The sequence below is a fragment of the Streptomyces sp. BK79 genome (genome assembly GCF_044142145.1).
Classification (GTDB): Bacteria; Actinomycetota; Actinomycetes; order Streptomycetales; family Streptomycetaceae; genus Streptomyces.
In genome coordinates, this window is record NZ_JBHVOC010000006.1 from 108368 (window position 1) to 166038 (window position 57671).

A 57671-nucleotide genomic window follows, 5' to 3' on the forward strand; every position below is an offset into this window, starting at 1 on the left:
TCAGAAACCAGAGGGGCACCGCACAGGGGACCCGGCGAAGAGGAGCGGTACGTGAGCGAGAGCAGCGCGGAGGTCGTCGCGGACGTCGCCGCGGCGGCCGTCGCCTCCGCCACGGAGGCCGCCACCGAGGTCGCCGCCGGCGGCTGGCGCCGGGCGACCGGCATCGCCGGGGTGGCGATAGGCGTGGTCGCGGCGGGCGCCGCCGCCGGTGTGGCGATAGAGCGGCTCACCGTCGGCCGCGGGATGCGCCAGAGGGCACGGCTCGCCCTCGACTCGACCGGCCCCTACGGCGCACTGCGCGGCACCCCCGGCACGGCCCGCGCCGACGACGGCACCGAGCTGTACTACGAGGTCGACGACGTCGACCCGCAGACGGAGTCCGCGCTCACGCGGCGGCGCCGGCGGCTGTTCGGCCGTAAGGCGCCCGCCCCCGTGACCGTCGTCTTCTGCCACGGCTACTGCCTCAACCAGGACTCCTGGCACTTCCAGCGGGCCGCCCTCAGGGGCGTGGTCCGCACCGTGCACTGGGACCAGCGCAGCCACGGCCGCTCCGGACGGGGCGTGTCCCAGGTGCGGGACGACCGGCCGGTCACCATCGACGAGCTGGGCCGCGACCTGAAGGCCGTCATCGACGCGGCCGTGCCCGACGGGCCGATCGTGCTGGTCGGGCACTCCATGGGCGGGATGACGGTGATGGCCCTGGCCGACGCGTTCCCCGGCCTGGTCGCCGAGCGGGTCGTCGGCGTCGCCCTCGTCGGCACGTCCTCGGGGCGGCTCGGCGAGGTCAACTTCGGCCTGCCCGTGGCCGGCGTCAACGCGGTCCGGCGGGTGCTGCCGGGCGTGCTGAAGGCGCTGGGGCAGCGGGCCGACCTGGTGGAGAAGGGGCGGCGGGCGACGGCGGACCTGTTCGCCGGGATCATCAAGCGGTACTCGTTCGCGTCCCGGGACGTCGACCCGGCCGTGGCCCGGTTCGCCGAGCGGATGATCGAGTCGACGCCGATCGACGTGGTCGCCGAGTACTACCCGGCCTTCAACGACCACGACAAGACGGCGGCCCTCGCCCACTTCGCGGGCCTGCCGGTGCTGGTGCTGGCCGGCGTGCGGGACCTGGTGACGCCGAGCGAGCACAGCGAGGCGATCGCCGACCTGCTGCCGGACGCGGAGCTGGTGCTCGTCCCGGACGCGGGGCACCTGGTGATGCTGGAGCACCCCGAGCTGGTCACCGACCGCCTCGCCGACCTCCTGGCCCGCGCGGGCGCCGTGCCGGCAGCGGCTACCGTGGAGGGCTATGGAAGCACCAGCAGCACCGCAGGGCCCGGCTGAGCCCTCCGGGACCCCGGAGCCCGCCCCCGACGTCGAGATCACCGTCACCTCTCCCGAGCAGATGCGGGACCTGGGCCGCAGGCTCGCCAAGGTGCTGCGCGCCGGCGACCTCGTGATGCTCAGCGGGGAGCTGGGCGCGGGCAAGACGACGCTGACCCGGGGGCTCGGCGAGGGCCTCGGCGTGCGCGGCGCCGTCACCTCCCCGACCTTCGTGATCGCCCGCGTCCACCCCCCGCTCGGCGACGGCCCGCCCCTCGTCCACGTCGACGCCTACCGGCTGTCCGGCGGCCTGGACGAGATGGAGGACCTCGACCTCGACGTCTCCCTGTCCGACTCGGTGATCGTCGTGGAGTGGGGCGAGGGCAAGGTCGAGGAGCTGACCGAGGACCGGTTGCAGCTCCGCATCCACCGGGCCGTCGGCGACACCACCGACGAGGTGCGGCACGTGACGCTGACGGGCCTCGGGGAGCGCTGGGAGGCGGCCGACCTGAGCGTGCTCGCCGTCTGAGCCGGGCCGCGTCCGGGGGCGTTCCGACAAGACGTCGGCAAGATATTGCGTTCGGGGTCTTGCGCGTGGTCACATGGTACCCAGCTCGTAGTTAGGCATGCCTAACTACGCCCGCCCCCGACCTTCAGGAGGCGTCCATGCCGAAGGCCGAGCCGCAGTCCCAGTCGCAGGACCAGTGGCCGTCGCGGTCGCAGTCGCCGGCACACGCGCGGTCGCAGGTCCGGCCGAGGCCGGAACCGCCCGCGCTCACCAGGGTTTCCATGCGCGACCTGCTGGCCTCCTGCGCCGCCGCGACGGCGATCTCGACGCCGCCGTCCGCGCCCGAGCCGGAGCGCCACCGCCCCGCCCGCGACCACCGCGAGGCCGCCTGACGCGTGCGGGCCCGAGGCGTACGGGCCGACGCGTACGTGCCCGGCGCGTGCGGGCCTGCGGGGGCCGCGGTCCGCGCGTCCCCGCCTCACGGCACGACGACGACCCGCTGACCGATCGTCGCGAAGTGCCACATCGCGTTGCCGTCCGCGCGCGTCTGGCGGATGCCGCCGGTGCGCTCGCCCGGGTCGGGCTTCGCCGTGGAGCCGTCCGTCGCCGCGCTGAACCCGATGACCACGCCCCGCACGCTGGCGAAGCGCACGACGTGCTCGACCGGGACGCCGTCGGACCCGGTGACCCGGTTCGAACGGGACGTGACCGCGTAGGTGCCCGGCGCCGGGTCGACCGCGCTGGGCGTGACCCGGAACGTGCGCTGGACCCGCTCGTCGGGGCCGACCAGCCACACCCGGTCGTCGTCCACCGAGTACACCACCCGTTCCCCCTGCCCGGACCCGGTGGGCAGGGCCTCCGGGTGCCGCCGATCGCGGGGGGCCTTGGAGGCGCCGGGGGCGGGCGGGCCGCTCGCGTGGGCGCGTCCGAAGTCGGCCGGGGCGGTGGCCGCCGCCTGGTAGGCGAGGTAGCCGATCGTGGTGAGGGCCGCCGCGGTGAGGCCGGCGACGATACCGGCGCTGCTGCTTGCCACTGGCGACCACCTCGTCGTCGTACGTCCTGCTGCGTTCCCGGCGACCGTAGCAGTACGTGACCGCGTGATCGCGGTGGGCGACGCCGGGTGCCGGGGCGGGTCCGCCGACCGGGCGTCCGACACGGGCGTCCGGGCGCCGTAGGCTGTTTGCGTGCTCTTGCTCGCTCTGGATACCGCCACGCCCGCCGTGACCGTCGCGCTGCACGACGGTACGGACGTCATCGCCTCGTCGAGCCAGGTGGACGCACGCCGGCACGGTGAGCTGCTGCTGCCCGCCGTCGACCGGGTGCTCACCGAGGCCGGCCTGCGGCTCGACGCCGTCACCGGCATCGTCGCCGGGACCGGTCCCGGCCCGTACACGGGGCTGCGCGTCGGCCTGATGACCGCGGACGCCTTCGGACTCGCCCTCGGCGTGCCCGTGCACGGCGTGTGCACGCTGGACGGCCTCGCCTACGCGACCGACCTGGAGGGCCCCTTCGTGGTGGCGACCGACGCCCGCCGCAAGGAGGTCTACTGGGCCCGCTACGCCGACTCCCGCACCCGCCTCACCGACCCGGCCGTCGACCGCCCCGCCGACATCGCCGGGCAGGTGGCCGGACTTCCGGCGGTGGGCGCGGGCGCGCTGCTGTACCCGGACACCTTCCCGAAGGCCCACGAACCCGAGCACGTGTCCGCCGCCGCCCTGGCGTCCCTGGCCGCCGAGAGGCTCGCGGCGGGCGAGGAACTGCCCGCGCCCCGGCCGCTGTACCTGCGCCGGCCCGACGCCCAGGTGCCCAAGAACTACAAGGTGGTCACCCCCAAGTGACCGAGTCAGCCACCACCGGGTCCCCCACCGCCGTACTGCGCGAGATGCGCTGGTGGGACATCGACCCCGTGCTCCGCATGGAGCGGGAGCTGTTCCCGGAGGACGCCTGGTCGCGCGGCATGTTCTGGTCCGAGCTGGCCCACGCGCGCGGCCCCGGGGCCACCCGTCGCTACGTCGTCGCCGAGGAGGACGGCCGGGTCGTCGGCTACGCGGGCCTGGTCACCTCCGGCGAGCAGGCCGACGTGCAGACCATCGCCGTCGCCCGCGACCACTGGGGCACCGGCCTCGGCGCCCGGCTGCTGACCGAACTGCTGCGGGCGGCGACCGCCTTCGAGTGCACCGAGGTGCTGCTGGAGTGCCGGGTGGACAACACCCGCGCCCAGCGCCTGTACGAGCGCTTCGGCTTCGAGCCCATCGGCTTCAGGCGCGGCTACTACCAGCCGGGGAACGTGGACGCCCTGGTGATGCGCCTGACCGACCCTTCCACCCCCGTACCGGGAACCGAGCGAGGAACCGACAACCATGCCTGACGAACCTCTGGTCCTGGGGATCGAGACCTCCTGCGACGAGACCGGCGTCGGTGTCGTCCGGGGCACCACCCTGCTGGCCGACGCCGTCGCGTCCAGCGTCGACGAGCACGCCCGCTTCGGCGGCGTCGTCCCCGAGGTGGCGAGCCGCGCCCACCTGGAGGCGATGGTCCCCACCATCGACCGCGCCCTGAAGGAGGCCGGCGTCAGCGCCCGCGACCTCGACGGCATCGCGGTCACCGCCGGTCCCGGCCTCGCCGGCGCCCTGCTGGTCGGCGTCTCGGCGGCGAAGGCGTACGCCTACGCCCTCGGCAAGCCCCTCTACGGCGTCAACCACCTCGCCTCGCACATCTGCGTCGACCAGCTGGAGCACGGCCCGCTCCCCGAGCCGACGATGGCCCTGCTGGTCTCCGGCGGCCACTCCTCCCTCCTGCTGTCCTCGGACATCACCTCCGACGTCCGCCCGATGGGCGCCACCATCGACGACGCGGCCGGCGAGGCCTTCGACAAGATCGCCCGCGTGCTGAACCTGGGCTTCCCCGGCGGCCCGGTCATCGATCGGTACGCGCGCGAGGGCGACCCGAACGCGATCGCCTTCCCGCGCGGCCTGACCGGCCCGCGCGACCCGGCGTACGACTTCTCCTTCTCCGGGCTGAAGACGGCCGTGGCCCGCTGGATCGAGGCGAAGCGGGCGGCGGGGGAGGAGGTGCCGGTGCGGGACGTGTCGGCCTCCTTCCAGGAGGCGGTGGTGGACGTGCTCACCCGCAAGGCGGTGCGGGCCTGCAAGGACCAGGGTGTCGACCACCTGATGATCGGCGGCGGCGTGGCCGCCAACTCCCGGCTGCGGGCCCTGGCCCTGGAGCGCTGCGAGGCGGCCGGCATCCGGCTGCGCGTGCCCCGCCCCAAGCTGTGCACGGACAACGGCGCGATGGTGGCCGCGCTCGGCGCCGAGATGGTCGCCCGGAACCGGGCCGCCTCCGACTGGGACCTGTCCGCCGACTCCTCGCTGCCGGTGACCGACCCGCACGTGCCGGGCCACGGGCACGGTCACGGGCACTCGCACGACCACGTGCACGAGGTCAGCAAGGAGAACCTGTACTCGTGACCGTCGCGCTGATGTGGGAGGCGCGGGCCGTGCCCGGCCGGGGCGGGGACCTGCTCGCCTGGGCGCGGGCCCAGCGGCTCGACGCCGAACCGCTGCGCCGGGAGGTCCTGCGGGCGCCGCAGGACCGGGTCCTCGTCATCACCTGGTGGGACGCCGCCTACGACGCCGACCTGCCGGAACTTCCCGAACCGGACGCCGGTCTGGTCACCCGGGCGGTGCACCGGTGGCGGTTCGAGTCGGTCGGTGACTGAGTTCGGGGACTGAGTTCGAGGAGTGATCCGATGCGTAATGCATCGATCAGGTAACCGAGTTGACCGAGATCGCGGACGAAGTGACGCTCGGCGAGGACAATATGGGCGTGTCCACTACACCTGACCTCGAACTCGACGACGGCACTCCGGTCCGGTTCCTGCTGGGACCCGCCGACGGCACCGTCCCGGTCCCGGCCGACGACGACCTGCCGGAGGGCATGGGCCGCGCGGTGCCCGTGGCCCGGGGCACGGGCACCGTCGCCCGCTTCGCGGCCGGGGCCCTGCGCGGCGCGCTCAGCCCGCTGGGGCCGCTGATCCAGGAGGTCCACGACGCGGCCACCGCCGTACCCGACCCGCCCACCGAACTGAGCGTCACCTTCGGTGTCCAGGTCGGCCAGGACCTCAAGCTCGGCGTCGTGGGCGGCACGGGCCAGGCCCACCTCACCGTCACCGCGAGCTGGCGACCGGCCCGCGAACCCGGCGCGACGACCGCCGGGGAGTGACGCGTGGGCTGGTTCGGGACCGCGGGGGACGGTGCCGACGACCCCTCCCGGTACGTGGTGTCCGTAAGGGCTGATGACGGCAAGACCGTAGGGGCGGGCTTCGTGCTCGGCGCCGACACCGTGCTGACCTGCGCCCACGTGGTCAACGCGGCCCTGGGCAGGCCCCTGCTGGAGCCCCGGACGCCCGGCCCGGGCGAGATCGTCGTCAAGGTCCAGGGCGACACGACCGCGCCCGGCGGGTACTACGCCCGCGTGGCCCACTGGATCGCCCCGCGCTCCCACGAAGGCGGGCCGGTGAAGCCGGGTGACGACGAGTGGCTCGGCGACCTCGCCGTGCTGCGGGTCGACGGCCCGCCCGGCGGACTGCCCGCCGGCCCCCGGCCGGCCGCCATGACGGCGGGCCAGGAGGTGGAGGCCTGGCACGGCACCGGCAGGGCGGCCAGCTTCGCCCGCCTCACCGTGCACGGCCCGGACGGCCCCCGGGCCTACCTGGACGGCGCCGCCACCGGCATGGCCGTGGGCCCCGGCTACAGCGGCGGCCCGCTGTGGTGCCGGAGGGAGCAGGCCGTGGTCGGGCTGGTCGTCGCCCACTTCATGCCGCCCCGGAGCGCGGCCACCGGCGCCCCGCTCCCGTACAGCCCTCAGCACCTGGCGCGGCGCAGCTGGGGCGTGCCCTGGCAGCGCGTCGAGGCCGAACTGGGCCCGCTCGGCGTGCTGGACGGCGCGGCGGCCCCGCTGCCCGACCCGGACGACCCCGCGTTCCTGCTGCTGGTGGAGGCGGTCGAGGACATCTTCCCCTCGGCGAGCGGGCGGGTGACGGGCGCCCAGCGGCTCGCCCGCGCCTGCGGCGTCAAGCCCGGCAGCGACGTCACCCCGCCCACGCCCGAGGAGTTCGCCGCGTTCCTCCTCACCCACCCGCGGGCCCTCGCCGCGCTGTCCTGGAACCTGCGCCGCGACGCCCCCCGGGACGCCGACCGGGTCCTGGCCGCGGGCGGCCTGTCCCGCACCCCCCGGCTGCTGTCACCGCAGGAGCACACCGCCCTGCGCGGGCACCTGCGCTCGATGGAACCGGACGTGCTCGCCCGGTTCCCCGAGGCGGTCCGCGCCGCCCTGCCGCACCTGGCGGCACTGCCCGGCGGCGACACCGCTCAGGCGCTCCTCGACCACCTGGAGGCGCTGCCCGGCGACGGCCGCGCCGGCAGCGGGGAGCGCAGGGTCCCGGCGCTGCTGCGGGTGATGGAGTACGTCGGTGCCCTGTGCCCCGGTGCCAGACGCGCCGAGCTGCGGCTGTGGGCGGACGGCGTGGCCGCCCGGCTCGGCATCACCCGGGCCGCGCTCGGCGAACGCCGCGCCGACGCCCAGGAGTGGGTGCGCTCCCTGCGCGCCCGCACGGCCCGCGTCCGCGTACTGGTCCAGGTGACCCGGGCCGGGCCGGGCAGTCACCGGCTGCGGATCTGGTGCGACGAGGGCGCCGGGCCGCGCCAGGTCTCCACGGACAGCGTGCGCTCGTACTCCGCGGCTCAGGCGGCGCGCGAGGTGCTGCGGGTGCTCGACTCCCTCACCCCGCCCGCCGAGGACGAACGGGCGCCCCTTGTCGAGGTGCTGGTCGACCGCTCCGGCCTCAACCTGCCCGTCGACGAGTGGACGGCACAGGACCCGGACGAGCTGGTGCCCGGAGTGCTCGGCGTGGAGTTCCCGCTCGTGGTGCACTGCCCCGAACTGCTCCGCCGCCACGGGCGTTTCCTGCCCCAGTGGCGCAGCCGCTGGAATCGCCTCGACTCCGGCGAGACCCTCATGGTCTCCGAGGCGATGGACCCGAACACCCTCTACTCCCGGCTCGTCAACCAACTCGACACCGTACGCGTCTGTGTGGACGTGCCGCCCGGTCCGCGCGACGGCATCGTGCAGACCTGCCTCGCCCTGGGAATCCCGGTGGTGGTGTGGGACCGCGGCCGGGACGGCGCCGCGCACGCCGTCCGGTACATGGCCCAGGTCGCCACCCGGGAACTGCCCGACGAGGTGCGTGACTACCGAGCCCACGCCAACGCCAGCCCGCCCCGCTTCCCCGGCCGCCCGGTACTCGCCTGGGCCGACGCCGACCGCACCGTGCCCCGTCTGCACCTGACCGAGCCCCAGGAGAGCGCATGACATCCGCAGCCGACGCCGAGTGGCGCCTGTTCCGCGGCGACGGCGTCCCCCGGCCCGTCGCCCTGCCCTCGGCACCGCCCTGGCGGCGCTTCGTGCCGGCCCGGTCGATGCGGCCGGAACTGCCCTACGTGATCGCTCCCCAGCACGCCGACGTCGTCAACGCGGCGCTGCACCTGCGCCGCCCGCTGCTGGTCACCGGGCCGGCCGGCACCGGCAAGTCCTCGCTCGCCCGGGCCGTCGCCCACGAACTGGGCCTGGGCGAGCTGCTGCGCTGGCCCGTCAACAGCCGCTCCACGGTGAAGGACGCCCTCTACCAGTACGACGCGATCGGCCGCCTGCGCGAGACCACCCTCAGCCGGGACCGCGGCGAACGCGAACCGTCCATCGGCACCTTCGTCCGGCTCGGCCCGCTCGGCACCGCGCTGGTGCCCTCCGCCAGCCCGCGCTGCCTGCTCATCGACGAGATGGACAAGGGCGACGTCGATCTGCCGAACGACCTGCTGACCGTCTTCGAGGAGGGCTTCTTCGACATCCCGGAACTGACCCGGCTGCCGGAGGACCTGGCCGACATCGACGTGCAGACCCACGACCACCGGGGCACCGTCCGCGTGCACCAGGGGCTGGTGCAGTGCGCCGAGTTCCCGGTGGTCGTCATCACCAGCAACGGCGAGCGCGACTTCCCGCCCGCGTTCCTGCGCCGCTGCCTCCGGCTCGACCTGCCGCTGCCCGACGAGGAGCGGCTGCGCACCATCGTCGCCGCGCACCTCGGTGAGGAGGCGATGGGCGAGGCGGACGATCTGATCGCGGCGTTCCTGCACCGCCGCGCCCTCGGCGAACTCGCCACCGACCAGCTGCTCAACGCGGTGTTCCTGCGCATCGGCGGCGTCGACCTGGACGCGGAGGGGCTGCTGGACGCCGTCCTGCACCAGCTCACCGGGGCGATGTGACCATGCCGGCCGGGGGAGAGCGGCTCGCCGAGGTGCTGCGGCTGCTCGGCGCCTGCCACGTGGACCTGGACGCCGACCAGGTCCTCGACGTGCTCTGGCTGGCCCGGCGGCTGCCCGCCGGCGCCGAGGCACCCCTCCACCGGCAGGCGTCCGCCCGGCCCCGGCAGTCCCCGCCGTCCGACGGCCCGGAGACGGAGGACCGGCCCGTACCGCGGCAGGCCCCGCCCGAACCCGGCGACCCGGAACTGCCCGACCTCACCAGCCCCACCACCCTGCACGCGGCGGTCCGCGACGTCCCGGAACCGCCGCCCCGGTTCGCGTCCACCGCTCCGGAACCCCGGCGGGCCCTGCCGGTACGGGTCCCGCAGGAGAAGGCGCTCGGCAACGAGCTGGAACTCGGGCGGTCGCTCAGACCGTTGCGCCGCCGCCTCGACAGCCGCCACCGCACCGAGATCGACGAGGACCGCACGGCCGCCGAACTCGCCGAGACCCACGTGCCCGACGTGGTGGAACGGCCGGTACGCGAACGCTGGCTCAATCTCACCCTGCTCGTCGACGACGGCCTGTCGATGTTGCTCTGGCACCGCCTCGGCACCGAACTGCGCGCCCTGCTGGAACGCCTGGGGGCCTTCGCCCTCACCCGGGTCCTCGGCCTCGACACCCGAGCCACGGGCCGACCGCGCCTGCACGCCCGGCCGTTCCGCCCCGGCAGCGCCGAACTGCCGCTGAGCACCGTCAACGACCCCTCCGGACGCTCCCTGCTGCTCGTCGTCAGCGACGGCATGGGCCCGGCCTGGCGCTCCGGCACGATGCACGCGCTGCTGGCGGAGCGGGCGGCCCGCGGTCCCGTCGCCGTCCTGCACACCCTGCCCCCGGACATGTGGGAGGCCTCCGGCATCTCCGCCGAGCGCTGGCAGGCCACCACCCGGCGGGTCGGCGGGGCCAACGCCTCGTGGAAGATCGCCGACCCGGTGCTGCCGCCCGAGCTGAGCCGGTTCGGCGACATCCCGGTCCCCGTCCTCGAACCCACCGCCGACTCCCTCGGCGTCTGGGCACGCCTGCTCGCCTCCCCGGGCACCACCGTCGAACTCCCGCTGCTGGCCCGCCCCGACCGGCACGCGACCGTCGCCCCCGCGCGGGACCTGAGCAGCGCCCAGCACTTCCGGGACGCGGCCACCCCGGAGGCGTACCGCCTGGCCGCCCACCTCGCGGCGGTCGCCCCGCTGTCGGTGCCCGTGATGCGGCTGGTGCAGACCGCGGTGCCCTGGCAGGCCACCACCTCCCACCTGGCCGAAGTGTTCCTCGGCGGCCTGGTCCGGCCGCACCCGGCGCCCGTGGCGGGCCCGCTGCCCGCCAAGCACCGGGTCTTCGACTTCTCCGACGCCTCCAAGGCCGTCCTGCTGGACGCGGTCCCCCAGGCCGAGCTGCTGCGTACCGGCCGCCGCATCGGACGCCGCCTGGAGGAACTCGCCGGGAACTCGCCGGACTTCCCGGCCTGGCTGCTGCATCCGGACGGCTCCGACACCCTGCCCGGCTCCCAGCAGCCGTTCACCCGCGTCGAGCGCCGGCTGCTCGCCCGGTTCGGGGTGTCGCTCGGCGGCGCCCGCCCCGGCGACGGCCCCGCCCCCGCCCCAGGTCCGCTGGGACCCGCCCCCGGCGCCGACGACTGGGAGCCGCTCACCGAGGACGACCCGCGCCGCATCGGGGGGTACGAGCTGCGCGGCCGCCGGCGCGGGCGCCGAACGGTCGTCTACCGGGGCGTCGACGCCGGGGGCCGGGAGGCCGTGCTGCGGGTGCCGCGTCCGGACCTGCCCGCCGTCAACGCCGGACTCGTCGAGGTCGAGGCCGAGGCGCTGAAACGCCTCCAGGGCCAGTACGCGCCCCTGCTGCTCGCGGCGGGGCTCCAGGACTCGCCGCCCTGGCTCGCCATGACCCCGGTCGCGGACGCCCGCGCGCCCGACGCCCAGCCCCTGAGGCTCGCGGAGATCTTCACCCGGGCCCTCACCGACGGCACCGCGCCCTTCGACATCCTGCAAGGGCTGGTCGTCTCCTGCTACCTCGCCAACGCGGTCGCCCTCTGCCACGTCAACGGCCTCGTGCCCGCCACCCTGGACGCCGAGAGCGTGTACGTGCTGCGCCGCAGCGTGGTCCTGGGCGACCTGTCGGACTGCGCCGTCGACGGCAGGTACCTGGGGGCGGGCGCGGCACCCACCCGCGAGGACAACGTGCGGGCCCTGGGGGAGCTGCTCCAGGTCATCAGCAGCAAGGCCGGCTGGGACCTGCCGGGGCTGCCCGAGGGCATGCACCTGTGGCAGGGCGACACCTGGGACCAGTTGCGGCGGCTCGTGACGCGCTGCGTGGACCCGGAGCCCTCCGTGCGGCCCACCGCCGGCGAGGTCGCCGAGGTCCTGGCCCGGTACGTGGCCCGCACCCGCCTCCAACTCGGCGAGGCCGGGACGCGCGGGGCGCGGGGCGGCCGGGCCGCGCGCGTGCCGCTCACCCCGCCCGCCACGGACACCGGGGTGCCACGCCCGGCGCTGCGGCTGCCGCGCTTCGGCGCCGCCCGCAAGGAAGCCCACCAGCGGCTGGAACGGCTGAAGGCACCCCTGCCGCACAGCATGCGCCTCACCCTGGTCGGCGCCTACCACTACAGCGGACGCGCCACGACCACGATGCTGCTCGGCTCCGTCCTGGCCGCCGTACGCGGCGAACCGGTCCTGGCCCTCGACGGCTCCGCCTCCGAAGGGTCCCTGGACGCCTTCCTCACCGACCGCAACCCGGCCGTCGTACGGGACCTCGGCCTCCTGTCGCCCACAGCGCCCTACGAGGAGATCCGCGCCCGCACGACCCTGCTGCCGTCCGGCCTGGAGGTCGTCGCCCACCGCAGCGGCCACTTCAGCCCCAACCCGGCCCACCAGCAGGAGTACGTGCACGTGCTGTCGCAGACGGCGCGCCACTACTCCTTCGTCCTCACCGACTGGTCTCCGCTGCGGCTCGACCGGTCGGCCGATGTCGTCCTGGACCACACCGACCGGCTGATCCTGTGCTGCGGCACCGCGGACTGGTTCCTGGACGCGGCCGCTCGCATGCTCGACCTGGTCCGGGGAAGCGGCCGCGAGGAACTGGCGCGGCGGGCCCTGGTCGTCGCCACGGACCTCGACGGGCCCTCGGGCCGGAGACGGCCGGACACGTTCGCGCGGCGGCTGCGCGTAGAGCCCGGGCAGGTGGTGCACGTGCCCTTCGACGCGGCCCTGCAGGCCCCCGACTGGGAGCTGCACGGTCTGCGGCCGACCACGATGCGGGCGATCCTCGAGCTGGCCGACCTGGCGACGCGGGGGGACTGACTCCAGAGGACTCGATCGTTTTGCTCGAATGTTTCGCTCCATGCACCGAAAATTCGAAGGGCCTCGGTGCTCGGAGGGCTTCGTCAAGAGCGCCCGCAGGGATACGATCGCCGCCATGACATCTCCGCAGCCCGCTGGAACCCGGACGCAGAGGCGCCCCGCGCAGACCGCGACCCTCGCCGAGATCGCGCGCGAGGCCGGCGTGTCGGCGCCGACTGTTTCGAAGGTCCTCAACGGCCGCGCCGACGTCGCCCCCGCGACCCGTGCCCGGGTGGAGGAACTGCTGCGCGGCCACGGCTACCGGCGCAGGCGCGCCGAGTCGACCCGCTCGCCCCTGATCGACCTCGTCTTCCACGAACTGGAGAGCGCCTGGGCGATGGAGGTCATCCGGGGCGTGGAGAACGTGGCGCGGGACGCCGGGCTCAGCGTCGTGCTCTCCGAGAGCGCGGGCCGCCTGACCCCCGGCCGGACCTGGGCCGACCAGGTCGCCGCCCGCCGTCCGCACGGCGTGGTCCTCGTGCTGTCCGGCCTCGACGAGTCCCAGCGGGCGCTGCTCACCAGCCGCTCCATCCCGTTCGTGGTGATGGACCCGGCCGGCGACCCCGGCGCCGACGTGCCGTCCATCGGCGCCACCAACTGGCAGGGCGGACTCGCCGCCACCCGGCACCTGGTCGACCTCGGGCACACCCGCATCGGCGCGATCAGCGGGCCCACCCGCATGATGTGCAGCCGCGCCCGCGTCGACGGCTACCGCGCCGCCCTGGAGACCGCCGGGCTGCCGGTCGATCCCGGCCTCATCGTCACCGGGGACTTCCACCACGAGGCCGGCTACCGGCAGGGCCTGGAGCTGCTGCGCCGCCCGGACCGGCCGACCGCCGTCTTCGCCGGCAACGACCTCCAGGCGCTCGGGCTGTACGAGGCCGCGCGCGAACTGGGGCTGCGCATCCCGCAGGACCTGAGCGTGGTCGGGTTCGACGACCTGCCGGTGGCCCGCTGGGTCGGGCCGCCGCTGACGACCGTACGGCAGCCGCTCACGGAGATGGCCGAGGCGGCGGCCCGGCTGGTCCTGGACCTCGGGCGGGACGACGGTTCGGCGTCGGCGACCCGGGTGGAGCTGGCCACCAGCCTGGAGGTGCGCAGCAGCACGGGGGCGCCCGCGGCGGTGTGAGCCGCCCGGGTCCTGGCGGAGCCCGTCCTCGAATCCCGGTCCTGATCCCCTCCGAAACATTCGACACCCGCCGAAGTCTGAGAATTTCCACAGAATGTCGGCCCCGGAGGGTCCGCCCGCAACAATTCGGACTTACGTTCCTTCCGATGGGGCATTCGCGTGGGGACGCGAACGGGACCGGCACGGGCGGGGGCGGACGCATGGCTGCGCGGGAGGGGCGGAGCGGGCGCTCCAGGGGGCTCAGGGCGGCCGGTCTCGCCCTGGTGGGCGCCCTGTTGCTCGGCGCCGCGGCGGCGGGCTGGGCCTACTGGCACCTGAACGGCAACATCAGAAGCGTCGACATCGACGGGGCGCTCGGCGACGACCGCCCCGCCCGGCCGGTCGCCGCCCCCTCCGCCTCGCCCTCCGGGGCGCCGGTCCCCACCGGTGCCCTGAACGTCCTGGTGCTCGGCTCCGACTCGCGCGGCGGTGAGGAGAACCGGGAACTCGGCGGCGGCGACAGCGAGGGCGCCCGCTCGGACACGGCGATGGTGGTCCACCTCGACGCGGGCCGGAGCACCGCCACCGTGGTCAGCATCCCGCGCGACACCCTCGTCACCCGCCCGTCCTGCCCGCTGCCCTCCGGCGGTGAGAGCCGGGAGGCGAGCGCCGCGATGTTCAACACCGCCTACGCCCTGGGCGGGCCGGTCTGCGCGGTCAAGACCGTCGAGTCGATGACCGGCGTCCGCATGGACCACTACATCGAGATCGACTTCTCCGGCTTCGCCAAGCTGGTCGACGCGCTCGGCGGTGTCACGGTCACCACCGACGTGGACATCGACGACGACAAGAGCCACCTGCGCCTGGACGCCGGCACCCACCACCTCGACGGCACCGAGGCCCTGGGCCTGGCCCGCACCCGGTACGGCCTGGAGGGCGGCAGCGACCTCGCCCGCATCGAGCTCCAGCAGAAGCTGGTCAAGGCGCTGCTGGAGCAGATCTCCGCCACCGACCTGCTCACCGACCCCCCGCGCCTCTACCAGGTCGCCGACGCGGTCACCGGCAGCCTCACCACCGACACCGGCCTGGACTCGTTGGGCGAGCTGATGAGCCTCGGCCGCAGCCTCGGCGGCCTGTCGGCGGACGACGTGCGCACGGTGACGATGCCCGTCCGGCCGGCGCCCTGGGACGCCAACCGGGTGGTGGCCCGCGAGCCGGAGGCCGCCGACCTGTGGGAGTCGCTGCGCTGAGGAGGGCCCGGGAGCGGCCGGGAGAAAGTCCCGACAGGAATTCCGGGGCGCCTGTCGATCCGGGCCCCGCCCGTTCGACGCAGGGGTGAGAGGCCGGGAAGGACCCGGCCGCCGACCCGCCCCGAGGAGCCACCATGCCCCGCTACCTGTCGCTGATCCGGATCGAGGAGAACGACGACTTCGCCGGCGGCCCCAGCCCCGAGCTGGTGCAGCGGATGGAGAAGCTGATGGAGGAGATGACGAAGGCCGGTGTCCTGCTCGACACCGCCGGGCTGACCCCCACCGCCCAGGGCACCCGCGTCCACTACGAGGGCGGACAGCTCTCCGTGACGGACGGCCCCTTCACCGAATCCAAGGAGGTCATCGGCGGCTACTCGCTGCTCCAGGCCAAGGACAAGGCCGAGGCGATCGAGTGGACCAAGCGCTTCCTGAAGGCGCACGAGGAGTACTGGACGGTGACCTGCGAGGTGCGGGAGCTGATGGAGGGCTGAGGAGCGGGACCTGCCGGAAGGCTGAGTTCCGTTGTGCCGGGCGGGCCCGGGGGTGTTGCATGGTGGGCTGTGGAACCGCAGCCCACCGAGGCCCTCGAGACCGTCTTCCGGCTGGAGTCGCCCCGCGTCATCGCCGGCGTCGCCCGCCTCGTCCGGGACGTCGGCATCGCCGAGGAACTCACGCAGGACGCCTTGGTCGCCGCCCTGGAGCAGTGGCCCCGGGACGGTGTGCCGGACAACCCGGGCGCCTGGCTCATGGCCACCGCCCGGCGCCGCGCCGTCGACCTGATCCGGCGGCGCGAGACCTACGCCCGCAAGCTCGCGGAGATCGGCCGCGACCTGCCCGCCGCGGCACCGCCCCCCGAGGAGCCCGCCGGCCCGGACGACATCGACGACGACCTGCTGCGCCTCGTCTTCACCGCCTGCCACCCCGTGCTGTCCGCCGAGGCCCGCATCGCCCTCACCCTGCGCCTGCTCGGCGGCCTGACCACGCCCGAGATCGCCCGCGCCTTCCTCGTCCCGGAGCCGACGGTCGCCCAGCGCATCGTCCGCGCCAAGCGCACCCTGGCGCGGAAGAACATCGCCTTCGAGGTGCCCTACGGCCCCGACCGCGCGGCCCGCCTCGGCTCGGTCCTGGAGGTCATCTACCTGATCTTCAACGAGGGGTACGCGGCCACCGCCGGCGACGACTGGCTCCGCCCCGCCCTGTGCGAGGACGCCCTGCGCCTGGCCCGTGTGCTCAGTGCCCTGATGCCCAAGGAGCCCGAGGTCCACGGCCTGACCGCCCTGCTGGAGTTCCAGGCGTCCCGCACCGCCGCCCGCACCGGTGCCGACGGCGCGCCGGTCCTCCTCAGGGACCAGAACCGCCGCCGCTGGAACCGCCTGCTCATCGCCCGCGGCGTCACCGCCCTCGACCACGCCCACGCCTGCGCCGGCTCGGGCGCTCCCGGCCCCTACGTCCTCCAGGCCGCGATCGCCGCCTGCCACGCGATGGCGTACACGTACGAGGAGACCGACTGGCCGCGCATCGTCACGCTCTACGGCCTGCTCGCGGCCCGCGCCCCGTCCCCGGTCGTCGAACTGAACCGCGCGGTCGCCGTGTCCATGGCCGAGGGCCCGGCCCCCGCGCTCGCCCTCGTCGACGCCCTCGCCGCCGAACCCGCCCTGCGCGGCTACCACCTGCTCCCCAGCGTCCGCGGCGACCTCCTGCGCCGCCTGGGCCGTACGACCGAGGCCCGCGAGGAGTTCGAACGCGCGGCGTCGCTCACGGCCAACGAGCGCGAACGCGCCTTGCTGACCCGCCGGGCGGAGGAGTGCCGCTAGGGCCTGTCTGACAATTCCCGCCTGCCTCGCGACGCCATGCACGCTCCCCCAGAGGGGGCACCCCCACTCGCCGCACCGGGCGCAGAGCCGAGTACATCCAGTACGAGGCTCTACGCCCGGCACGCCGAGAGCACGCACCTGACGCCGCGAGGCCGCCCTCCGGGCGACGACGCGAATTGTCAGACAGGCCCTAGGGCCGTCGGGTGCGGTCAGGGCCTGCCGGCCGGGTGCCCGATCAGCATCGTCGGTGCCCCCGCGACCCGGGTCATGAACACCGTCGCCGCGTTCGGCCCCTGGGGCTTGACCTTCCGCCGCAGCTCCTCCGGCTCCACCGCCGAGCCCCGCTTCTTCACCGTCAGCGTGCCGACCCCGCGCTCCCGCAGCAGCGCCTTCAGCTTCTTGACGTTGAAGGGCATCCGGTCGGTGATCTCGTACGCCGTGGCGTACGGCGTCGGCAGCAGCTCGTCCGCGGTGACGTACGCGATGGTGGCGTCCAGCAGCCCGCCGCCGACCTGTTCGGCCACCTCGGCGACCAGATGGGCGCGGATGACGGCGCCGTCCGGTTCGTACAGGTAGCGGCCGGGCGTGCGGACCTCCGGGTCGGGCAGGCCGGTGCCGGGCAGGGTGCGGGGCCCCGGCAGCAGCGTGGCGCGCACCGCGCCCGGCGTGACCGCCTCCCGCGCGACCGCCTCCCGTGCCACCGCCTCCCGCGCGCCGCCGAACCACAGCACCGCCTCCTTCACGTCCCCGCCGTCCGAGATCCACTCGGCCTCGGCGTCGTCCGGCACCGCCTCGTGCGGGATGCCGGGCGCCACCTTCAGCGCGGCGGCACGGGACCCCGTACGCGCCGCCCCGACGGCCCAGGACAGCGGCGGCGAGTACGCCTCGGGGTCGAAGATCCGGCCCCGCCCGCCCCGCCGCGCCGGATCGACGAACACGGCGTCGTACGCACCCGTGTCCACCTCCGTCACATCCGCCTCGCGCACCTCGATCAGCTCGGCCAGCCCCAGCGCCCCGGCGTTGGCGCGGGCCGCCGCGGCGGTCGCCGGGTCGCGGTCCACGGCGAGCACCCGGATCCCGGCCCGGGCCAGCGCGATCGCGTCGCCGCCGATCCCGCAGCACAGGTCGGCCACGGAGGTCACGCCCAGGGCCTTGAACCGCCGGGCCCGGTACGCGGCCACGCTCGCCCGCGTCGACTGCTCGACCCCGGCGGGCGTGAAGAACATCCGCCCGGCGTCCTCGGCCCCGAACTTCGCCACCGCCCGCTGCCGCAGCCGCGCCTGCCCGAGCGCCGCCGACACCAGCTCGGCGGGATGCGTGCGCCGCAACCGGGTCGCGACGGCCAGTTCCCGCGCGGGATCGGTGTCGCGCACCTCGTCGAGGAGGGCGCGGCCGGCGGGGGTGAGCAGGGCGAGGAGGGCGTCGAGGTCGTTCACCGGGACATTGTGGGCCAGTCGGTGGATGGTGCGCCTCCGGCGCGGTGTCGGGCACGGTCCGGCCGGGCGGGGCTGCGAGGATCCGGCACCATGCGAGCAGTCGTACAAAATGACAAAAGCCGGGTGTCCAGGGCATTCCGGCCGTCCTCCCCGAGGCTCCGGACGCGCGGCGGTGTCGCCGTGCTCGCCGTCGCCGCCCTCGCCTCCGGCTGTGCGCAGGACGCCTCCGGGACGCGGGGCGCGTCCGGCGGGGAGCCCCTGCAAGCACCCCCGGCCCGCGCGCTCGACGCCTACGCCGGCAAGCTCCGCGCGGCCCAGGCCGCCCGGGTCGCCGCCGCCGAGCGCTGGAAGCTGGAGAAGGTCCCGCTGACCGCGCCGCCGCCCCCGGCGAAGAAGCCGGAGATCAAGGCCCGCGAGGGCTTCGAGGTGAGGGGCCAGGAGAACCTCCCGCCGGTCTTCACCTCGATCCCCACCGAGAAGAAGATCGTCTTCCTCACCATCGACGACGGCGCCGAGAAGGACCCGGCGTTCCTGCGGATGATGAGCGAACTGAAGGTCCCGTACACCGCCTTCCTCAGCGACTACCTGGTCAAGGAGGACTACGGCTACTTCGAGAAGATGCGGGACCGCGGCGTCACCCTCAACAACCACACCCTGAACCACCCCTACCTGCCCGCCCTGTCCTACCGCGAGCAGAAGCGCGAGATCTGCGGCATGCAGGACGTGATCGAGGAGCGCTACGGCAAGCGCCCCGCCCTCTTCCGCCCGCCCTACGGCAACTACAACCGCGACACCCTGCGCGCGGCCAAGGCCTGCGGCATCCGGTACGTCCCGATCTGGAACGAGGAGGTCTTCGCCGACCACTGGGACTACCGCGAGTGGGACCGGAAGATCCACCCCGGGGACATCGTCCTCACCCACTTCCGGGGCGCGGACGACTGGGGCGGCACCATGCGCGACATGGTCCGCGCCTTCCTCGACAAGGTCACCGCCGAGGGATACGCCGTGGCCCGGCTGGAGGACTACCTGTGAGGCGCGGGCGGTTCCGGCCGGCCAGTGCCGCCCTGGCCGCCGTCCTGCTCACCGGCTGCGCCCAGTTCACCGACCCCGCGCGGCCCCCGGCGGCCGGGGAGCCGGCCCAGGGCAGCGACCGGGGCCAGAGCCTGCCGCCCGTCGTCGACCACGTCCGCACCACCGACCGGGTCGTCTTCCTCACCTTCGACGACAGCGCCGAGCGCGACCCGTCCCTCACCGGGCTGATCCGCGCACGGCGGCTGCCCGTCACCCTGTTCCTCACCGACACCGTCGCCGGACCGGCGTACGGCCACTTCGCCCGGCTGCGCTCGGTCGGGGCGAGCCTCCAGAACCACACCCTGGACCACCGCTCCCTGCGCGGCCTGCCCTACGCGGGCCAGCGGGCCGAGATCTGCGGCCAGCAGACCAAGCTCAGGTCCCGCTTCGGCGTCCGCCCCCACCTCTTCCGCCCGCCCTACGGCACTCACGACACCGTGACCCTGCGCGCCGCCGCCGACTGCGGCATCGCGGCGGTCGTCCTGTGGCGGGCGGCCGTGAACGCCGACGGCGACCTCACCTACACCCGGGGCGACCACCGCCTGCACCCCGGCGACATCGTCGCCGTCGACCCGGACCACCCCACGGGTCAGGGCCTGAGCGCCCGCACGGCACGCCTGCTGGAGACGATCGAGGAGCAGGGGCTGAGGGTGGGCCGCCTGGAGGACTACCTCTGAGGACTGCCTCTGACCCCCTCGACGCCGGGCGAGGTTCCCACCCGTCCCCCACCCGCGCGGGGTGCGACACGGCCCGGCGTTCACCCCGAAACTCCGCCGACGCGCCGCGGGCATTGGCACTCCGCTTGACCGAGTGCTAATCGCGGTCATAGTCTCGGGTCTGGCACTCCCCCCTGGAGAGTGCCAACACAGCGACGGGCAGGTCCGGCACCCGCGACGACGGATCGACCTGGTCGCCACCTCAGACAGTTAACCCCGTGAGATCTCCGAAGGGGGAGGTCGGATCGTGACGACCGCCAGCTCCAAGGTTGCCATCAAGCCGCTCGAGGACCGCATCGTGGTCCAGCCGCTCGACGCCGAGCAGACCACGGCTTCGGGCCTGGTCATTCCGGACACCGCCAAGGAGAAGCCCCAGGAGGGCGTCGTCCTGGCCGTGGGCCCGGGCCGCTTCGAGGACGGCAACCGTCTTCCGCTCGACGTCAGCGTCGGCGACGTCGTGCTCTACAGCAAGTACGGCGGCACCGAGGTGAAGTACAACGGCGAGGAGTACCTCGTCCTCTCGGCCCGCGACGTGCTCGCGATCATCGAGAAGTAGTTCACCCGAAGTACCCAGCTTTTCCACTGCGCCCCTGGCCCCCGCGACCGTTAAGAAGCCGGGCGTCCGGGGCGCAGTGCCGTATAACCCCAAGATTTCCGAGAGGGCTCACGCTCCCATGGCGAAGATCCTGAAGTTCGACGAGGACGCCCGTCGCGCCCTCGAGCGCGGCGTCAACAAGCTCGCCGACACGGTGAAGGTGACGATCGGCCCCAAGGGCCGCAACGTCGTCATCGACAAGAAGTTCGGCGCCCCGACCATCACCAACGACGGCGTCACCATCGCCCGTGAGGTGGAGATCGAGGACCCGTACGAGAACCTCGGCGCCCAGCTGGTGAAGGAGGTGGCGACCAAGACCAACGACATCGCGGGTGACGGTACGACCACCGCCACCGTGCTGGCCCAGGCCCTGGTCCGCGAGGGTCTGAAGAACGTCGCCGCCGGTGCCTCCCCGGCGCTGCTGAAGAAGGGCATCGACGCGGCCGTCGCCGCCGTGTCCGAGGAACTCCTCGCCACCGCGCGCCCGATCGACGAGAAGTCCGACATCGCCGCCGTCGCCGGTCTGTCCGCCCAGGACAGCCAGGTCGGCGAGCTGATCGCCGAGGCGATGGACAAGGTCGGCAAGGACGGTGTCATCACCGTCGAGGAGTCCAACACCTTCGGTCTGGAGCTGGACTTCACCGAGGGCATGGCCTTCGACAAGGGTTACCTGTCGCCGTACTTCGTGACGGACCAGGAGCGCATGGAGGCCGTCCTCGAGGACCCCTACATCCTCATCAACCAGGGCAAGATCTCCTCCATCGCGGACCTGCTGCCGCTGCTGGAGAAGGTCATCCAGGCGGGCGCCTCCAAGCCGCTGCTGATCATCGCCGAGGACGTCGAGGGCGAGGCCCTGTCGACCCTGGTCGTCAACAAGATCCGCGGCACCTTCAACGCGGTGGCCGTCAAGGCCCCGGGCTTCGGCGACCGCCGCAAGGCGATGCTCCAGGACATGGCCGTCCTCACCGGCGCCACCGTCATCTCCGAGGAGGTCGGCCTCAAGCTCGACCAGGTCGGCCTGGAGGTGCTCGGCACCGCCCGTCGCATCACCGTCACCAAGGACGACACCACGATCGTCGACGGTGCCGGCAAGCGCGACGAGGTCGAGGGCCGCATCGCCCAGATCAAGGCCGAGATCGAGAACACGGACTCCGACTGGGACCGCGAGAAGCTCCAGGAGCGCCTCGCCAAGCTGGCCGGCGGCGTGTGCGTGATCAAGGTCGGCGCCGCCACCGAGGTGGAGCTGAAGGAGCGCAAGCACCGTCTGGAGGACGCCATCTCCGCGACCCGCGCCGCGGTCGAGGAGGGCATCGTCTCCGGTGGTGGCTCCGCGCTGGTCCACGCCGTCAAGGTCCTCGAGGGCAACCTCGGCAAGACCGGCGACGAGGCCACCGGTGTCGCGGTCGTCCGCAAGGCCGCCGTCGAGCCGCTGCGCTGGATCGCCGAGAACGCCGGCCTGGAGGGTTACGTCATCACCTCCAAGGTCGCCGAGCTGGACAAGGGCCAGGGCTTCAACGCCGCCACCGGCGAGTACGGCGACCTGGTCAAGGCCGGCGTCATCGACCCGGTGAAGGTCACCCGCTCCGCCCTGGAGAACGCGGCCTCCATCGCCTCCCTCCTCCTGACGACCGAGACCCTGGTCGTCGAGAAGAAGGAAGAGGAAGAGCCGGCCGCCGCGGGCCACGGCCACGGCCACTCGCACTGAGCGCGGCACTGAGCTGAGCTGAGCAAGCAGAACGGTGCCCAGCGCCCCCACGGGGGGTGCTGGGCACCGCGCGTTCCCGCGTCCCGTGTCACCGAGGAGCCGTCACAGCAACCCGCTCAGCGGCAGGACCCGCTCGCCGAGCCGCCCCCGCAGCCGGCCCCCGGCGGTGTCGGCCTCCGCGAGCCAGTCGGCGGCGACCAGAGGTCCGGCGTGCCCGGCGACGTCCTCGGGCCGCAGTCCGCAGAACGAGGCGACCGCGCCGAGATCGAGACCGTCGTCCCCGGCGCCTTCGCCCCGCTCGCCGAGACCCCCGTCGGGACGGCTGTGGGCGGCGGTGTACACCGCGAGGAGCCGGGTGGCGGCGCCCGCCTTCTTCTTCCGCAGCTTCCGGTCGCCCACCACCCGCTGCGCCCACCCCGACAGCCGTGCGCGGGTGACCTTGCCGAAGGAGAGCGGACGGCGCTCGGCGGGCAGCAGCGAGGGGACGGTGACCTGGGTGGGTTCCTCGGGCCGTGAGTCCAGCGCGTCGGCGACGGTGACCTCGTCCGGCAGCAACAGCCAGCCGACGTCGACGAGTTCCTGGAGCACCCGCTCGGCATCGCCCTGCAACCAGCCGCCGAGGTCCTGCCCGGTGACGTTCCCCGTGCCGGCGCGCGCGGCCCGCAGGGCGAGCATGAGCACCGCGAGCCGCGCCTCGGCCCCGGGGAGCGGGGCGTGGACCCGGACGTACTCCAGCACGCCACGGGCGTGCGCGCCCTGACCCCGGGTCAGCAACCGCTGGACCACCGGTCCTTCCCCGTCCACCGTGAGGCCGAGGCGGTTGGCGTTCATCTCGCGGGTGGTCCGCGCGGCCGCCGCCGCCCGGTCCGCTTCCTCCCGCAGGGACGCGTCGCCGGTGGCGGCCGCCCACGCGGTGAAGGCGCGGGCCTTGCGGTCGTGGAGTCCGGCGAGGAGGGCGAGGTCGGGTTCGGGCCGCCGCTGGTACGCCCGGAACGCGTCCCCGAGTTCGGTCAGCTCCAGGCGCAGTACCTCGGGCTGGAGGTCGTCCGGCACGATCCGCTGCGCGATCTTCGCCGACCGCCTCTTCGCACGCCGGTCCGGCGCTTCGGGCCGTGCGGCGGTACGGGCCCGGGGCAGCGGCGCGGAGGGGGCACCCGGGGCGGAGCCACCGGCCGACGGTGAGCCCGAGGGAGAAGGGGAGGGGGACGGGGGTGAGGAGGGACGGAGGTCGGAGAACATCACCGCCGCACTGCCGCCCACCACCCCCGGAACCGCCCCGACGGCGACCGCCCGCCGCGTACCGCCTTCTGCCGCTCCGTCCTCCGCCACCCCGTCCTCCGCGACCCCGTCCTCCGCGACGCCGTCCCCAGGCCCCTCCGTACGCCCCCTCCTGATGCCGTCGACGAACAGTCCGTCCCGGCCACCCGTGCCCGCACTCACCCGATGCCGCCCTCTCCCTCACCGGCCTGCGACCTCCCGCCCGCCGCGGGCGCAGCCACCTGACGCTACGTCACACCGCACCCGGCCAGGGGCCGGACCGGGATGGATCACACGTTCGGGTGACGACCGGGCCTCGCCTGCCCCCTTACCGCGGCCCGTACTTGCGCCCCGTCCGCGACGTGAGGCCGCCCAGCATCCCCCGGGGCACCAGCTTCGCCGCGCCCATCAGGGCCTTGTAGCGCGGGTCGGGAATGGACACGGACTTCCCCCGCGCCAGGTCGTCCAGCGCCGCCGCGACCAGTTTGTCGGCGTCCAGCCACATCCAGTTCGGGATGTTGTCCGTGCCCATCCCGGCCCGCTCGTGGAACTCCGTGCGCACGAAGCCGGGGCACAGGGCCATCAGCCGCACCCCGCTGCCGGCCAGGTCCTTCGCGACGCCCTGGGTGAACTGCACGACCCACGCCTTGGAGGCGCCGTAGGTGCCGCGCGGGACGAAGGCCGCGACCGAGGCCACGTTGACCACGCCCCCGCGGCCCCGCTCGCGCATCGCCTCCGTCGCCGCCGAGGTCAGCCGGAGCACCGCCTCGCAGTGCACCTTGAGCATCGTCAGCTCGTCGGCCATGGAGACCTCGAGGAAACGGCCCTTGTTGCCGAAGCCGGCGTTGTTGACCAGCAGGTCGACGGGGCGTCTGCGCTCACCCAGCCGGGCGGCCACCGCGTCGATGCCGGCGTCCGTCGCCAGGTCGGCCGTCAGCACCTCCGCCTCGATGCCGTGCCGGTCGTGCAGTTCGGTCGCCTGCTCGCGCAGCCGCTTGGTGTCGCGGGCGACCAGCACCAGGTCGTGTCCGTCGGCCGCCAGCCGACGCGCGAACGCGGCGCCGATGCCCGCGGTCGATCCCGTAATCAATGCCGTTGTCATGGCGCAAGGTTATGGGCCTGGACCGGGCGCGTCCGCTTCGCTCACCGGCAGCGCGAAGCGTGGAGGTCCAGCGGGGCGGGCACCGGTGAGGCCGGGTCAGGCGCCGTGCGCCCCCACGTACTTGCGGGCCGCCGCCAGCGACTCCGGGTGCAGGGCCTCGCCCGCCGCGAGCAGCCGGGGCAGCAGCTCCCGCTCCGTCGTCGCCGCCCGGAACTGCAGGGCCACCGTCACCTCGTGGCCGGGCCGGTGGACGATCTCGACCGCGTCGCCCGCCCGGATCGCCCCGGGCTCGATCACCCGCAGGTACGCGCCCGGCGCGCCCTTCTCCGTGAAGCGCCGCACCCACCGCCGCTCACCCAGATGGCCCTGGAAGGTACGACAGGGAATGCGGCCGCAGGTGACCTCCAGCACCAGGTCCGGGCCGACCCGCCAGCGCTCGCCGATCCGGGCGCCCGAGACGTCCACGCCCGTGGTGGTGAGGTTCTCGCCGAAGGAGCCGTTCGGCAGCCGGCGGCCCAGCTCGCGCTCCCAGTCGTCCATGTCCTCGCGCGCCATCGCGTAGACCGCCTGGTCGTCACCGCCGTGGTGCCGGGTGTCGCACACCGTGTCGCCGGCCAGTCCGCTCGCCCCGACGCCCTTCGGCCCCGGCGCGCTCACGCGGACCGTCCCGTCGGCCGGCCGCTTGTCGATGCCGGTGACGCCCTCGGGATGGTCCGTGTACGGCACGGCCGTCGCGCGGCCCAGATTGACAGACAGAAGCTTCATGGCGGAACGGTAGGACAGCCCTCATCAAAGCGGCGACGCATTATTCGGCGTTCGGTCAAAGGGTCGCTTATCCTCAGAGGCGTGATCGAGGCTCGTCATCTCCGTGTGCTGCGCGCCGTGGCGTCGACCGGTTCCTTCTCCGCCGCCGGCCGGGAGCTGGGCTGCACCCAGCCCGCCGTCAGCCAGCAGATGAAGGCCCTGGAGACCTCCGTCGGCACCCCGCTGCTCGTGCGCACCGGCCGCGAGATGCGGCTGACCCAGGCCGGTGAGGCGCTGGTGCGGCACGCCGCCGGCATCATCGCCGGGCTGACGGCCGCCGAGGAGGAGGTCGCCGCCATCGCCGGGCTGCGCGCCGGACGGGTCCGCCTGGTCTCCTTCCCCAGCGGCAGCTCCACCCTCGTGCCGACCGCCCTGGCCGCGCTGCGCGCCGCGCACCCCGGCACCCGCGTGTTCCTGGAGGAGGCCGAGCCGCCGAAGTCCGTGGAGCTGCTGCGCGAGGGCGACTGCGACGTGGCGCTCGCCTTCCGCTACGAGGACGCGTCCGGCGCGGAGGAGTGGGACGACCTGGTCGTACGGCCGCTGCTGACCGACCGCCTGGTGGCGCTGGTCCCCGAGGGGCACCGGCTCGCGCACGCGGAGTCCGTCGCCATCGGCGAGCTGGCCCGGGAGCCGTGGATCGCCGGCTGCCCGCGCTGCCGGGGCCAGCTGGTCGAGGTCTGCGAGGGCGCCGGCTTCACGCCCCGCATCGACTTCGCGACCGACGACTACCCGGCCGTCGTCGGTCTGGTCGGCGCGGGTCTGGGCGTGGCCGTCCTGCCCCAGCTCGCCGTCGAGTCCGTACGGCCCCGGGGGGTGCGCACGGTGACGCTGGAGCCGGCGGTGCGGCGGGAGATCGTCGCGCTCACCCTGCCCGACCTGGCCCAGGTGCCGGCGGTGACGGCGACGCTGGACGAGCTGGCCGGGGCGGGGTCCCGCCAGTCGGCGGCGCGCTGAGGGCCGGGCGCGGCTCGGCGCCCGTGCCCAAGAGAAACGTTCCTTCAGTCGGTGATGCCTTCAGTCAGTGATGTGCGGCCGCCTCCCCGCCGGCCGGTGCCGTCGCCGCCATCAGGCGGTTGCGGGCTCTTCCCATGAGTTCCTCGCGCTCGTCCTCGGTCAGCCCGCCCCACACGCCGTACGGCTCACGCACCGCCAGCGCGTGCGCCGCGCACTCGGCGCGGACCGGGCACCTCATGCAGACCTCCTTGGCCGAGTTCTCACGAGCACTCCGCGCCGCCCCGCGTTCGCCCTCCGGATGGAAGAAGAGCGAGCTGTCCACCCCGCGGCACGCAGCCAGGAGCTGCCAGTCCCACAGGTCCGCGTTCGGTCCTGGAAGGCGGGAGAAATCTGCCATTGCGTGACCCCTTGCAGCCGATCTGGGTGGATACGGTGCCCACGACCGTACAACTACGATCTAAGGAGATGAAAATATGACTCATTGCGAATCTAGTCGCAGACACCAGCGAAGCGGAAGAAAAGCGGCTAAATGGGGCATCGGTTGTGATGAAACGGCGCGGGTCCCACGCGCATGTCTGCTGCGTGGCCGCCCCCTCACGTAGAGTGCCGAAGACGACACACAGCCCCGTAACTCTTTCGAGTGACCGTCGTTGAGAGTGCGGAGGCGGTTGAAGGAACAAGTGCTCGGGCGGGCGTCCGGGACGGTCGACCGCACAGGTGACGATTTCGTACCAGCCTGGAGGCTCAACGTGACGCGCATCAGCTGCGGAGGACGGCCATGACTTCCGTCCTCGTCTGCGACGACTCCCCGCTTGCCCGAGAGGCGCTCCGCCGCGCGGTCGCGACCGTGCCCGGCGTCGAGCGCGTGACGACGGCCGCCAACGGCGAGGAAGTCCTCCGCCGCTGGGGTGCCGACCGCTCGGACCTGATTCTGATGGACGTGCGCATGCCCGGCCTGGGCGGCGTCGAGACCGTCCGGCGGCTGCTGTCCGCCGACCCCGGCGCGCGCATCATCATGCTCACCGTCGCCGAGGACCTGGACGGCGTGGCCCTCGCGGTCGCCGCCGGTGCCCGCGGCTACCTGCACAAGGACGCCTCGCGCGCCGAACTGCGCGCCACGGTCACGCAGGCCCTCGCCGACCCGACCTGGCGGCTCGCCCCGCGCCGGCTGCGCTCGGCCGAGATGGGCGCCGCGCCCACCCTCACCGCGCGTGAGATCCAGGTCCTGGAAGGCATGAGCCACGGCCGCTCCAACGCGGAGATCGGCCGCGAGCTGTTCCTCTCCGAGGACACCGTCAAGACCCACGCCCGGCGGCTCTTCAAGAAGCTCGGCGCCTCGGACCGGGCACACGCGGTGGCGCTCGGCTTCCGGTGGGGCCTGGTCCGCTAGGAGCACCCCGTGCGGTCGAGACCCGAGGGGTCCGTCGGGGGCGCGGCGATCCCCGCTTATCGCGAGGTGGGCGGGGGTGACAAGGCGACCCGCCGAGTGCCCGCTGCTCGTTTCGCCGCGGATGACGCATCCTTGAGGTGTGGAGTTCCTCGGGGACGAGTCGGTCGAGCGGGAGGGGAGGGCGCAGGGGATGAGTTCCGGCGCACCTGCTCATAACGCTTCGGTGCACAACAACGGGCGCGACGCCACGGATCGGACGGCCGCAAGGCACCATGGACCGATGCGTGACGACGAGGCGGCCCCCGACCAAGGGACGGTCGGTGGGCTCGTACACCGCGCCGTCGACGGGGACGAGCAGGCCACGCACGACCTGCTCGCCCATGTCCACCCCTTGGCGCTGCGCTACTGCCGTACGCGTCTGTCCCGCCTGCCCGGCGACGCCCGGCACTTCGTCGAGGACCTCGCCCAGGAGGTCTGCGTCGCGGTGCTGCTCGCGCTGCCCCGCTACAAGGACACCGGGCGCCCCTTCGAGGCGTTCGTCTTCGCCATCGCCGCCCACAAGGTCGCCGACCTCCAGCGCGCGGCGATGCGGCACCCCGGTTCGACGGCCGTCCCGTCCGACGAGATGCCCGAGCGGCCGGACGACTCCCTCGGTCCGGAGGAGCGCGCGCTGCTCAACAGCGACGCCGCCTGGGCCAAGAAACTGCTGGCCAACCTGCCGGAGAACCAGCGGGAGCTGCTCCTGCTGCGCATCGCCGTCGGGCTCACGGCCGAGGAGACGGGACAGATGTTGGGAATGTCACCCGGAGCCGTGCGGGTCGCCCAGCACCGGGCGCTGAGCCGGCTGCGGGCCCTGGCGGAGCAGTAGCTCCCGAGGTGAACGGGCGGTGGCCGGTGCCCGTAGGAAGCTACGAACGCCGAACGGGTTCTTGATCGTGGAATGAGCCACCTCCGCTTCCCGTTAGCATGGACATCCGCACCGATCAAGGCCATTTGGGGAAGGTGTCATGACTGCCAACGTCGACGGAGTGCCCGAGAAATTCGCGACACTCGGGCTGACCTACGACGACGTGCTGCTGCTGCCGGGCCCGTCGGACATGGCACCCGACGAGATCGACACCGCCTCGTACGTCTCCAAGAACGTGCGGGTCAACATCCCGCTGCTGTCCGCCGCCATGGACAAGGTCACCGAGTCGCGCATGGCGATCGCGATGGCCCGCCAGGGCGGCGTCGGCGTTCTCCACCGCAACCTGTCCATCGAGGACCAGGCCAACCAGGTCGACCTGGTCAAGCGCTCCGAGTCGGGCATGGTGGCCGACCCCATCACCATCCACCCGGACGCCACCCTCGGCGAGGCCGACGCGCTGTGCGCCAAGTTCCGCATCAGCGGCGTCCCGGTCACCGACGGCAACAAGAAGCTGCTCGGCATCGTCACCAACCGCGACATGGCCTTCGAGACCGACCGCTCCCGGCAGGTGCGCGAGGTCATGACCCCGATGCCCCTGGTCACCGGCAAGGTCGGCATCTCCGGCGCGGACGCCATGGAGCTGCTGCGCCGCCACAAGATCGAGAAGCTGCCGCTCGTCGACGACCACGGCGTCCTCAAGGGCCTGATCACGGTCAAGGACTTCGTCAAGGCCGAGAAGTACCCCAACGCCGCCAAGGACGGCGAGGGCCGGCTGCTGGTCGGCGCCGCGGTCGGCGTCGCCGGTGACGCCTTCGAGCGCGCCCAGGCGCTGATCGAGGCGGGCGTCGACTTCATCGTCGTCGATACCGCGCACGGCCACTCCCGCCTGGTCGGCGACATGGTCGCCAAGATCAAGTCGAACTCCTCCGGCGTCGACGTCATCGGCGGCAACATCGCCACCCGCGACGGCGCCCAGGCCCTCATCGACGCCGGCGTGGACGGCATCAAGGTCGGCGTCGGCCCCGGCTCCATCTGCACCACCCGCGTCGTCGCCGGCATCGGCGTCCCGCAGGTCACCGCCATCTACGAGGCGTCGCTCGCCGCCAAGGCGGCCGGCATCCCGGTCATCGGCGACGGTGGCCTCCAGTACTCCGGCGACATCGCCAAGGCCCTGGTCGCCGGCGCCGACACGGTGATGCTGGGCTCGCTGCTCGCGGGCTGCGAGGAGTCGCCGGGCGAGCTGATGTTCATCAACGGCAAGCAGTTCAAGTCGTACCGCGGCATGGGCTCGCTGGGCGCCATGCAGACCCGCGGCGACCGCAAGTCGTTCTCCAAGGACCGCTACTTCCAGGAGGGCGTCGCCTCCGACGAGCAGCTGGTCCCCGAGGGCATCGAGGGCCAGGTGCCCTACCGCGGCCCGCTCTCCTCGGTCGTCCACCAGCTGGTCGGCGGCCTGCGCCAGTCGATGTTCTACGTCGGCGGCCGGACCGTGCCCGACCTCCAGGACAACGGGCGGTTCGTGCGGATCACCTCCGCCGGCCTCAAGGAGAGCCACCCGCACGACATCCAGATGACGGTCGAGGCACCGAACTACAGCCGCAACAAGTAGCAGCGGCCTGCCCGAGGGCGGCCCCGGACCTCCGGGGCCGCCCTCTGCGGTGCCCCGGCGTGTCCGTCGGGGATACTGGAAGGCGCTGCAACGCATCAGGGAAAGGCCACAGACGTGACTGAGATCGAGATCGGGCGCGGCAAGCGCGGCCGCCGGGCGTACGCCTTCGACGACATCGCCGTCGTCCCCAGCCGCCGTACGCGGGACCCGAAGGAGGTCTCGATCGCCTGGCAGATCGACGCCTACCGCTTCGAGCTGCCGTTCCTGGCCGCTCCCATGGACTCGGTCGTCTCCCCGGCCACCGCCATCCGCATCGGCGAGCTGGGCGGCCTGGGCGTCCTGAACCTGGAAGGGCTCTGGACCCGGTACGAGGACCCGCAGCCGCTGCTCGACGAGATCGCCGAGCTGGACACGGACAACGCGACCCGCCGCCTCCAGGAGATCTACGCGGCTCCGATCAAGGAGGAGCTGATCGGGCAGCGCATCAAGGAGGTGCGCGACTCGGGCGTGGTCACCGCCGCCGCGCTCTCCCCGCAGCGCACCGCCCAGTTCTCCAAGGCCGTCGTGGACGCGGGCGTCGACATCTTCGTCATCCGCGGCACCACGGTCTCGGCGGAGCACGTCTCCGGTTCGCACGAGCCGCTGAACCTGAAGCAGTTCATCTACGAGCTGGACGTCCCGGTGATCGTCGGCGGCTGCGCCACGTACACCGCCGCCCTGCACCTGATGCGCACCGGCGCGGCGGGCGTCCTCGTCGGCTTCGGCGGCGGCGCCGCCCACACCACGCGCAACGTGCTGGGCATCCAGGTGCCCATGGCGACGGCCGTGGCGGACGTGGCGGCGGCCCGCCGCGACTACATGGACGAGTCCGGCGGCCGGTACGTGCACGTCATCGCCGACGGCGGGGTCGGCTGGTCCGGCGACCTGCCCAAGGCGATCGCCTGCGGCGCCGACTCCGTGATGATGGGCTCGCCGCTGGCCCGCGCGACCGACGCGCCGGGCAAGGGCAACCACTGGGGCATGGAGGCCGTCAACGAGGAGCTGCCGCGCGGCAAGAAGGTCGACCTCGGCACGGTCGGCACCATCGAGGAGATCCTCACCGGCCCGTCCCGCAACCCCGACGGCTCGATGAACTTCTTCGGCGCGCTGCGCCGGGCGATGTCGACGACCGGCTACAGCGAGCTGAAGGAGTTCCAGCGCGTGGAGGTCACGGTCGGGGACTCGCAGCACCGGCGGTAGTCACCCGTACGCGGTACCGAGGGGCCCGGAGCGATCGCTCCGGGCCCCTCGGCGTGTCCGTGTCCGTGTCCGGCCGCGGGTCAGAGCCGGTGCGCCGCCCCCGTGGGCGTGGCGCCCCGGGTGTCCAGGAGGAGCTGCGCCTTCACCGACAGGCCCTGGAGGTCGTACGTGCGGTGCTGCTGGAGGAGGATCGTCAGGTCGGCGTCGGCGGCGGTCTCGTAGAGGGAGTCGGCGCGGGGGACGGGGCGGCCGGCGACGTTCCAGGACGGGACGAGCGGGTCGTGGTAGCTGACCGCGGCGCCCATCGACATCAGGCGGGTGGCGATTTCCTCGGCCGGGGTGGCCTGCTGGTCGGCGAGATCGGCCTTGTAGGTGACGCCGAGGAGGAGCACGCGGGCGCCGCGCGCGGACTTGCCGTGCTCGTTGAGCAGGGCGGCGGCGCGCTGGACGACGTAGCGGGGCATCTGGGAGTTGACCTGCTGGGCCAGCTCCACCATGCGCAGGCTGTGCGGGGCGCGGCCGGTCAGGTCCTGGGGGACGGAGTGGCCGCCGACGCCGGGTCCCGGGCGGAAGGCCTGGAAGCCGAAGGGCTTGGTCTCGGCGCAGCGCAGGACGTCCCACAGGTCGACGCCTAGGTCGTTGCAGAGGACGGCCATCTCGTTGACGAGGGCGATGTTGACGTGCCGGAAGTTCGTCTCCAGGAGCTGGACCGTCTCCGCCTCGCGGGGGCCGCGGGCCCGGACGACCTTGTCGGTGAGGCGGCCGTAGAAGGTGGCGGCGGACTCGGTGCAGGCGGGGGTGAGGCCGCCGATGACCTTCGGGGTGTTGGCCGGGGTGTGGTCGCGGTTGCCGGGGTCGACGCGGCTGGGGGAGTAGGCGAGGTGGAAGTCGCGTCCGGCTCGCAGGCCGGAGCCCTGCTCCAGGATCGGGCGCAGGAACTCCTCCGTCGTCCCGGGGCGCACGGGGGACTCCAGGATGACCGTGGTGTGCGGGCGCATGTGGGCGGCCAGGGTGCGGGCGGCGGCCTCGACCTGGGTGAGGTCCAGGCCGCCGTCCGCGCCCGGCGGGGTCGGGGCGCAGATGACGGCGGTGCGGACCCGGCCCAGCTCGGCCGGTCCGGAGGGGGTGCGGAAGCCCGTCGCGAGCATCCGGCGCACCTCGGCGGGGGTGAGCGGGTCGGCCTCGGGGCCGGTGCGGTAGCCGAGGGTGGGGATGCCGGCGGCGACGGCGGCCTGGGCCAGGGGCAGGCCGTACGGGCCGAGTCCGATGACGGCGAGATCTGCGGGCATGGCGTGGGCCGTCCTTCCCAGTAACCGAAGCGGGACAGGTGCGCAAGCCCGGTGGACAGGATGGGCGAGCACAACGTCAGACTAGGAGTAAATATGACCGATTTGTGGGATTGATCCGCCGAGTTTCGGGTGAGTGTCGAGCGCCCGCGGCGGGCCGGCGGACGGCCCCGGGGGAGTTGTCCACAGGCTGGGGGCCGCGCGGCGGCCGATGTCGGGCGGGCAGGTCAGAATCTGGGCATGGTGGGTACAGGGAACGGGCTACGCCCGACGGGTGCGGCCGACGCGAACGACAGCGGGAGGCAGCAGTGAGGACAGCGACCCTGGGGCCGGCGCGGCGCGCCGAGTCGCTCGCGGCCATGGCCGAGCGCGAGCTGGACGTGCTGGTGGTGGGCGCGGGCGTGGTCGGCGCGGGCACCGCGCTCGACGCGGCGACGCGTGGCCTGTCCACCGGCCTGGTCGAGGCGCGGGACTGGGCGTCGGGCACCTCCAGCAGGTCCAGCAAGCTGATCCACGGCGGCCTGCGCTATCTGGAGATGCTGGACTTCGCCCTCGTACGGGAGGCGCTGAAGGAGCGCGGCCTGCTCCTGGAGCGGCTCGCGCCGCACCTGGTGAAGCCGGTGCCCTTCCTCTACCCCTTGCAGCACAAGGGCTGGGAGCGGCTGTACGCCGGGTCGGGCGTCGCGCTCTACGACGCCATGTCCATGGCCCGCGGACACGGCCGGGGCCTGCCGATGCACCGTCACCTGAGCCGCTCTCACGCCCTGCGGGTGGCACCCGCCTTGAAGAAGGACGCGCTGGTCGGCGCGCTCCAGTACTACGACGCCCAGATGGACGACGCCCGGTTCGTGACGACGCTGGTGCGCACGGCGGCGGCGTACGGCGCCCAGGTCGCCAACCGCGCGCGGGTCACCTCCTTCATCCGCGAGGGCGAGCGGGTGGTCGGCGCGCGCGTGCAGGACGTCGAGGCGGGCGGGGAGTACGAGATCCGCGCCAAGCAGGTGGTGAACGCGACCGGGGTGTGGACGGACGACACCCAGTCGATGGTGGGCGAGCGCGGCCAGTTCCACGTGCGGGCCTCCAAGGGCATCCACCTGGTCGTGCCGAAGGACCGCATCCACTCCAGCACCGGGCTCATCCTGCGCACCGAGAAGTCCGTGCTGTTCGTCATCCCCTGGGGCCGGCACTGGATCATCGGCACCACGGACACCGACTGGGACCTCGACAAGGCCCACCCCGCCGCCTCCAGCGCCGACATCGACTACCTGCTGGAGCACGTCAACTCCGTGCTGCACGTGCCGCTCACGCGCGACGACGTCGAGGGCGTCTACGCCGGGCTGCGCCCGCTGCTGGCCGGCGAGTCCGACGCGACCAGCAAGCTGTCGCGCGAGCACACCGTCGCGCACCCGGTGCCCGGCCTGGTCGTCGTGGCGGGCGGCAAGTACACGACGTACCGGGTGATGGCCAAGGACGCCGTGGACGAGGCGGTGCACGGGCTCGACCTGCGGGTCGCCGAGTGCGTCACCGAGGACACGCCGCTGCTCGGCGCGGAGGGGTACCGGGCCATGTGGAACGCGCGGGCCCGGATCGCCGCGCGCACCGGCCTGCACGTCGTCCGCGTGGAGCATCTGCTCAACCGGTACGGGGCGATGGCGGAGGAGGTGCTGGAGCTCATCACCGCCGACCCGTCGCTGGGCGCGCCGCTGCACGCCGCCGAAGACTACCTGCGCGCCGAGATCGTCTACGCCGCCTCGCACGAGGGCGCGCGCCACCTGGACGACGTACTGACCCGTCGCACCCGCATCTCCATCGAGACCTTCGACCGGGGCACGCGCAGCGCCCGCGAGGCCGCCGAGCTGATGGCGCCGGTGCTGGGGTGGGACAAGGACCAGGTCGAACGGGAGGTCGAGCACTACGAGAAGCGGGTCGAGGCCGAGCGGGAGTCGCAGCGCCAGCCGGACGACCTGACGGCCGACGCGGCCCGGCTGGGGGCACCGGACATCGTGCCGCGGTAGGGCCCACGGCAGGGACCGGAGGGACACGGGTGACGTGGGGTCAGTGCGCCACGCGGCCCGTGTCCGCGCCCCGTCGGCACGAGGGGCACCCTGGGCGTGGAGCACTTGTCGGGTGAGAGACAATGAAGGCTCTGTCAGGGCGGGTTGCATGAGGGGACGCATGTCGGACGCGGAGCGGGCGGGGACACCCCGTACGGACAAGAGTGCACGTCTCCTCGCCGGGCGTTACCGGCTGGGGGACGTGCTCGGCCGCGGCGGCATGGGGACGGTGTGGCGGGCCGAGGACGAGACCCTGGGACGCACGGTCGCCGTCAAGGAGCTGCGGTTCCCGGGGAACATCGACGAGGAGGAGAAGCGGCGCCTGATCACGCGCACGCTGCGCGAGGCCAAGGCGATCGCGCGGATCCGCAACAACAGCGCCGTGACCGTCTACGACGTGGTCGAGGAGGACGACCGGCCCTGGATCGTGATGGAACTCGTCGAGGGCAAGTCGCTCGCCGAGGCCATCCGCGAGGACGGTCTGCTGGAGCCGAAGCGCGCCGCCGAGGTCGGCCTCGCCGTCCTCGACGTGCTGCGCTCGGCGCACCGCGAGGGCATCCTGCACCGCGACGTGAAGCCGTCCAACGTGCTGATCGCCGAGGACGGCCGGGTCGTGCTCACCGACTTCGGCATCGCCCAGGTCGAGGGCGACCCGTCCGTCACCTCCACCGGCATGCTGGTCGGCGCCCCCTCCTACATCTCCCCGGAGCGCGCCCGCGGCCACAAGCCCGGCCCGGCCGCCGACCTCTGGTCGCTAGGCGGGCTGCTGTACGCGGCGGTCGAGGGCACCCCGCCCTACGACAAGGGCTCCGCGATCGCCACGCTCACCGCGGTGATGACGGAGAACCTGGAGGAGCCGAAGAACGCCGGCCCGCTGCGGGACGTCATCTACGGGCTGCTCAACAAGGACCCCGCCCAGCGGCTCGACGACGCGGGCGCCCGCGCGATGCTCAACAAGGTCATCCACGCCCCGGACACCTCGGCCGAGGCCGAACCGGCCGACGCCACCAAGGTCGTGCCGCTGCCCGAGCAGCCGGACGCGCACTCCCGCCGGGGCGGTGCGGCGGGCGCCGGGAGCAGGAGGGGCGAGGAGGCCGGGGAGCGGCTGCGCGGGGCGCTGCGTTCCGTGCGCAAGGCCGCCGTCGGGGGTGGCGCGGCCGGTGCCGCGTCCGCCGCCGCGTCGGCGCCGGGGACCGGAGCGGGGACCGGTGCCGGGGCCCGTGCCGGCGAGGCTTCGGGGCGCGGCACGTCGAACGCGTCGTCGGGCAACCGGAGTTCCGGCTGGCCCGTCGTGCCGCCGCCGGACCTGCCGCCCCGGCCCGCGCCCCGGGCACCGCTCACCGACGTGGTGCCGCGCCGGACACTGGTGGTCATCGCCGTGATCGTGGCGCTCGCCGTGCTCGGCACCGTGCTGGCCCTCACGCTCGGCGGCGACGACGAGAAGGGCGCCGGGGGCGGCAGCGGTGACCGGACCGCCGCCACCGCGAGCGACGAGACCAGGCAGGACGAGGAGACCGGGACCGGCGCGGACGGCTCTGCCTCGGGCCCGGCGACCGACGGCGCCTCGGACGCCGCCCCGGAGACGAGCGCGAGCGCCTCGGACGAGGCCGGGGCCGGTGCCGGGCCGGACGACTCCGGGAAGGCGGACGACGAGGGCGCGGCCACGACCCACAAGGGCTCCCAGGGTTACTCCATCGGCCTGCCCGAGGGCTGGAAGTTCCGGTCCACCGGGTCCGCGGGGGACCGTTTCACCGGCCCGGACGGGCAGAAGCTGCTCGTCGCCTGGACGTCCACGCCCAAGGGCGACCCGGTCGCCGACTGGAAGAACCAGGAGCGGTACATGGTCCGCTCCCAGTACAAGAAGATCCGCATAGAGAAGGTGGGCTACCGGGGCTGGAACGCGGCCGACTGGGAGTTCACCTACACCGACGGCGGTACCAAGTTCCGCACCGTGGACCGGGGGTTCGTCGTCGACGACCACCAGGGGTACGCGCTCATGTACACCGCGAAGGCCGCCGACTGGGACGGTGACCTGCGCCGGGACACCTGGCAGACGCTGACGAAGACCTTCACGCCGAAGTCCTGAGCCCACGGGACCGGGGCCGGGACGGGTTTGAGGGGGCGGATATCTGGCATCCCCTCTTTGCGGGTTGCCTCCGGCACGTATCGTGAGTGCTTGCGGACCGTACGCAGCCGGAACGGCCCGCCGGGCGAACGGAATTGACCGACGGGCTGCCGGGGGTGGCGACGTGGACGACTATGCGGGACGGGTGCTCGCCGACCGCTACCGCCTGCCCCTGCCGCCGTCCGACGAGTACGAACTGACCGAGACCCGCGCCTTCGACACCTACAGCGGCCAGGAAGTACTGGTCCGGCAGGTGCCGTTGCCCGAGGTCGTCGAGGCGGAGGTGCTCGACGCGGACGGCCTGCCCGACGGCTTCACGGCCCGGGTCGGCGGCGCGCGGCACCCCGGCGGACGGCAGCCCGGCGCGCGGGGCGGGATCCGGCGGCCCGCCGACCCGGTGGTGCGCCGTGCCGTCGAGGCCGCGCAGGCCGCGGCCGCCGTCCCCGACCACCCGCGCCTGGACCAGGTCTTCGACGTGTTCGCCGAGGGCGGTTCGCTGTGGATCGTCAGTGAGCTGGTGGCCGCCAGACCGCTGGCCGCGCTGCTCGCCGAGCAGTCGCTGACGCCGTACCGGGCGGCCGAGGTGGCCTCCGACGTCCTGCTGGCGCTGCGGGTCCTCCACTCGTACGGCTGGGTGCACCGCAACATCACCGCGCGCACCGTGCTCGTCTGCGACGACGGGCGCGTGATGCTGACCGGCCTGGCGGTCGGGGCGGCGGAGGAGGCGCTGTGCGGCTACGACCCGGTGCCCGCCCCGGAGGGCGACGACGGCGACGAGGGCGGGGGCGCGACCGCCCCTGACGGCACCTTCGGCCGCGGCACCGGTGCGGGAGCCGGGGGCACCGGCGGGGGTGGCACGAGGGCCGGGGGCACCGGCCCGGGTCGTCCGGGAGCCCGGCCCACCGGGCACGCGGGTGGGCAGGCCGGGATCACCGGGCCGCACGGCGCGCGGGCCGGGCTGCCCCGGCCCGGCGGTGGTGATCCCGAGGCCGCCCGGCGGGCCGCCATCGAGGCGCGGGGCGTCGGCGGGCTGCCCGGGGCGCAGGGGCCCGGCGGGGCGTCCGCGGGGCGCGCGCCCGCGTCGCTCGAGAGCGGGGACGTCCGTGCCGCGCGCGCCGGGGCGATCGCCGCGTACCGCGCGGGCGCCCGTGCCGCGGCCCGCGTCCAGGAGGCGCAGGGCGGCCGCACCGCCCTGCCCGGCGCCCGCCCCGCCCCCGACGACGACGGCGCCGGGCCCGGTGCGAGCGGGGGCGGGCGGTTCCCGCCCCTGGCCGGTCCGGAGCGGTACGCCGCCGGCTCCGGCGCGGAACCCGGACCCTTCGGAGCCGGCCCCCAGGGCCCGCGTCCGCCCCACCCCGACGGTCCCGGCGCCCCGCCCGTAACCGGCGGACCCGCCGAAGCGACCGGTCAGGACGGCACCGGACCCGACGCCGTCCCGCCCGACGCCGCCCCACCCGGCCGGATCGCCGACCCCTACGGCGTACGTACGACCTCCTGGCACGGGTCGGCCCCCCGGCCCGTCGGCGACCCCGCCCCCGCCGGGCTCCCCGCCCAGGCGGCCGGCCCCGCACCGGCGCCGGAGCCGGCTGCCGGGCCCGCCGGGCGCTGGGACGACCTGGTCGCCCGTACGCCCGCGCCGCGCGGTCCGGCCACCGCGCTCGCCGCCGAACGCGCGCGGCAGACCCGCATGGCCGTGGTCGGGCCCGTGACCGAGCGCTGGGCGCCGGAACAGGCCGGGCCGGTGCACGAGAACTGGCAGCTGGCCGCGCCGATCGGACCCGCCACCGACCTGTGGGCGCTGGGCGCGCTGCTCTTCCGTGCCGTACAGGGACACGCGCCGTATCCGGAGGACTCGACGGCCGAGCTGGTGCAGATCGTGTGCGCCGAGCCGCCGGCGTTCGCCGAGGAGTGCGGGCCGCTGCGGCCGGTCGTGGAGTCGCTGCTGCGTCAGGACCCCACCGAGCGCATCGACTTCGAGGAGCTGAGCGGCTGGCTGCGCTCCCTGGTGCGGTCGGCGCCCGAGCCGGAGGCCGGCCTGCACGTCATCGCGGCGCCGCCCGTCGAGACCGGCAGGCTGCCCATCGTGCGCCGCCGGGGCGAGCTGGTGCGCAGGCGGCGCGCCGGGCTCCCCGCGCACCACGGCCGGCACAAGCGGGACCGGCGGGAGGCGTCCCGTTCCCCGCGCAGCCTCGGCCGGACACTGCTCCTGCTGATACTGCTCGCCTTGGCCGGCGCGGTCGCGTACGCCATGTTCCTCATGCCGAAGAGCGATCCCGGCGCCACCGGCGCCACCGACCGCACGGGCGCCGCCGGCGAGGCGAGCGAGGCACCCCCCGAAGGGTCGCCGGACGTCAGCAGCGAGCCCCGGCCCGACCAGACGTCACCCGAGGACGGCCCGAGCGCCTCGGACACGGAGGCCGGTTCCACCGAGACGCAGTCCAACGACCCCGCCGTCGCCGACGGGTTCGCCCTGCGCGAGGACCCGGAGGGCTTCCGCGTGGCCGTCGCCGAGGGCTGGGACCGCACCCCTCGCAACGGCAGCGGCCAGGTGGTCTACGCCCAGGGCGACTACCGGCTCATCGTGGTGCCGGGCCGGGACCGCGCGAGCGAGCACGGCGACGACCCGATGGCCTACCAGCGCGACAGCGAACCCGAGTTGGAGTCCTACCGCGCCTCCAGCTGGGCCACCTCCAGCGGACTGAAGACCATCGAGGTCGGCGGACGGACCATGGCGGAGGGGCAGTTCACCTGGACCGCGGCCGACGGCGGCGAGCTGTACGTGCGCAACGTCGCGATCCTGATCGACGGGCGCTACCACGTGGTGCAGGTGCGCGGCCCGGAGTCGGAACGGGACCAGGTGACCCGGCTGTTCGAACAGGCCTCGGCGACCTACCGGTACACGGGCTGACCCCGGTCGGCCACGATGGTTGCCTCCCGTCACGGAAAGCGACAACCGTCACAGAGCGGTTTCCGTGCCACCCCGACCGTTCCGCGGAGGCGGGCCGGTCCCTAGTCTGGCCCTGACAAGACACATTGCGGGGCGACGTGAATCAGATGCAGGGCCGGCTCGTAGCGGGCCGTTACCGGCTCGGCGAGGCGATCGGCAGCGGCGGCATGGGCCGCGTGTGGCGGGCACACGACGAGGTGCTGCACCGGACCGTCGCCATCAAGGAGTTGACCGCCGCGCTCTACGTCTCCGAGAGCGACCAGGCGATCCTGCTGGCGCGTACCCGGGGCGAGGCGCGCGCGGCGGCACGGATCAACCACTCGGCCGTCGTCACCGTGCACGACGTACTCGAACACGACGGCCGGCCGTGGATCGTCATGGAGCTGGTCGAGGGCCGTTCACTGGCCGACGCGGTGAAGGAGGAGGAGCGGGTCGAGGCGCGCGAGGCGGCCCGGATCGGCCTGTGGGTGCTGCGGGCCCTGCGCGCCGCGCACACCGCCGGCGTACTGCACCGTGACGTCAAGCCGGGCAACGTGCTGCTCGCCGACGACGGGCGGGTGCTGCTCACCGACTTCGGCATCGCGCAGATCGAGGGCGACTCCACCATCACGCGCACCGGAGAGGTCGTCGGCTCCGTCGACTACCTGGCCCCCGAGCGCGTCCGCGGTCACGATCCCGGCCCCGCCTCCGACCTGTGGGCGCTGGGGGCGACGCTGTACACGGCGGTGGAGGGCAGGTCGCCGTTCCGCCGCACCTCACCGCTGACCACCATGCAGGCGGTCGTCGAGGAGGAGGCCGCCGAGCCCCGGTACGCCGGTCCGCTCGCGCCCGTCATCGGCGCCCTGCTGCACAAGGAGCCGGGCGCGCGGCCCGACGCGACCGCGACCGAGCAGATGCTCGCGCAGGCGGCGGAGGGACGGCGGCCGAACGAGGCCCAGGCGTACGTGCCGACGCGGTACGGGGGGCCGTCCCGGCAGGGCGACACGCTCCATCAGCGGGCCGCGGGCCCGGCGGGCGCGGCACCGTACCCGTCGGCCACCGGACCGGCGGGCGCTCCGCTGTACCCGTCGGCGACCGGCCCGACGACGACCGGCCGGTCGGCCCCCGGCCGGTCCACGACCGGTCCGACGGCGGTCGGTCCCGCCACGGTCGGTCCCACGGCGACGGGACATCCGGCGTCCGGACACGCGCCGGCCGGGCACGGGGGCGCCGCGCCCGGGCGTTCCCGGCGCGGCCGGCTGCGTACGCTCGCCCTGGTCGTCGCCGTCGCGGCGCTCATCGGCGCGGGCACCGCCGTGGTGCTCCAGCAGCGGGACGGGAGCGGCGCGTCGGCCGGCCCGGACCGCTCCCCCTCGCCGTCGTCCGCCTCCCCCTCCGCCACGACGGGCCAGGACCCCTCAGGCTCCGTTCCGGCCGACTGGCCCCGCCGCGACGACCCGTTGGGTTTCAGCCTCCATCTCCCCGAGGAGTGGCAGCGCACGGAGTTCGACGACTCCGGCGAACTCCAGCAGGTCGACTACACCCCCGACGGCGGTGAGCACGTCCTGCGCGTCTCCGTCGACACCGCCCCCGACTACAACGACCCGTACGCCCACCAGCTCGACCTGGAGGTACAGCTCCAACGGCTGGTCGACTACCGGCGCGTCGCCCTGGAGCGGACCACCTACCGCGACCGCGACAGCGCCCGGTGGGAGTACACCTGGACCGCGCTGGCCAAGGACACGCCCTTCCCCGGCCCGCGCCGCGCCGTGTCCCAGACGTACATGTCCCGGGACGGCGTCGAGTACGCCCTCAACATGTCGGGGCCGGCCGGCGACTGGCCCACCGTGCGGCGGCAGTTCGCGGCGGTGCTCCAGAGCTGGCAGGAGAGGACGGCCTGACGCGCACCGCGCGAGGCGCCCGGGCCGGGCGCTCCGGGCGGGCGCCCGGGACCGGACGCCACGGCCCGTGGCCGGAAGCCGTCGCCACCGTGTGCGGACGCCCGTCGGTTGTCGGCCACCCCGGTCCCGGCTGCCCGGAGCCGCTCCGTCCGGTGGGGCATGATGGGACGCATGGTGACCGAGGGGGCGGGCGGGCGTGTCATCGCGGGCCGGTACCGGCTCCATGAGCGGCTCGGCCACGGCGGCATGGGCATCGTGTGGCGGGCCACCGACCAACTGCTCGCCCGCGAGGTGGCGGTGAAGGCCCTCCCCCTCGACGAGTCCCTGTCCGCGGCCGAGGCCCGGCGGCGCCGTGAACGCACCCTGCGCGAGGCGCGCGCGGTCGCACAGCTGAGGCATCCGCACGTCATCGTCGTGCACGACGTCGTCGAGGACGCGGAGCGGGCCTACATGGTCATGGAACTGGTCGACGGCGGTTCGCTCGCCGACCGCGTCCTCAGCCACGGCCCGGTCGGTGCCGGCGAGGCCGCCCGCATCGGCATCGCGCTGCTCGACGCCCTGCGCACCGCGCACGCGGCCGGCATCCTGCACCGGGACGTGAAGCCGTCGAACGTGCTGGTGGCCGAGGACGGCCGGGTCGTGCTCACCGACTTCGGGGTGGCCCAGGTCGCGGGCGCCACCACACTCACCGAGACCGGCTCCTTCGTCGGATCCCCCGAGTACACGGCCCCGGAGCGGATGTCGGGTGCCGGGACGGGCCCGGAGTCCGACCTGTGGTCGGTGGGTGTGCTGCTCTGCGCGATCCTCAGCGGCTCCTCGCCCTTCCACCGCGACTCGCTGGGCGGCGTCCTGCACGCCGTGGTCACCGAGGAGATCCGCCCGCCCGCCCAGGCCGGCCCCCTCCTTCCGGTCGTCCAGGGCCTGTTGGAGCGCGACCCGGCCCGGCGGCTGGACGCGGCGGAGGCGGAACGGATGCTGCGCGCCTTCCTGGCCACGGGCCGGACCCCCGCGCCGACGCGGGCCGACGGGCCCCGCAACGTGACGCGGGGCGTGCTCATGGGGGTGCTGCTGGTGGTCGCCGCGGCCGGCGCCGGCGTCACGGCGGCGGCGCTGCTGGCGGACGCGGACGGCGACGGGGGCGGTACGCCGACCAGTTCGGCGACGGTGACGCCTTCGGAGGACCCCGTGTCACCGCCCACCTCGGCGTCCTTCTCCCCGCCCTCGTCCCCCGCAACGGACCTAAACAGGAGATAAGCGGCAGCCCGCGTCACGGGTCTGTGACCGGGCGCCACGAGTGGTGGATACGGACGCGTCCGGCGCGATATGGATGGAGCCATGAGCAGCAACGGGGGACCCCGCAACGGGTCGGACGAGCCGACGAGTTTTGGCCTGCGACCACCGAATCCGCCCGTCGGCGTACCGCATCCCGGCAACCCGTACGCGGCACCCACCCAGGTCGTGCCGCCCCGGGAGCCGGCGGGGCCCGGGGGACCGCGGGACGCGCACGCCCAGGCACGGCCGGAGTCCTCGGCGGCGGGCGCGGCGGAACCCGGCGCCGGACGGCTCATCGCCGGGCGCTACCGGCTGATCGCCAAGCTCGGGCACGGCGGTATGGGCACGGTGTGGCGGGCGAAGGACGAGACCGTGGACCGCGAGGTGGCCGTCAAGGAGCCCCGCGTCCCCGACCACCTTCCCGAACGCGAACGGGACAACGCCTTCGAGCGGATGCGCCGCGAGGCACGTGCGGCGGCCCGGCTGGACCACCCCGCCGTGGTCGACGTGCACGACGTGGCAGTGGTGGACGGGCAGCCGTGGATCGTGATGGAGCTGGTGCGGGGCCGTTCGCTGGGCGACGCCCTCCAGGAGGGCACGCTCGGCGCCCGCGAGGCGGCCAGGATCGGCCTGGAGGTGCTCGGCGCGCTGGAGGCCGCCCACGCGGCCGGCGTCCTGCACCGGGACGTGAAACCGGACAACGTGCTGCTCGGCCGGTACGACCGGGTCGTCCTCACCGACTTCGGCATCGCCCAGATCGAGGGCGAGACCAACCTGACCGACACCGGCGGCTTCGTCGGCTCGCCCGAGTACATCGCCCCCGAGCGGGTGCTGGGCCAGCGCCCCGGTCCGGCGAGCGACCTGTGGTCGCTGGGCGTGGTGCTGTACGCGGCGACCGAGGGCGTCTCGCCGTTCCGGCGCAGCAACACCCCGGCCACGCTCCAGTCCGTGCTGAACGCCACGCCCGCGCCGCCCGCCGCCGCGCGGGGGCCGCTGGCCGAGGTCATCACGGGCCTGCTGGACAAGGACCCGGCGCGCCGCCCGGACGCCGCCCGGGTCCGGGCCCTGCTGGACGCCGCCGCGAACCCGCCGGCGCCCGCGCCCACCCAGGTCGTACGGGTCGACGGGCCGGGCGGGCCGGACCGGGCGCCCGTGTCCAGGTGGAGCGTCCGGCTGGGCCGCAACGCGTGGATCACCCTCGGCGCGGCGGTCGTCGCGGCGGCGGTGGCGTCGTACCTGGTGGTCGCGGAACCGTTCGCGGGGCCCCTGCCGGACGGGTGGAAGAAGCACGACCTCGGGGCGAAGCCCGGCATGAGCGTGGCCGTGCCGGCGGCGTTCGTGAAGCTGAAGCACCCCGACAACTGGGACGGCACCACCGAGTCGTTCGCCGATCCCAGCGGCACGGTCACCGTCCACGTGGACCGCGACATCAAGGCCGACGACAAGGACGCCAAGATCCCGGACACCGCGGGGGCCAACGCCTGGGCGGACTGGGAGATGCTCAAGGACGGCGAGTACTCGTGGGACTTCGCCGACGAGCCGGCCCCCAGGGGTGAACCGGGCGAGACCGAGTACAAGGGCAGGAAGGCGGCCGAGAACACCATCGCCTACACGACCGCGGACACGCAGAACCCCCGCGAGCGCGAGTACCACATCCTGTACTACCGGGCGGACAACGGCGACATGTACAAGGTGTCGATCGACTACCCCCGCAAGGGGTACTTCGCCGACGAGGGACGGGAGATCGCCCGTACCGTCGTCGCCAACTGGGAGGTCGACCAGCTCTGATGGAATCCCAGGGGCGCCTGGTCGGCGAGCGGTACCGGCTGCTGAGGCGGGCCGGTTCCGGCGCCTCGGGAACCGTCTGGCGGGCCTTCGACGAACACGCGGCCCGCGACGTCGCCGTCAAGCGGCCGCGACTGCCCGGCGACCCGGCGGACGAGACGTACCGCCGGGCCGCCCACCGGCTGTATCGCGAGGCACGCGCCGCCGCCCGTGTCGACCACCCCGCGGCCGTCCGCATCCACGACGTGGTCGTGGAGGAGGCGGGCCTGGACGGGCTGCCCTGGATCGTCATGGAGTGGGTCCCCGGCGAGTCCCTGCACGAGGTGCTCCGGCGCGGCCCGGTGACGGTGCCCGAAGCGGCCCGCGTGGGCCTCGCGGTCCTCGGCGCGCTGCGGGCGGCGCACGCCGTCGGCATCGTGCACCGCGCGGTCAGGCCCGCCAAGGTCCTGCTCGGCCCGCACGGCCGCGTCGTGCTCACCGACTTCGGCACGGCCCGCGTACCGGACGAGGAGTCCTCGCGGGGCGCCGGTCCCGCGGCGGACCTGCGCTCGCTGGGCGCCCTCCTGCACACCGCCGTCGAGGACCCGTCACCGGCCGGGCCGCTCGGCGGGCTGATCGAACGGCTGAGGGACGAGGACGCCGCCCGGCGGCCGGACGCGGAGGAGGTCGCGCGGCACCTGGAGGCGGTGGCCGGCGCCGCTCGGCCCGCTCCGGACCGAAAAGAAGCGATCCGGCCCAGCCCTGCCGGATAACCCCCTGATCAGCGGGTTTGTTGCCAGCGATCACTGGCGTCATGTGAGCACTCGGTGAATCCCGATTACCGACGGGTACACAAAGCCCCTCCCGGCGTCATACCCTGCGGCTCATGACGGACGCGCAGGCCCCGGCCCTCACCGGCACGAACCCTCTCGCCCCCGCCCCCCGGGGCGCCCGCACCGCGGCCGACGTGGTCACGCCCGAGCTGGTCGCCCAGCTCACCAAGGGCGTGGCCGGCTCCGGCCGCACGGCCAACCACACGCCGTTCACCGGCGAGCAGCTGGCCGAGCTGCCCGAGTCGACGCCCGAGGACGTGGCCGCCGCCTTCGAGCGGGCCCGCGCCGCCCAGGCCGTGTGGGCACGCACGCCGGTACGGCAGCGTGCCGCGGTCCTGCTGCGCTTCCACGACCTGGTCCTGGAGCGCCAGGCCGAGGTGCTCGACCTCATCCAGCTGGAGACCGGCAAGGCCCGCCTGCACGCCCACGAGGAGGTCCAGGCCGTCGCCGTCGCCGCCCGGCACTACGGCCGCAAGGCCCCCGCCTACCTGCGGCCCAAGCGGCACACCGGCGCCGTACCGACCCTCACGAAGGTCACCGAACTGCGCCACCCGCGCGGCGTGATCGGGCAGATCGTCCCGTGGAACTACCCCTTCGAACTGTCCGTCGGTGACGCGCTGCCCGCCCTCGTCGCGGGCAACGCGGTCGTGATGAAGCCCGACACCGAGTCCTGTCTCACCGCGCTGTGGGCCCGTGACCTGCTGATCGAGGCCGGGTTGCCCGCCGACGTGCTCCAGGCCGTCATCGGCGTCGGCCCGGTCATCGGCCCCGAGGTCGTCAAGCACGGCGACTACGTCTCCTTCACCGGCTCCACCCGCACCGGCCGCGAGGTCGCCACGGTCGCCGCGGACCGCCTGGTCGGCGTCTCGCTGGAACTCGGCGGCAAGAACGCCATGCTGGTCCTGGAGGACGCCGACATCGAGAAGGCGGCGGCAGGCGCCGTCCGCGCCTGCTTCTCCTCCGCCGGCCAGCTGTGCGTGTCCATCGAGCGGATCTACGTCCACGACTCGGTCGCCGACGCCTTCCTCGACCGCTTCGCCGCCCGCACCCGCGCGATGCGGCTGGGCAGCGCCCTGGCCTACGGAGCGGACATGGGCTCCCTGGTCAGCGGGCACCAGCTGGAGACCGTGAAGCGGCACGTCGAGGACGCCGTCGGCAAGGGCGCGCGCGTCGTCACCGGGGGAGTGGCCCGCCCCGACATCGGGCCGTACTTCTACGAGCCGACCGTCCTCGAGGGCGTCACGGACGCCATGACCCTGTGCTGCGAGGAGACCTTCGGGCCCGTCGTGTCCGTCTACCGCTTCAAGACGGTGGACGAGGCCGTCGATCGCGCCAACGCCACGTCGTACGGGCTGAACTCCTCGGTGTGGACCACCGACGCCCGCCTGGGGCGCGAGATCGCCGCCCGTCTGCGCACCGGCACGGTCAACATCAACGAGGGCTACGCCTCCGCGTACGGCAGCGTCCAGTCGCCCATGGGCGGCATGAAGGAGTCGGGCCTCGGCCGCCGGCACGGCTCCGAGGGCATCCTCAAGTACACCGAGTCGCAGACGATCGCCCACCAGCGGCTGCTGCCGATGGCGCCCTCGCTCGGCATGGACGACGAGAAGTACGCGGCGTTCATGAGCCGGAGCCTGCGCCTGATGAAGGCGTTCCGCCTCCGCTGACCCAGCCCCAGTCAACGCCCGTTCTCAACGAGGAGAGCACGTGTCGCAGGAGAAGTCTGTCCAGACCCGGGACGAGAACGGGTACGACTACGACGTCGTCGTCGTGGGGTCGGGGTTCGGCGGGTCGGTCTCCGCGCTCCGCCTCACCGAGAAGGGCTACCGGGTCGGCGTCCTGGAGGCCGGCCGCCGCTTCACCCGCGGCACCCTCCCCAGGAACTCCTGGGACCTGAAGAACTACCTCTGGGCGCCGAAGCTCGGCATGTTCGGCATCCAGCGCATCCACCTGCTCGGGAATGTCATGGTCCTGGCAGGCGCGGGCGTCGGCGGCGGCTCCCTCAACTACGCCAACACCCTCTACGTGCCCCCGAAGCCGTTCTTCGAGGACCCCCAGTGGCGTGACATCACCGACTGGCACGAGGAGCTGAGCCCGTACTACGACCAGGCCCGGCGCATGCTCGGCGTCCGGCTGAACCCGACGATGACCCCCTCCGACGTGCACCTGAAGGCCGCCGCCGAGCGGATGGGATGCGGCGACACCTTCCACATGGCGCCGGTCGGCGTCTTCTTCGGCGACGGCGAGGACGCCGACGGCACGGTGAGGGCGAAGCCGGGGGAGAGGGTGCCCGACCCCTACTTCGGCGGCGCGGGCCCCGACCGCACGGCGTGCAACGAGTGCGGCGAGTGCATGACCGGCTGCCGGCGCGGCGCGAAGAACACCCTCAACGAGAACTACCTGTACCTCGCCGAGAAGGCCGGCGCCGTCGTGCACCCGATGACCACGGTCGTCTCGGTCACCGAGGACTCGCGCGGCGGGTTCGCGGTCGCCACCCTCCCCACCGACCGGCAGAAGAAGGGCACCGGCCGCACCTTCACCGCCCGCCGGGTCGTCATCGCCGCCGGCACCTACGGCACCCAGACCCTGCTGCACCGCATGAAGGCGGGCGGCCGGCTGCCCCGAATATCCGACCGGCTCGGGGACCTCACCCGCACCAACTCCGAGGCCCTGGTCGGCGCCCAGACCGACGACCGGCGCTACCGCCAGGCCACCGGACAGCCGCGCGCCGACTTCACGCGGGGCGTCGCCATCACGTCCTCGATCCACCCGGACCCCAACACCCACATCGAGCCGGTCCGTTACGGCAAGGGGTCCAACTCGATGGGCGGCCTGTCCATCCTCCAGGTCCCCTACGCCGGGCACACCGCCTCCGGCGCCTCCCGCGTCCTGGGCTTCCTGGGCCACGCGGCCAGGCACCCGCTGCTGGTGCTGCGTTCCCTGTCCAACCGCAAGTGGTCCGAGCGGACCATCATCGGCCTGGTGATGCAGTCGCTGGACAACTCCCTGACCACGCACCTGAAACCGACGGGCATCGGCAAGGGACTGCTCACCGCCCGCCCGGGCCACGGCTCGCCCAACCCGAAGCAGATCAAGGCGGCGACGGAGGGCGCGTCTGCGCTCGCCGCCGAGATCAACGGCTTCGCCGGCTCCAACGTCGGCGAGCTGATGGGCACCCCGCTCACCGCGCACTTCCTGGGCGGCTGCCCCATCGGCGCCTCCCGCGAGAGCGGCGTCATCGACCCGTACCACCGGCTCTACGGTTACCCCGGCATCTCCGTCGTCGACGGCGCCGCGGTCTCGGCGAACCTCGGCGTCAACCCGTCCCTGACCATCACGGCGCAGGCCGAGCGGGCGATGTCGTACTGGCCGAACAAGGGCGAGAGCGACCCGCGCCCGGCGCAGGGGACGGCGTACGAGCGCCTGGCCCCCGTCGAGCCCAAGTCCCCGGCGGTCCCGGACCAGGCGTTCGGCGCGCTGCGGCTGCCGTTCCTCGGGATACCGGCGGTGCCGCCGAAGGAGTAGCCGCACGGGAGGGGGCGCGGAACGCAGAAGGACCTGCGCCCCCCTCCGAGCGCAGGTCCTTCCCGTCTTGCGGCCGGCCGTGCCGGCGCCTACCGCAGGCGCTTACGCCTCGGCGCCGGCCTTGCGCCGCCGCACCGCGAACACCGCGCCGCCACCGACGACGACGGCGATCCCGCCGACGAGGCCGATCATCGGCAGGGCGGAGCTCGAACCGGTCTCGGCGAGGCTGCCGGTGACCTCGGGCGTGTTGGCGGCCGGCTTCTCGTCGGCGACGGGCGCCTTGCCGCCTTCCTGCGGCTCGGTGCCCTCGGTGTCGGTGCCGGCGGCCACGATCTCGAACTTGTAGGCGACGTCACCGAAGCCGACGCACTGGTCGTCCGCGTCGCCGTAGATGGTCGCGCCCAGCGTGAAGCCGGCGCCGACCGGGGCGTCGGACTTCACGTTGATCCGCAGCGGGATGTCGACCTCGTAGCCGGGCGCCAGCTCGTCCGTGTAGCCGACGTAACCGACCGCGTAACCGAACTCGTTGAGGTCCTCCCAGATCTCGTCCTCCGGGTTCCACGCCTGGAGGCTGACCTTCTTGCTCTCGAACAGCTCCTCGCCGTCGCGGTCGGAGGAGGCGCCGGCCAGGTAGTCGAGGTTCTGCAGCGTGGAGTCGGAGTTGTTGGCGACGTTCAGCGAGAACTCGTGCCAGCCGCTGCCCACCGAGATCTTGCCGGGCAGGCCGGTGATGCTGACGTCGACCTTGGTGTCCTCGCACACGGCGTCGGGGTCCGGGGTCTCCGACTCCTCGGGGGCCGAGGTGCTCGGCGCCGGCGAGGTGGGCGCGGAGGTGCTGGGCGCCGGGGACTCGGGGGCGGAGCTGCTCGGAGAGCTGCTGGGCGAGCTGCTCGGGGAGTCGCTCGCCGGGGGAGTGGTCTCGCTCGTGGACTGGCTCGGCGCCGGGGTGTCCGTCGACGGGGTGTCCGTCGTCGGCGCGCTCTCGGAGACGCTCGGCGACGGGGAGGACGTGTCCTCGGTCGCGTAGGCGGCCGGGGCCGCGAGCAGTGCCACCGGGGCGATCACAGCCGTGGCGGCCGCGGCTGCCATGGCGCGACGAAGCTTCATGAAGACCTCGGGTGGTCCGGCGTACCGCACGCGCGGTACGGGAGAGTGGGAGGCCTCCGCGTGTGGGGCGCGGGTGTGGCCCTTGGTTCTAGCTGTACGCCTGTTTGATCAGTGAAGGCCGCGCATGGTTGTCCCGAACTGACAAAACCTTTATGTGACGTACGCCACCCGGAAGGGATCGCCGGACATGGCAATGGAGCGCCGGACATGGCGAAGGGCCCCGCGGGTGTGCGGCCGCGGGGCCCTTCCTCAGCCAGCACCGGCGTCAGGGCGGCGCCGGTGCCTCGGAGCGGCGCCGGGGGGGTGCGCCGCGGGTCTCGAGTGGTCGTGCGGTTGTGGTGGGGCGCGGTGGTGGGAGGGCCGCGCACGGGACCGTTGTCCGTTCGGCCGGCCCCGGGCGTCCCCGGAGCCGGCCGTTCCTGGGTGACCGGGCTGCTGTCCCCTGCCGTCCGGTCACTTCCCCGGAGCGAGGTCCCACGACGTGCGGCACGATCCGCACGCCTCATCGCTCCGGCTTGGCCACGCGTGGTTGTTCGGGCCCGCCCCTGGCTGGCACGGACACCGGGACCAACGAAGCCGCTCGGGTACCGGTCACGCGCCGTACGGGTGAGAAGCGGCCGAACTCAGATGCGACCGCGGCACAGCTCCAGCATGGTCATCGCCAGCGCCGTACCCGGCTTGCCCAGCGCCTGCCGGTAGTGGTCGAGGACCTCCATCTCGCGGGAGAGGTTCACGCGCCGGCCGCCGGAGGTGATCCGCGCCTCCTGGATGACGGCGGAGACGGCCATCCGTTCCTGGATCAGGCCGATGATCCGGTCGTCGAGGGCGTCGATGCGGTCACGGGCGCCGGTGATCACGCCGGCGGCCTCGGAGGTGCGGGCGCCGGTCTTGTCCGTGGCGGTGGTCTTGTCCGTAGCGCCGGTCTTGTCCGTGGCGGTGGTCATGAGGGCTCCTTGGGGGCTGGTGGCCCCGGAGCGACCGGACCCGGAAACGCCAGACGCCCCGGGCCTTGTCGGCCCGGGGCGCCTGGGAAGTCGCTTGTCAGTTGCTCAAGCAGCACGACCATGGCAGCCGGTGGGCCGGTTGCCATAGGTAAACAGGAACGCCTGGTGCGTGAGCATGGGCCCAGTATGCCCCGGGGACGCTCGGTGTCCAAGCCGGTTCGGATGGTGAGACCCCGGGGCGCCGCGGGGGTGGCGCGGGCCGGGCACCCGTGGGCGGGACGTGCCACCTGCCCGTCTCGGTAGAATCGGGAGCACAAGACCCCCGCCCGACCGCCGGAAGGCACCCCGTGTCATCAGCGACTCCCGCTGCCGCCGCCCCCGACACCGTCCTGGTCGTCGACTTCGGTGCGCAGTACGCCCAGCTCATCGCCCGTCGTGTCCGCGAGGCGCGGGTCTACAGCGAGATCGTGCCGAGCTCCATGCCGGTCGAGGAGATGCTCGCCAAGAACCCGGCGGCCATCATCCTCTCCGGCGGTCCCTCGTCGGTGTACGAGCCGGGCGCCCCGACCCTCGACCGCTCCCTGTTCGAGGCCGGCGTCCCCGTCTTCGGCATGTGCTACGGCTTCCAGCTGATGGCGCAGACCCTCGGCGGCACCGTCGACAACTCCGGCGCCCGTGAGTACGGCCGCACGGAGCTGCACGTCTCCAAGAACTCCTCCACCCTCTTCGAGGGCACCCCCGCCGAGCAGGCCGTGTGGATGTCGCACGGCGACGCCTGCTCCGCCGCCCCCGAGGGCTTCGCCGTCACCGGCTCCACCGACGTCGTCCCGGTCGCCGCCTTCGAGAACGACGAGAAGAAGCTCTACGGCGTCCAGTACCACCCCGAGGTGATGCACTCCACGCACGGGCAGCAGGTGCTGGAGCACTTCCTGTACCGGGGCGCGGGCCTGAGCCCCGACTGGACCACGGGCAACGTCATCGAGGAGCAGGTCGCCGCGATCCGCGAGCAGGTCGGCGACAAGCGCGCCATCTGCGGCCTGTCCGGCGGCGTGGACTCCGCCGTCGCCGCCGCCCTCGTCCAGAAGGCCATCGGCTCCCAGCTGACCTGCGTCTACGTCGACCACGGCCTGATGCGCAAGGGCGAGACCGAGCAGGTCGAGAAGGACTTCGTCGCCGCGACCGGCGTGCAGCTCAAGGTCGTGGACGCCGAGGAGCGGTTCCTCAAGGCGCTCGCCGGGGTCTCGGACCCCGAGGAGAAGCGGAAGATCATCGGCCGCGAGTTCATCCGGGTCTTCGAGCAGGCGCAGCTGGAGATCATGCAGGAGGACGGCCCCGAGGTCGCCTTCCTCGTGCAGGGCACGCTCTACCCGGACGTCGTCGAGTCCGGCGGCGGCACCGGCACCGCCAACATCAAGTCCCACCACAACGTGGGCGGCCTCCCCGACGACATCGAGTTCGAGCTGGTCGAGCCGCTGCGCCAGCTGTTCAAGGACGAGGTCCGGATGGTCGGCCAGGAGCTGGGCCTGCCGGAGGAGATCGTCCAGCGCCAGCCCTTCCCGGGCCCCGGCCTCGGCATCCGCATCGTCGGCGAGGTCACCAAGGAGCGGCTCGACCTGCTCCGCGAGGCCGACGCCATCGCCCGTGAGGAGCTGACGGCGGCCGGCCTCGACCGCGACATCTGGCAGTGCCCCGTGGTGCTGCTCGCCGACGTCCGCTCGGTCGGCGTCCAGGGCGACGGCCGCACCTACGGCCACCCGATCGTGCTGCGGCCCGTGTCCTCCGAGGACGCGATGACGGCCGACTGGTCCCGGCTGCCGTACGACGTGCTGTCCAGGATCTCGACGCGGATCACCAACGAGGTCAAGGACGTCAACCGGGTCGTCCTCGACGTGACCTCGAAGCCGCCGGGGACGATCGAGTGGGAGTGAACCCCTAGGTGCGCCTGAAGGTGCGCAAGGGCTTCCCGGGCTGCCAGACCTGGACGACGAGATACGCGTCGTCCGCCACGTAGGTCCGCACGACCTCCGTCAGCTCGGTTCGGAAGAGGTGGAACGGCTCCGGCGGTTCCACCTCTTTCACGTACCCGGCCCGGACCCCGGGGTCCTCCACCTCGACCGCCCGTCCGCCGATCCGCACGTCCCCGCCGCCCATCCCGGTGCCGTCCCCCGGGTTCGCCTGCACCGCGAACCGTGCGTCGCGGCGCAGGTCGAGCGCCTTCAGCGAACCCGGCATCATGCCGAGCCACAGCTCACCGCCCAGGAAACGCACCTCCAGACCGCTGGTGCGGGGCGAACCGTCCTTGCGTAGGGTGGCGAGGGTGTGGTGGGTGTACGCGCCGAAGCGGGCCTCCACGGTGGCGGCCAGCGCGGGTTCGGCGGCGGTGAAGTCCGCCCAGCTCGCGGTGGTGTGCGGGGACGTGTCCGGAATGCTCGATGCCATACGTCGAGTGTGACCCCGAAATCCGACACCTTGTGTCCGGTATCGAGACCGCGCCGGCGCCGGGGCGATCCCGGCCCCGGGGGAACCCCCGCAGGCGGGTCAACATCGTGCTTCCCTCATCACCCGCGCTGGGCGGAGAAGCCGGGGGCGCCGGGCGCGCGAGGGGTTCCGTACGGCACAATTCGCTTTCGTCGCAAGGGACTTAGGGCTGGGTTGTCGCAGGGGTTCGGGAAGGCGGGCGTCGGGCGTGGCGGTGCGGGAGGCGAGACGCGGGAGCGGCTCGGACAAGGGCGCGTACGAAGCGGCGCACGGGGGCGGCTGCACCTGCGGTGACTGTCCGCACGGCGCCCGGGAGGGGCACCGCCGGGCGGTCGCCGCGTTTCTGCTGCGCCGGGACGAGTTCGCCGCCGGGCAGGGCCTGCCGGCCGCGGTGGCCCACTCGGCCTCCGCCTCCCGGCAGTGGGTCTCGGAGGAGCTGACCCAGTCCGCGGAACTCGTCGCCGAACGCGGTCGCGCCGAGGGCGAGGCATGGCTCGCGGGCCTCGGACGCCGCACGGCGGCCGTGGTGTGGGCCGGGGTCGTCCTGCTGCTCCTCGGGCAGTCGCTCACCGCGATCGGGGCCGGCTGGTCGGCGGCGCGCACCGCCGGGCTCGTGGCGGCGGTGGTCGTGGCCGGCGCGCTGACGGCGGCCTCCTTCTTCCACCGGTCGCGGGGCGGGGCGCTGGCTCCCGTCATCGGCGAGGACAACCGCCTGTCCACGTCCAGGGCGGTCGCGGCGGTCTGGGTGCTGTTCGTCGCCTACGCGGTACTCGTCCTGGCCGGGCAGCTGGCCGTGGCCTCGGGCCACGACGAGCGGGACGCACTGATCTCAGGACTCGAACTGGCTCGCGGCGCCGGCGCGGTGACGGTGCTCGCGGTGGTGTGCGCGATCGCGGTCCTGGTGCGGCGGGTGGTCGGACTGCGGGTGCTGGGGCAGCGCCTGCAGAAGGTACGGGCGGACCGGCCGCGCGCGGCCGACCTGCTGACCGATGACGCCGGACGCGGGACCTTCGCCGACATCCAGTACGTGGTCATCAGCACCGTCGCCCTGGTGTTCGCGGCGGTGCGGCTGGCCCGACGCCCGGAGCAGCTGCCCGACCTGCCGTGGGGGCTGGCGGTCGTGGTGCTGGTGTCGGCTGCCACCTACCTGGCCGGCAAGTACGCGGAGGGCGGCCGTCCGGTGATCCTCTCCGTGGTCCGGGCCCGGGAGGCCGGTGACCTCGACGCGCCGATCCGCACCGGCGACGACATCGAGATCCGGGGCGCCGGCTTCGTCCCCCCGGGCGCCCAGCGCGCGGACCGCCTGTCCCGGATGGTGGTCCGCATCGGCGCGGTCAACGTCCACGTCCCGCTGGTCCCGGTGACCGGCGGCTTCAGCAACCCCGCGGACGACCTCCTGACGGTCCCGGTACCCGCGGACGTGGAGCCGGGCCGGGTGGACGTCCAGGTGGTCACGAGCGCGGGCGTGGAGACCAACCGGTACGCCATCGACGTCACGGACTGACCGCCCGGCCGACCCGGCCCCGCCGGCCGGCGAACTGTCGAAACCGACAGGAAGAAAACGCCGGAGGGAGGGGTTGAGCGGGCCCCGTGTGCTGTACGTATGGACTGTCGAGGGGGTCTGGGCACGCGCGGGCGAGAGGCGGCTGGCAGTGATGGCTCACGGTATGCGGACGGACGCGTACACCACACGTCCGGGCGATGACGGCGGCTGGCGGGACCAGGCCACGCGGTACGCGCTGCTGCCCCTGCGGATCTTCCTGGGCGTCACCTTCGTCTACGCGGGCCTGGACAAGCTCACCGACAGCGCCTTCATGAAGGACTCGGGCGCCGGTTCCGTCGGCGACATGATGCGCACCGTCCGCGACTCCTCGGCGCTCCCCTCCCTGGTCGACCTGGCCCTGAAGAGCCCTTCCGGCTTCGGCTACGCCATCGCCCTCGGCGAACTCGCCGTCGGTATCGGCACCCTGCTCGGACTGCTGACCCGCCTGGCGGCCCTCGGCGGCGCGCTGATCTCCCTCAGCCTGTGGCTGACCGTCAGCTGGGCCTCTGACCCGTACTACTACGGCAACGACCTGGCCTACCTCATGGCCTGGACCCCCCTCGTCCTCGCGGGCGCGCCGCTGCTGTCCCTGGACGCCTTGCTGCGCTCCCGGCGACGACAGCGGACGGCGGGCGGGTACCGGTAAGACTCTGCGGCGGGCAGGTACCGGTAAGACCCTGCGGCGGCCAGGGGGGTGTCCCCGGCTGGGCGCTGCTCCGGCCGGCCGGTCGGCCGTCCGTCCGTCCGTCCGTCCGGTAGGGTGCCGTGCCGCCCGGCCCGGCGTCCTCAGCCGCCGGGGATGCCGGCCCGGCGCCCGTCCTCCCTCGTCTCCCGCAGCGCCCCGCGGCGTCGGTGCACCGTCCGGGCCAGGACGCCGACCGCTCCGGCGACGCAGAGGCCGCCCACCACGAGCGGGATCAGCACGAACCACGGGGTCTGCCAGAGGCCCCCCGCGTCGCCGGCGTAGACGACCCCCGCCGCGGTCAGGAAGGCGCCGGCGACCAGGCGCCCGGGCTGGAACCTATGACGCAGCACGGGCCACCTCCGCCTGTCCGACGCCGACCTCGAGGTCGAGGACGAGGGTGCCGGCGTCCTTGCCGCCCGAGGCGGGGGGCAGGGTGATCTCCTGGTGCTTGCCCGGTGCCACGTCCACGTCCTTCTCGTCGTCGCCGGGCAACTGGATGTCACCCACGCCCACCTCCGCGCTCAGCCGCACGGTCACGTCCTGCGGCACCACGACCCGTATTCGGCCCACGCCCACGTCGGCCCGGGTGGTCACCGTCTGCCCCTCGGCCAGGTCCAGCCGGGACAGGTCGAGGGTGCCACTGCCGACGCCTACCTCGTACTGCTCGCGAACGGCGGTCTTCGTCGGGGGCGCCCAGGTGGTCCGGACCCAGTCGGTGCCGACGTCCTCGGGCAGGGCGACCGAGCCGGCGAGCAGGCCCGCCGTGATGACCGCGAGGAAGACCGAGCCGGCGCCCGTGCGCCCGATGAAGGCGCTGAGCGCGATGCCGACGCCGAAGACGGCGAGGGCGCAGGCGAGTCCGGTCTGCAGGCTGGTGCCGAGCGGGTGCTCGTCCCAGGTCAGCCGGGTGCCGAGGAAGCCGGCGAGCAGGGCGAGGAGGAACACCCAGCCGCCGATCCCGCGCGGGCCGCGTGGCTGCGGGACCCGCGCCTGCCGGTCGCCCGCGACGGCGCGCCCGGCGCCCGGGACGCCGCGGCTGATGTTGACGGCGGCGGCGATGTCCCGGTCCTCGGAGTCCGGCGGGCCCCACAGGTATCCCGTCCCGCCGACGTGGCTGCCGTCCTTGACCAGCGGCTCGCGCCACCAGGAGGGCCAGGTGATCAGGATCGGCGGAGCCTGCGCCTCCGGTGGGGCGTCGGCGACGGCCTGGGCGGCCAGCGGGTCGGGGTCGGGCGCCCTGCGCTGCCGTGACCAGTAGCCGGCGCCCGCGAGGAGGAGGGAGAGGACGACGGCGAAGGTGAGCACGCCGCCGTTGTTCAGCATGGTCAGGAGGACCCCGCAGCCGACCAGCGCGAACAGCACGGCCGCCAGTGCCTGGCCGTCGACCCGCCCGGTCAGCAGCTTGCGCACCTCGTTCTCCTCCTCGTCGTCGTAGGGGACGAAGAGCCAGGCGAAGCCGTAGAAGATGAGGCCGATGCCGCCGGTCGCGGAGAGCACCGCGAGCGTGATCCGGAAGATCACCGGATCCACGTCGCACTGCCGCCCCAGGCCGGCGCAGACTCCGGCGAGCGTCTTGTGCCGCCGGTCGCGCCGGAACTTGTGGGGCGGCCCGGGGACATCGCCCCCGCCGGCGCCCGCGCCGGGCGCGGAACCCGTGGCATCCGCGGCGGGCGCGGCATCCTGCGGCCCGGCGCCCCGAGGGGGGCGCGGGCCGGGGCCGGGTCCCGGACCCGTCGCGGCGTGCTCGTGATCTGTCATG

General features: G+C 73.8%; 48 protein-coding genes and 1 pseudogene. 36 read left to right on the top strand and 13 right to left on the bottom strand.

Annotation, left to right across the window (positions count from 1 at the left end):
- Nucleotides 1-51 precede the first annotated feature (51 nt).
- Together ACFIF2_RS09305 and tsaE are read left to right on the top strand one after the other, a co-directional pair.
- Nucleotides 52-1323 carry an alpha/beta fold hydrolase gene (locus tag ACFIF2_RS09305; protein ID WP_395572047.1) on the top strand — a complete coding sequence of 424 codons (1272 nt, stop codon included), beginning with the start codon at nt 52-54 and terminating at the stop codon, nt 1321-1323.
- A complete protein-coding gene (gene tsaE / locus ACFIF2_RS09310) occupies nt 1289-1831 on the top strand; it encodes a tRNA (adenosine(37)-N6)-threonylcarbamoyltransferase complex ATPase subunit type 1 TsaE (protein WP_395572048.1) in 543 nt (180 codons plus the stop codon). Before ACFIF2_RS09305 ends, tsaE begins: the two co-directional genes overlap by 35 nt.
- 124 nt (nt 1832-1955) lie before the next feature.
- Here the strand turns inward: tsaE and ACFIF2_RS09315 are convergent, their stop codons facing one another.
- Together ACFIF2_RS09315 and ACFIF2_RS09320 are read right to left on the bottom strand one after the other, a co-directional pair.
- Complete coding sequence (locus ACFIF2_RS09315; protein WP_395572049.1) at nt 1956-2093, bottom strand: hypothetical protein; 138 nt, start codon at nt 2091-2093, stop codon at nt 1956-1958.
- A 195-nt stretch (nt 2094-2288) separates the two neighbouring features.
- Nucleotides 2289-2843 carry a hypothetical protein gene (locus ACFIF2_RS09320; RefSeq protein ID WP_395572050.1) on the bottom strand — a complete coding sequence of 185 codons (555 nt, stop codon included), beginning with the start codon at nt 2841-2843 and terminating at the stop codon, nt 2289-2291.
- Between the two features lie 151 nt (nt 2844-2994).
- Between ACFIF2_RS09320 and tsaB the strand changes: the two genes are divergently transcribed.
- The 12 genes from tsaB to ACFIF2_RS09380 all read left to right on the top strand — a co-directional run bounded on the left by tsaB (nt 2995) and on the right by ACFIF2_RS09380 (nt 16684).
- Complete coding sequence (gene tsaB / locus ACFIF2_RS09325; RefSeq protein WP_395572051.1) at nt 2995-3648, top strand: tRNA (adenosine(37)-N6)-threonylcarbamoyltransferase complex dimerization subunit type 1 TsaB; 654 nt, start codon at nt 2995-2997, stop codon at nt 3646-3648.
- Nucleotides 3649-3692: 44 nt separating this feature from the next.
- Nucleotides 3693-4178 carry a ribosomal protein S18-alanine N-acetyltransferase gene (rimI, locus tag ACFIF2_RS09330; protein ID WP_395572209.1) on the top strand — a complete coding sequence of 162 codons (486 nt, stop codon included), beginning with the start codon at nt 3693-3695 and terminating at the stop codon, nt 4176-4178.
- The gene (gene tsaD / locus ACFIF2_RS09335) at nt 4171-5280 is read left to right on the top strand and encodes a tRNA (adenosine(37)-N6)-threonylcarbamoyltransferase complex transferase subunit TsaD (protein WP_395572052.1); all 1110 of its coding nucleotides are present in this window, start codon (nt 4171-4173) and stop codon (nt 5278-5280) included. Before rimI ends, tsaD begins: the two co-directional genes overlap by 8 nt.
- A complete protein-coding gene (locus ACFIF2_RS09340; protein WP_395572053.1) occupies nt 5277-5531 on the top strand; it encodes a hypothetical protein in 255 nt (84 codons plus the stop codon). The genes tsaD and ACFIF2_RS09340 overlap by 4 nt, the downstream gene beginning before the upstream one ends.
- Before the next feature lie 107 nt (nt 5532-5638).
- Nucleotides 5639-6034, top strand: coding sequence for a CU044_2847 family protein (locus ACFIF2_RS09345; RefSeq protein WP_395572054.1), 396 nt, complete (start codon nt 5639-5641; stop codon nt 6032-6034).
- A gap of 3 nt (nt 6035-6037) precedes the next feature.
- Complete coding sequence (locus ACFIF2_RS09350; RefSeq protein WP_395572055.1) at nt 6038-8182, top strand: trypsin-like peptidase domain-containing protein; 2145 nt, start codon at nt 6038-6040, stop codon at nt 8180-8182.
- On the top strand, nt 8179-9129 hold the full coding sequence (locus ACFIF2_RS09355) for an AAA family ATPase (protein ID WP_395572056.1): 951 nt from the start codon (nt 8179-8181) through the stop codon (nt 9127-9129). Before ACFIF2_RS09350 ends, ACFIF2_RS09355 begins: the two co-directional genes overlap by 4 nt.
- 2 nt (nt 9130-9131) lie before the next feature.
- Entirely contained in the window at nt 9132-12473 is a 3342-nt protein-coding gene (locus tag ACFIF2_RS09360) for an SAV_2336 N-terminal domain-related protein (protein WP_395572057.1), read from the top strand.
- 115 nt (nt 12474-12588) lie between these two features.
- Nucleotides 12589-13641 carry a LacI family DNA-binding transcriptional regulator gene (locus ACFIF2_RS09365; protein WP_395572058.1) on the top strand — a complete coding sequence of 351 codons (1053 nt, stop codon included), beginning with the start codon at nt 12589-12591 and terminating at the stop codon, nt 13639-13641.
- Between the two features lie 200 nt (nt 13642-13841).
- Nucleotides 13842-14870 (top strand): LCP family protein, encoded by a 1029-nt coding sequence (locus ACFIF2_RS09370; protein ID WP_395572059.1) that lies wholly within the window; start codon nt 13842-13844, stop codon nt 14868-14870.
- A 134-nt stretch (nt 14871-15004) separates the two neighbouring features.
- Nucleotides 15005-15361, top strand: a complete 357-nt coding sequence (locus ACFIF2_RS09375; RefSeq protein WP_395572060.1) for a YciI family protein — start codon at nt 15005-15007, stop codon at nt 15359-15361.
- Nucleotides 15362-15430: 69 nt separating this feature from the next.
- Complete coding sequence (locus ACFIF2_RS09380; RefSeq protein ID WP_395572061.1) at nt 15431-16684, top strand: RNA polymerase sigma factor; 1254 nt, start codon at nt 15431-15433, stop codon at nt 16682-16684.
- 209 nt (nt 16685-16893) lie between these two features.
- Here the strand turns inward: ACFIF2_RS09380 and ACFIF2_RS09385 are convergent, their stop codons facing one another.
- Nucleotides 16894-18120: a methyltransferase domain-containing protein gene (locus tag ACFIF2_RS09385; protein WP_395572062.1), complete on the bottom strand. Its 1227-nt coding sequence runs from the start codon at nt 18118-18120 to the stop codon at nt 16894-16896.
- Nucleotides 18121-18210: 90 nt separating this feature from the next.
- Between ACFIF2_RS09385 and ACFIF2_RS09390 the strand changes: the two genes are divergently transcribed.
- The 4 genes from ACFIF2_RS09390 (at nt 18211) to groL (ending at nt 22207) form a co-directional block, all read left to right on the top strand.
- Complete coding sequence (locus ACFIF2_RS09390) at nt 18211-19152, top strand: polysaccharide deacetylase family protein (protein WP_395572063.1); 942 nt, start codon at nt 18211-18213, stop codon at nt 19150-19152.
- A complete protein-coding gene (locus ACFIF2_RS09395) occupies nt 19149-19868 on the top strand; it encodes a polysaccharide deacetylase family protein (protein WP_395572064.1) in 720 nt (239 codons plus the stop codon). The genes ACFIF2_RS09390 and ACFIF2_RS09395 overlap by 4 nt, the downstream gene beginning before the upstream one ends.
- A gap of 286 nt (nt 19869-20154) precedes the next feature.
- On the top strand, nt 20155-20463 hold the full coding sequence (gene groES, locus ACFIF2_RS09400) for a co-chaperone GroES (protein WP_014178834.1): 309 nt from the start codon (nt 20155-20157) through the stop codon (nt 20461-20463).
- A gap of 118 nt (nt 20464-20581) precedes the next feature.
- Nucleotides 20582-22207 carry a chaperonin GroEL gene (gene groL, locus ACFIF2_RS09405; protein ID WP_395572065.1) on the top strand — a complete coding sequence of 542 codons (1626 nt, stop codon included), beginning with the start codon at nt 20582-20584 and terminating at the stop codon, nt 22205-22207.
- Nucleotides 22208-22309: 102 nt separating this feature from the next.
- Here groL and ACFIF2_RS09410 read toward each other — a convergent pair whose 3' ends face one another.
- The 3 genes from ACFIF2_RS09410 to ACFIF2_RS09420 form a co-directional block, all read right to left on the bottom strand.
- Entirely contained in the window at nt 22310-23647 is a 1338-nt protein-coding gene (locus tag ACFIF2_RS09410) for a hypothetical protein (RefSeq protein ID WP_395572066.1), read from the bottom strand.
- 145 nt (nt 23648-23792) lie between these two features.
- Nucleotides 23793-24566: an SDR family NAD(P)-dependent oxidoreductase gene (locus ACFIF2_RS09415; RefSeq protein ID WP_395572067.1), complete on the bottom strand. Its 774-nt coding sequence runs from the start codon at nt 24564-24566 to the stop codon at nt 23793-23795.
- 96 nt (nt 24567-24662) lie between these two features.
- Nucleotides 24663-25331, bottom strand: coding sequence for an MOSC domain-containing protein (locus tag ACFIF2_RS09420; RefSeq protein WP_395572068.1), 669 nt, complete (start codon nt 25329-25331; stop codon nt 24663-24665).
- A gap of 81 nt (nt 25332-25412) precedes the next feature.
- Here ACFIF2_RS09420 and ACFIF2_RS09425 point away from each other — a divergent pair, with 81 nt between their 5' ends.
- The gene (locus tag ACFIF2_RS09425; protein WP_395572069.1) at nt 25413-26324 is read left to right on the top strand and encodes a LysR family transcriptional regulator; all 912 of its coding nucleotides are present in this window, start codon (nt 25413-25415) and stop codon (nt 26322-26324) included.
- Nucleotides 26325-26388: 64 nt separating this feature from the next.
- Here the strand turns inward: ACFIF2_RS09425 and ACFIF2_RS09430 are convergent, their stop codons facing one another.
- Nucleotides 26389-26721 carry a WhiB family transcriptional regulator gene (locus ACFIF2_RS09430; protein WP_395572070.1) on the bottom strand — a complete coding sequence of 111 codons (333 nt, stop codon included), beginning with the start codon at nt 26719-26721 and terminating at the stop codon, nt 26389-26391.
- A 381-nt stretch (nt 26722-27102) separates the two neighbouring features.
- Here ACFIF2_RS09430 and ACFIF2_RS09435 point away from each other — a divergent pair, with 381 nt between their 5' ends.
- The 4 genes from ACFIF2_RS09435 to ACFIF2_RS09450 all read left to right on the top strand — a co-directional run bounded on the left by ACFIF2_RS09435 (nt 27103) and on the right by ACFIF2_RS09450 (nt 31469).
- Complete coding sequence (locus ACFIF2_RS09435; RefSeq protein ID WP_003948568.1) at nt 27103-27714, top strand: response regulator transcription factor; 612 nt, start codon at nt 27103-27105, stop codon at nt 27712-27714.
- A 280-nt stretch (nt 27715-27994) separates the two neighbouring features.
- The gene (locus tag ACFIF2_RS09440; protein ID WP_019329587.1) at nt 27995-28582 is read left to right on the top strand and encodes a sigma-70 family RNA polymerase sigma factor; all 588 of its coding nucleotides are present in this window, start codon (nt 27995-27997) and stop codon (nt 28580-28582) included.
- Nucleotides 28583-28721: 139 nt separating this feature from the next.
- Entirely contained in the window at nt 28722-30230 is a 1509-nt protein-coding gene (gene guaB, locus ACFIF2_RS09445; protein ID WP_395572071.1) for an IMP dehydrogenase, read from the top strand.
- A 114-nt stretch (nt 30231-30344) separates the two neighbouring features.
- Nucleotides 30345-31469, top strand: coding sequence for a GuaB3 family IMP dehydrogenase-related protein (locus ACFIF2_RS09450; protein WP_395572072.1), 1125 nt, complete (start codon nt 30345-30347; stop codon nt 31467-31469).
- An 80-nt stretch (nt 31470-31549) separates the two neighbouring features.
- On the opposite strand, the gene ACFIF2_RS09455 is transcribed toward ACFIF2_RS09450, so the two are convergent.
- Nucleotides 31550-32758: a nucleotide sugar dehydrogenase gene (locus tag ACFIF2_RS09455; protein WP_395572073.1), complete on the bottom strand. Its 1209-nt coding sequence runs from the start codon at nt 32756-32758 to the stop codon at nt 31550-31552.
- Nucleotides 32759-33063: 305 nt separating this feature from the next.
- Between ACFIF2_RS09455 and ACFIF2_RS09460 the strand changes: the two genes are divergently transcribed.
- The 9 genes and pseudogenes from ACFIF2_RS09460 (at nt 33064) to ACFIF2_RS09500 (ending at nt 49155) form a co-directional block, all read left to right on the top strand.
- A complete protein-coding gene (locus tag ACFIF2_RS09460) occupies nt 33064-34770 on the top strand; it encodes a glycerol-3-phosphate dehydrogenase/oxidase (protein WP_395572074.1) in 1707 nt (568 codons plus the stop codon).
- 160 nt (nt 34771-34930) lie between these two features.
- The gene (locus tag ACFIF2_RS09465; RefSeq protein ID WP_395572210.1) at nt 34931-36895 is read left to right on the top strand and encodes a protein kinase; all 1965 of its coding nucleotides are present in this window, start codon (nt 34931-34933) and stop codon (nt 36893-36895) included.
- 163 nt (nt 36896-37058) lie between these two features.
- Complete coding sequence (locus ACFIF2_RS09470; RefSeq protein ID WP_395572075.1) at nt 37059-39842, top strand: protein kinase; 2784 nt, start codon at nt 37059-37061, stop codon at nt 39840-39842.
- 146 nt (nt 39843-39988) lie between these two features.
- Nucleotides 39989-41761, top strand: coding sequence for a protein kinase (locus tag ACFIF2_RS09475; RefSeq protein WP_395572211.1), 1773 nt, complete (start codon nt 39989-39991; stop codon nt 41759-41761).
- A 162-nt stretch (nt 41762-41923) separates the two neighbouring features.
- Nucleotides 41924-43015 (top strand): serine/threonine-protein kinase, encoded by a 1092-nt coding sequence (locus tag ACFIF2_RS09480; RefSeq protein ID WP_395572212.1) that lies wholly within the window; start codon nt 41924-41926, stop codon nt 43013-43015.
- Between the two features lie 81 nt (nt 43016-43096).
- The gene (locus ACFIF2_RS09485) at nt 43097-44821 is read left to right on the top strand and encodes a serine/threonine-protein kinase (protein WP_395572076.1); all 1725 of its coding nucleotides are present in this window, start codon (nt 43097-43099) and stop codon (nt 44819-44821) included.
- Nucleotides 44821-45534, top strand: a pseudogene (locus ACFIF2_RS09490) (serine/threonine-protein kinase); the annotation flags it as partial. The gene ACFIF2_RS09485 and the pseudogene ACFIF2_RS09490, both read left to right, overlap by 1 nt.
- Before the next feature lie 149 nt (nt 45535-45683).
- A complete protein-coding gene (locus tag ACFIF2_RS09495; RefSeq protein WP_395572077.1) occupies nt 45684-47297 on the top strand; it encodes a succinic semialdehyde dehydrogenase in 1614 nt (537 codons plus the stop codon).
- Between the two features lie 40 nt (nt 47298-47337).
- Nucleotides 47338-49155, top strand: coding sequence for a GMC family oxidoreductase N-terminal domain-containing protein (locus tag ACFIF2_RS09500; RefSeq protein ID WP_395572078.1), 1818 nt, complete (start codon nt 47338-47340; stop codon nt 49153-49155).
- A gap of 102 nt (nt 49156-49257) precedes the next feature.
- Here the strand turns inward: ACFIF2_RS09500 and ACFIF2_RS09505 are convergent, their stop codons facing one another.
- The gene (locus tag ACFIF2_RS09505; RefSeq protein WP_395572079.1) at nt 49258-49917 is read right to left on the bottom strand and encodes an LAETG motif-containing sortase-dependent surface protein; all 660 of its coding nucleotides are present in this window, start codon (nt 49915-49917) and stop codon (nt 49258-49260) included.
- Between ACFIF2_RS09505 and ACFIF2_RS09510 the strand changes: the two genes are divergently transcribed.
- Nucleotides 49904-50182, top strand: coding sequence for a hypothetical protein (locus ACFIF2_RS09510; protein WP_395572080.1), 279 nt, complete (start codon nt 49904-49906; stop codon nt 50180-50182). The genes ACFIF2_RS09505 and ACFIF2_RS09510 overlap by 14 nt on opposite strands.
- A 703-nt stretch (nt 50183-50885) precedes the next feature.
- Here the strand turns inward: ACFIF2_RS09510 and ACFIF2_RS09515 are convergent.
- Nucleotides 50886-51206 carry a chorismate mutase gene (locus tag ACFIF2_RS09515; RefSeq protein WP_395572081.1) on the bottom strand — a complete coding sequence of 107 codons (321 nt, stop codon included), beginning with the start codon at nt 51204-51206 and terminating at the stop codon, nt 50886-50888.
- Between the two features lie 347 nt (nt 51207-51553).
- Here ACFIF2_RS09515 and guaA point away from each other — a divergent pair, with 347 nt between their 5' ends.
- On the top strand, nt 51554-53134 hold the full coding sequence (gene guaA / locus ACFIF2_RS09520) for a glutamine-hydrolyzing GMP synthase (protein WP_395572082.1): 1581 nt from the start codon (nt 51554-51556) through the stop codon (nt 53132-53134).
- A 4-nt stretch (nt 53135-53138) separates the two neighbouring features.
- On the opposite strand, the gene ACFIF2_RS09525 is transcribed toward guaA, so the two are convergent.
- Nucleotides 53139-53645 carry a pyridoxamine 5'-phosphate oxidase family protein gene (locus tag ACFIF2_RS09525; protein WP_395572083.1) on the bottom strand — a complete coding sequence of 169 codons (507 nt, stop codon included), beginning with the start codon at nt 53643-53645 and terminating at the stop codon, nt 53139-53141.
- Between the two features lie 247 nt (nt 53646-53892).
- On the opposite strand from ACFIF2_RS09525, the gene ACFIF2_RS09530 reads away from it, so the two are divergent.
- Both ACFIF2_RS09530 and ACFIF2_RS09535 read left to right on the top strand, forming a co-directional pair.
- On the top strand, nt 53893-55188 hold the full coding sequence (locus ACFIF2_RS09530; protein ID WP_395572084.1) for a hypothetical protein: 1296 nt from the start codon (nt 53893-53895) through the stop codon (nt 55186-55188).
- A 151-nt stretch (nt 55189-55339) separates the two neighbouring features.
- Nucleotides 55340-55873, top strand: a complete 534-nt coding sequence (locus tag ACFIF2_RS09535; protein ID WP_395572085.1) for a DoxX family membrane protein — start codon at nt 55340-55342, stop codon at nt 55871-55873.
- A 140-nt stretch (nt 55874-56013) separates the two neighbouring features.
- Here the strand turns inward: ACFIF2_RS09535 and ACFIF2_RS09540 are convergent, their stop codons facing one another.
- Together ACFIF2_RS09540 and ACFIF2_RS09545 are read right to left on the bottom strand one after the other, a co-directional pair.
- Nucleotides 56014-56262, bottom strand: coding sequence for a hypothetical protein (locus tag ACFIF2_RS09540; protein WP_395572086.1), 249 nt, complete (start codon nt 56260-56262; stop codon nt 56014-56016).
- Nucleotides 56249-57670, bottom strand: a complete 1422-nt coding sequence (locus ACFIF2_RS09545; RefSeq protein WP_395572087.1) for a PspC domain-containing protein — start codon at nt 57668-57670, stop codon at nt 56249-56251. Before ACFIF2_RS09545 ends, ACFIF2_RS09540 begins: the two co-directional genes overlap by 14 nt.
- Nucleotide 57671 lies beyond the last annotated feature (1 nt).

Coding starts and splice junctions, on each gene's coding strand:
- ACFIF2_RS09370 (WP_395572059.1), top strand. CDS start 13,842: ATGGCTGCGCGGGAGGGGCGGAGCGGGCGCTCCAGGGGGCTCAGGGCG.
- ACFIF2_RS09475 (WP_395572211.1), top strand. CDS start 39,989: ATGCAGGGCCGGCTCGTAGCGGGCCGTTACCGGCTCGGCGAGGCGATC.
- ACFIF2_RS09435 (WP_003948568.1), top strand. CDS start 27,103: ATGACTTCCGTCCTCGTCTGCGACGACTCCCCGCTTGCCCGAGAGGCG.
- tsaD (WP_395572052.1), top strand. CDS start 4,171: ATGCCTGACGAACCTCTGGTCCTGGGGATCGAGACCTCCTGCGACGAG.
- ACFIF2_RS09375 (WP_395572060.1), top strand. CDS start 15,005: ATGCCCCGCTACCTGTCGCTGATCCGGATCGAGGAGAACGACGACTTC.
- ACFIF2_RS09315 (WP_395572049.1), bottom strand. CDS start 2,093: ATGGAAACCCTGGTGAGCGCGGGCGGTTCCGGCCTCGGCCGGACCTGC.
- ACFIF2_RS09360 (WP_395572057.1), top strand. CDS start 9,132: ATGCCGGCCGGGGGAGAGCGGCTCGCCGAGGTGCTGCGGCTGCTCGGC.
- ACFIF2_RS09485 (WP_395572076.1), top strand. CDS start 43,097: ATGAGCAGCAACGGGGGACCCCGCAACGGGTCGGACGAGCCGACGAGT.
- ACFIF2_RS09515 (WP_395572081.1), bottom strand. CDS start 51,206: ATGACCACCGCCACGGACAAGACCGGCGCTACGGACAAGACCACCGCC.
- ACFIF2_RS09390 (WP_395572063.1), top strand. CDS start 18,211: ATGCGAGCAGTCGTACAAAATGACAAAAGCCGGGTGTCCAGGGCATTC.
- ACFIF2_RS09495 (WP_395572077.1), top strand. CDS start 45,684: ATGACGGACGCGCAGGCCCCGGCCCTCACCGGCACGAACCCTCTCGCC.
- ACFIF2_RS09365 (WP_395572058.1), top strand. CDS start 12,589: ATGACATCTCCGCAGCCCGCTGGAACCCGGACGCAGAGGCGCCCCGCG.
- ACFIF2_RS09420 (WP_395572068.1), bottom strand. CDS start 25,331: ATGAAGCTTCTGTCTGTCAATCTGGGCCGCGCGACGGCCGTGCCGTAC.
- ACFIF2_RS09415 (WP_395572067.1), bottom strand. CDS start 24,566: ATGACAACGGCATTGATTACGGGATCGACCGCGGGCATCGGCGCCGCG.
- ACFIF2_RS09525 (WP_395572083.1), bottom strand. CDS start 53,645: ATGGCATCGAGCATTCCGGACACGTCCCCGCACACCACCGCGAGCTGG.
- ACFIF2_RS09465 (WP_395572210.1), top strand. CDS start 34,931: ATGTCGGACGCGGAGCGGGCGGGGACACCCCGTACGGACAAGAGTGCA.
- tsaE (WP_395572048.1), top strand. CDS start 1,289: ATGGAAGCACCAGCAGCACCGCAGGGCCCGGCTGAGCCCTCCGGGACC.
- ACFIF2_RS09355 (WP_395572056.1), top strand. CDS start 8,179: ATGACATCCGCAGCCGACGCCGAGTGGCGCCTGTTCCGCGGCGACGGC.
- ACFIF2_RS09440 (WP_019329587.1), top strand. CDS start 27,995: ATGCGTGACGACGAGGCGGCCCCCGACCAAGGGACGGTCGGTGGGCTC.
- ACFIF2_RS09455 (WP_395572073.1), bottom strand. CDS start 32,758: ATGCCCGCAGATCTCGCCGTCATCGGACTCGGCCCGTACGGCCTGCCC.
- ACFIF2_RS09535 (WP_395572085.1), top strand. CDS start 55,340: ATGGCTCACGGTATGCGGACGGACGCGTACACCACACGTCCGGGCGAT.
- ACFIF2_RS09430 (WP_395572070.1), bottom strand. CDS start 26,721: ATGGCAGATTTCTCCCGCCTTCCAGGACCGAACGCGGACCTGTGGGAC.
- ACFIF2_RS09545 (WP_395572087.1), bottom strand. CDS start 57,670: ATGACAGATCACGAGCACGCCGCGACGGGTCCGGGACCCGGCCCCGGC.
- guaB (WP_395572071.1), top strand. CDS start 28,722: ATGACTGCCAACGTCGACGGAGTGCCCGAGAAATTCGCGACACTCGGG.
- rimI (WP_395572209.1), top strand. CDS start 3,693: ATGCGCTGGTGGGACATCGACCCCGTGCTCCGCATGGAGCGGGAGCTG.
- groL (WP_395572065.1), top strand. CDS start 20,582: ATGGCGAAGATCCTGAAGTTCGACGAGGACGCCCGTCGCGCCCTCGAG.
- ACFIF2_RS09480 (WP_395572212.1), top strand. CDS start 41,924: ATGGGACGCATGGTGACCGAGGGGGCGGGCGGGCGTGTCATCGCGGGC.